Origin of the sequence: Paenibacillus piri, assembly GCF_004354045.1 — a bacterium.
Taxonomy (GTDB): Bacteria; Bacillota; Bacilli; order Paenibacillales; family NBRC-103111; genus Paenibacillus_S; species Paenibacillus_S piri.
The window spans coordinates 807,402-865,072 of the sequence record NZ_SMRT01000001.1 but is presented as its reverse complement, the minus strand read 5'-3'; the positions used below and the strand labels follow the sequence as shown (position 1 = coordinate 865,072).

The window sequence follows — 57,671 nt, the reverse complement described above, 5'->3', positions numbered from 1 at the left end:
ATGCTTAACCTGAGTCCCATCCTCAACACCCTTTCAATCCATCGATATCCTATAGGTTTTATTGGCTTTAAACTCTTACCAAAACTGTAGCATCGCCTGCAAACACCGTCAATCCGTCAGCCAATAGCTTCTTTCTATCCGATAATTTAATTATTCTATTAAAAACGTGTTTTGAAATTGATGCCTTTGACCGTTTCTTGAAACAATTGATGCCAATGCAGGCCTTCTCCATTCAATGAGATCAGGTTAGTGCGGAGCGAGAGGCTGCTTAAAGTCGGAAGTTCAATAGGGACGAGCAGGTTTTCCCGAACTTCCTTTTGAACGCACAGCTCCGGAAGGAAGCTGATACCGGCGCCTTTCAGCACCAGCTTCTTGGCTGTTTCCAAATTATCGATATGATACACAATGTTCGGCGGGAGATGCAGCGACTCGAACAGCCTGTGGATCTTCATCCAGTCGAGAGAGCCGCATTCAAAAAATACTAACGGCTCATTCACTACATCTTCGACAGCTACGGTTTCCATCTTGGCGAAGACATGCTCGCGGCGTACAAAAAGCCGAATAGGGTCCTCATAAAATTTAACGGAGTGGATATGGGGGTGGGTAATATTTCGCACTAGTCCTAAATCTATCTCCTTACTTAACAGCTTCTCCAACAAAGATTCAGTTGCAGCGGTCGTTAACTTAATTTGAACATCCGGCACCCGTTCTTTCAGAACAGGAAGTATCTCTGGAATCAAATAATTCGAGACGGATACGGTGCAGCCGATTCTCAGCTCGTCGAGCGAAGTGATCTTAGTCTGCAGCTGCTGCTTGCCTTTCTTATAAGATTGCAATATTTGCTGGGCATAAGGAAGAAACTGCTTTCCCTTATCTGTTAATGTGAATTGTTTGCCTTCTCTTTCAAAAAGCAAAGCATCCAATTCCCTTTCCAAAGATTGAATCCGGGCGGAAATCGACGGTTGGGATAAAAACAATGCATCGGCGGCTTTGTTAAAGCTGTTGAAATGAATGACATACACGAACGCTTCCAGATTTTCGATATTCACGTCACAGTCTCCTTTCATCGAATGCCTGCTGATCCCAGAGCATGAGGCCGCTTTACCCAAAAAAGTATGCAGCGCACCTTATGGAAGCATGTCTATGAGCCGCTCGCCGCTCCTGATATCTCATGAAAAATAAAGAAGATACACCCGCCTCAAATCGAGGATCGATGTATCTCCTGGTATTCCGGTAGATAATATATTATTCCGATGTGTTTAGTATAGTTTAAATATAGAACACCTTACCTGCAATGTCAATGCAGTTCTTCTGCTCTGCTCCAAATCCAAAAAAAGCCGCGAAAGACCGCAGCTTCTTCCCTGTTCCATAAAACGTCCCCTACGAGGCCCGGTAGGGTCTAATCCCATCACCGCCTTGGCGGCAATCAATTTCGAGCGGCAACGGTTCCCTTGCTGCCCCATACTGTGCTCGGAATGATACGCCTCAGTATAGGCGCAACTTCGGAAGCAAACCTTTCGACCTGCTCCAGCTGTTCGGTTTCGGTCAACCCATCCACACTAATACTGAGAACCTGATGCCCGTAAGCGTCATGATAGTTCAATATCTTCTCAATGACGCTCTCGGGACTGCCTACCAGAATCGGGCCATTCTCTACATTGTCCTCAAGATCCTTGAAGGGGGTTTGGTTATGCTTCGCCGATGCGGTGGATTGAAAAGCGTTATAATAAGACCGGAAGCGATTCAGCGCTTCTTCCTTCGTGTCCGCCAAATACAGGCTGCCTGCGCCTGCGCCGACGATTGCCCGTGCAGGATCATATCCGTAATACGCCAACCGCTCGCGATAATGGTCGATCAACGCTTTATATTTGGCTTGCGGATGAAACGTATTCAAGACAAGAAGGGTGCACCATGCCGCTCTCCCACACCATAAGCCTCAAAACCAAGCCTTTCAGCAAGCATCGCCTGCTTCAGCACGTTCGCAAATTTTTGCTGTACAGTCCAAGCTTCGCCCGTAACTGCGTTAGGCAAGTTCATCATTAAGCTGAACAACGCGAATTTCATCCAGTGGGACCTCCTCAATTCATTCTGTTTGCAAAGAATTACATTACCGCGTCTGCGTCGCGCCAGTCCATCGGGCTCATTCTCACCCTGAAGCCATCCTCCAAGCCCCTATCTCCTTTTAATCGGCAGTCCCTTATGATCGCTTATATTCAAGCTCTTGCTTCGGCGCTGCCGCGTACCGATTCGCAGGAATGGAAAGCCCCAAATTTTCACGCAGCGTATCGTGTTCGTATTCCGTTCTAAAAAGGCCTCGCTTTTGTAAAACAGGTACGACTTGCTCGACAAAATCAGCCAATCCCCCCGGTACAACCGTACGGATGTTGAACCCGTCCGCAGCCTCCTCTTCAAACCATTGCTGAATCAGATCAGCGATCTTCTCCGGAGTACCGATAAACGCGCCTCTCGGCGTGGAAGCGCGAATTGCTACCTGGCGGAGTGTCAGGTTCTGCTCCTTCGCTTCTCTTTTAATTCGGTCCGTCGTACTGCGAAAGCTGTTGCTCCCAAAATCCCCCAAATCGGGAAACGGCTCATCCAGCGGGTATTGGGAGAAGTCGAAATGCTCGAAATACCGCCCCAAATAATCAAGCGCGCTTTCAATAGTGACTAACTCCGATACCTCCTTATATTTGCGCTCGGCTTCCTCTTCCGTACGTCCGACAATCGGTCCAATCCCCGGAAAAATAAGGATGTCTTCAGCGGAACGTCCGTACAATTGGGCTCTGGATTTGACATCCGATAAAAAAGCTTCGCTTCCTCAATAGACTCATGTCCCGTATATACGGCATCCGCGGATTTTGCCGCTAATTCCTTGCCCGATTCCGATGAACCGGCCTGGAACACCACCGGATATCCCTGCTTGGAGCGTGCGATGTTAAGCGGACCTTGAACCGAAAAAAATGTCCCTTGATGATTCAACCGATGCATCTTGTCCGGATTGAAAAACACGCCGCTCTCTTTATCCCTCACAAAAGCATCATCCTCCCATGAGTCCCACAGCCCTTTTTACAACTTCAAGAAATTCCTCCGCGATTTGATAACGCAATGAATGGTGAGGGTGCTCGGCCTTGCTGAAATTTGTCGCCGAGCCTTCGAGGGGTGAAGTCACGACATTCCAGCCTGCCCTTCCGCCGCTGATCTTGTCAAGCGATCCGAACTGGCGGGCAACCGTGAAAGGCTCGCTGTATGACGAAGAAAGCGTTGCGACAAGTCCGATCCTGGAAGTGACTGCGCTTAAAGCGGATAAAATCGTAAGAGGTTCAAACCTGTTAAGAAAATGGGGATTCGATTTTTCATTTATATAGAGTCCATCGGCAATAAAAAGAAGATCAAATTTACCTGATTCCGCTATTAAAGCCTGCTGTTTATAAAACTCAAAATTAACGCTTGCATCGGTGGATACGTTCGGATCCTCCAATACGACATGCTGTTGCCTACGCCGCTAATATTAGCTCCCAGCTTCAATGTTCGTTGTTTAGCCATGCCCGCAGCTCCTTTAAGTAAAGTTTAATTTTAAATACCAATTATTCATATAGGAATTAAATTAATTCTACGTTATCCGTGCCGGGTTCGTCTAATAGACAATTTCAATTTGCATATTTAAAAATCCGATTCAAGTATCAAGTGCGTCAGCCAAGGATAAACGGCTTCGCCGTCATTTTGGTAACGAGCGCGTTTGTCAAGGCTATGCGAAGCCATGTATGAGAAACTTATACTTTCTATTCAACGCAAAAAAACCAGCTCAGCCTTTAGGCCTCACTGGTTTTCAGCAATTATCTACGAATCGGATATTGTCCGATTATACGTTAACCACTTTGATTACGTTGCGAACGGAATCTGCCGATTTATCAAGAGCGGCTTTCTCTTCAGGCAGAAGCTCCAATTCGAAAATTTTCTCGATGCCTTCGCCGCCGAGCAAAGTAGGTACGCCCATGAACAGGTTGTCATAGCCATACTCGCCTTGCAGCAAAGCGATCGACGGAATGATGCGTTTTTTGTCCTTGATGATGGCTTCGGTCATTTGCACCAGGGAAGCTGCTGGCGCATAGTACGCGCTGCCGTTGCCCAACAGGTTCACGATTTCGCCGCCGCCTGTGCGTGTACGCTGTACGATAGCTTCGATACGTTCAGCCGGGATCAGCTTCTCGATCGGAATGCCGCCCACGTTGGAGTAGCGAACCAATGGAACCATATCGTCGCCATGGCCGCCCAATACGAAGCCGCGTACGTCTTCAACCGACACGTTCAGCTCTTGTGCGATAAATGTGCAATAACGCGCCGTATCCAATACGCCGGATTGACCGATAACGCGGTGTTTCGGGAAGCCCAATGCTTGGTATGCGACATAGGTCATGGCATCTACCGGGTTGCTCAAAATGATCACGATCGAGTTCGGACTCGTTGCTTTCACGTTTTCGCAAACGGATTTAACGATGCCGGCGTTCGTGTTAACCAGATCGTCGCGGCTCATTCCCGGCTTGCGTGCAATACCTGCGGTAATGATCACGATATCGGAATTGGCGGTATCCGCATAATTGGAAGTACCTACGATGTTGCTGTCAAAGCCTTGAACCGGCGATGCTTCGAGCATATCCAACGCTTTGCCCTTGGTAGGATTTTCCAATTGCGGGATGTCCAGCAGCACGACGTCTCCCAGTTCTTTTTGCGCTGCCAAAAATGCAGTAGTCGCTCCAGTGAAACCCGCACCGACAACAGTAATTTTTTTACGTGCGATTGCCATCATAGTTTCCTCCTGAAATGTTTATTTAAGTCGGAAAAGTTGGAGATAAAGTGACCTTGAAAGCAGACTCCAAAAGAAGGTTCCAAAAGGAGGCTATCAGGATTAGGGTTGTGCCTCCGGCCGCTGTTGAACGTGTGTTCTTATTATTAGATTAAGCGGGGAGAACACACGTTCAAAGGCGGCACGTAAACTCTCCGGCACAATCCCTACATCCTTGCCGCACCTTTTGGAAAGGTTCGGTCCAATCAACCTTTCACTCGGTTGATTAGAAAGAACTGCCTCTGTAGCACGCAGAGGCAATGTGGTAAAACGTAAGAACACCGAGATGGTAGCGTGTCAGCGGGTCGCTTGGGCGAAGCCTCAAGCTCCCGCTGACAAACGCGATTCACTCTCCCTTAGCCCCATCGAAGCCGCCCTGTCCCTCTATAGACAACCCTTTCGTGGTCCAGGGGACGAAACCTCTGGGGTCCCCCTTACAAAGGGGGATTTAGGGGGTTGGCCTCGCCGCAACATGGTAGCGTGTCAGCGGGTCGCTTGGGCGAAGCCTCAAGCTCTCGCTGACAAACGCGATCCACCCTCCCACAGCCCCATCGAAGCCGCTCTGTCCCTCTATAGACAACCTTTCGTGGTCCAGGGGGCGAAACCTCTGGGGTCCCCCTTACAAAGGGGGATTTAGGGGGTTGGCCTCGCCGCAACATGGTAGCGTGTCAGCGGGTCGCTTGGGCGAAGCCTCAAGCTCCCGCTGACAAACGCGATTCATTCTTCCACAGCCCCATCGAAGCCGCTCTGTCCCTCTATAGACAACCCTTTCGTGGTCCAGGGGGCGAAACCTCTGGGGTCCCCCTTACAAAGGGGGATTTAGGGGGTTGGCCTCGCCGCAACATGGTAGCGTGTCAGCGGGTCGCTTGGGCGAAGCCTCAAGCTCCCGCTGACAAACGCGATCCACCCTCCCACAGCCCCATAGAAGCCGCTTTGTCCCACTATAGACAACCCTTTCGTGGTCCAGGGGGCGAAACCTCTGGGGTCCCCCTTACAAAGGGGGATTTAGGGGGTTGGCCTCGCCGCAACATGGTAGCGTGTCAGCGGGTCGCTTGGGCGAAGCCTCAAGCTCTCGCTGACAAACGCGATCCACCCTCCCATGGCCCCATCGAAGCCGCTCTGTCCCTCTATAGACAACCTTTCGTGGTCCAGGGGGCGAAACCTCTGGGGTCCCCCTTACAAAGGGGGATTTAGGGGGTTGGCCTCGCCGCAACATGGTAGCGTGTCAGCGGGTCGCTTGGGCGAAGCCTCAAGCTCCCGCTGACAAACGCGATCCACCCTCCCACAGCCCCATCGAAGCCGCTTTGTCCCACTATAGACAACCCTTTCGTGGTCCAGGGGGCGAAATCTCTGGGGTCCCCCTTACAAAGGGGGATTTAGGGGGTTGGCCTCGCCGCAACATGGTAGCGTGTCAGCGGGTCGCTTGGGCGAAGCCTCAAGCTCCCGCTGACAAACGCGATCCACCCTCCCACAGCCCCATCAAAGCCGCTTTGTCCCTCTATAGACAACCTTTCGTGGTCCAGGGGGCGAAACCTCTGGGGTCCCCCTTACAAAGGGGGATTTAGGGGGTTGGTCCTACGACATATGCTTAATGATTTGGTTAGCGAACTCGGAGCATTTCACTTCAGTCGCGCCTTCCATCAAACGGGCAAAGTCATAAGTAACGGTTTTGTTGTTGATCGCCGTTTCCATGCCTTTGTAGATCAGGTTGGCCGCTTCCTGCCAGCCCAGGTGCTCAAGCATCATAACGCCGGACAGAATAACGGAGCCCGGGTTTACAACGTCCAGACCGGCATATTTAGGCGCTGTGCCGTGTGTCGCTTCGAAGATCGCATGGCCGGTCACATAGTTGATGTTAGCGCCCGGAGCGATACCGATACCGCCGACTTGTGCAGCCAAAGCGTCGGACAAGTAGTCGCCGTTCAGGTTCAAAGTCGCGATCACGTCGAAATCGGTAGGGCGGGTCAATACTTGCTGCAAGGCGATATCGGCGATCGCGTCTTTCACAATGATTTTGCCGGCTGCTTCCGCCGCTTTTTGCGCTGCGTTAGCCGCATCCGTACCTTGCTCGGCTTTAATTTTATCGTATTGCGCCCATGTGAAGGTTTTGTCGCCGAATTCTTTTTCAGCCAGCTCGTAACCCCAGTTTTTGAACGCACCTTCGGTAAATTTCATAATGTTGCCTTTGTGTACCAATGTTACCGTCTTGCGGTTATGCTGGATTGCGTATTCGATCGCTGCGCGAACCAGACGCTCCGTACCTTCGGACGATACGGGCTTTACGCCGATACCGGAAGTTTCCGGGAAGCGGATTTTTTTAACGCCCATTTCGTTTTGGAGGAAGCTGATCACTTTTTTCACTTCGGCGGAACCGGACTCCCACTCGATACCTGCATAAATATCTTCTGTGTTTTCACGGAAAATGACCATGTCCACCAGATCGGGACGCTTTACAGGGGATGGCACGCCGTTGAAATAGCGAACCGGACGGGAGCATACATACAGGTCAAGCTCTTGACGAAGCGCAACGTTCAAAGAACGGATACCGCCGCCAACCGGAGTGGTCAAAGGTCCTTTAATCGCAACGATGTACTCGCGAATCGCCGTCAACGTATCGCCAGGCAGCCAGTTGTTGTATTTGTTGAACGCTTTTTCGCCGGCGAACACTTCGTACCACGCGATTTGCTTTTCGCCCTTGTACGCTTTTTCCACCGCTGCATCCAGAACGCGCTTGGAAGCCGCCCAAATGTCGGGGCCGGTGCCGTCACCTTCGATAAAAGGAATAATAGGATTGTTAGGTACGTTCAGCTTGCCGTTAGAGATTGTAATTTTTTCGCCTTCCGTTGGTGCGCTGTAAGTTTCGAATTGTGCCATGAGTGATTTGCCTCCTTAAAATTAGGTAAGTATAAACACAAAATTGAACGGGAGCCACAGCGCTTGTCCCGGCCGCGGAACCGGAAAATGTCATACGCGCTGTAACAACCCGTTGGTTGCAGTAGCTTTATTGAAATCGGATTAACGATTTTCAATCGGAATATATTTTTGGTTGGACAAGCCTGTATACTCGGCGCGAGGGCGAATCAGGCGGTTGTTCTCGTATTGCTCGAGAATGTGAGCCGTCCATCCGGATGCGCGGCTGATCGCGAAAATCGGTGTAAACAAATCGCGAGGAATCTCAAGCGACGTATACACGGAAGCGGAATAGAAATCGACATTCGGTTTCAAGCCTTTTTGCCCGGTTACAAGCTCTTCAATTTTAATAGACATATTATACCAGTTCAAGTTGCCTGTAATTTTACCGAGCTCTTGGGACATTTTTTGCAAATGCTTCGCGCGCGGATCGCCGTTTTTGTAAACGCGGTGGCCGAAGCCCATAATTTTTTCTTTGTTTTCAAGCTTTTTATTGACGTACGCTTCGGCGTTATCGGCAGTGCCGATTTCTTCCAGCATCGCCATAACCGCTTCGTTGGCGCCGCCGTGCAAAGGTCCTTTCAAAGCGCCGATGGCCGAAGTCACGCCGGAATAAATGTCCGACAACGTAGCGACCGTCACGCGCGCGGCAAAGGTGGAAGCGTTCAATTCGTGATCCGCATGCAGCACCAAAGCTTTATCCAATGCTTCGATCGCTACTTTATCCGGATCTTTGCCAATCAGCATATACAGGAAGTTTTCGGCGACGGAGTCACAGGATTTTGGAGCGATCGGCTCCTTGCCTTCGCGGATGCGGGCGAAAGCGGCAATGATCGTCGGAATTTGCGCCTGCAGCTTAATCGCTTTGCGCAGATTGGATTCCTGCGACATGTCGTTTGCCTCGTTATCATAAAGCGACAGGCTGGACACCGCGGAGCGAAGCGCGGCCATCGAATTCGTATCTTTCGGATACGTTTTGATTTGATCGATCACTTGGGGCGGTACAGCGGCAAATTGATTCAAATCTTTCAAAAGCCGGGCCAGTTCGGAACGATTAGGCAGCTTGCCATACCACAACAGGTAGGCTACTTCTTCGAATGTCGCATTTTCCGCCAAATCGTCAATATCAATACCGCGGTACGTAAGAACACCGTCAATAATGGAGCTGATCGAGGACGTAGTGGCAACAATGCCTTCTAAACCTTTGGTTGCAGTCAAAACAATCTCTCCTTTACATTCAGTTCGTTAAAAAGCTATATCATCGATCCTGGTACATGCAAAAAAGCGCAGAAACACGGCTAAAGAAGAAACCCATTTTACCCATGGTCGAATGCTTATTATTCTACTATAAATGATTTGACAAACAATGTGAACAAAACAGGACATAAAAGTTCATTATCGGCGCTATAAAAGATTGTTTGTTATCGCTTGTAAAATTATTCTTAAAACATTTTGCGCTTGCCGCAAACGATGGTAAAATGGTTTTGATCGTTCGGGAACGTCTGATTGACTATAATAAAGCGCATAAATCCGGGCGCACACTACGGGGGAATCCTATGCCAAACAGCCGCAGAATCGGCATCATTGATATCGGTTCCAATTCCATTCGATTGGTCATCTATGAAATCCATGCGTCGGGCGCTCACAGAGTGATTGCGGAATTCAAGCAATCCGCCAGGCTCAGCCAGCGAATCGGCGCCGATAACCGACTGCCCGCAACAGACATACAGGCCATTATCGCGATATTGACGCAGTTCAAGCAAATTTGCGGCGTCCACGAAGTCATGCTTGCAGACATACGCGCCGCGGCAACGGCAGCCATCCGCAACGCCGCCAATTCTCAGGAAATAATCGGGGCGCTGCGGCTCGAAACGGGGATTGCCGTCGAGCTGTTATCCGGCGAGGACGAGGCGAGGATCGGCTTCCTCGGCATGATCCGGTCGCTTGATATTCAGGACGGCATTCTCGTCGATATCGGCGGAGGCAGCACCGAGGTTACCGTTTTCCGCGCCCGAAAGAGGCTGAAAAGCGTGTCGTTTCCGTTCGGCGCCGTCAATACAAGCCGTAAATATTCGAGCTCCGGCCAATGCAGCGAGGAGCAGCTGAAAAGCATCCGGCATATGGTGCAGCAGGCTGTCGCCCAGGAGCCGTGGCTGCGGATGCATCCGGGTCTGCCATTGGTCGGCCTGGGCGGTACGATTCGGACGCTCAGCAAAATCCATCAAAAAAAACATAAATATTCGCTCCCGGTGACGCACAATTATTCGATTGCCGCGGCCCCTATGGATGAGCTGATGAAATGGCTCGCCTCCTTGCCGGCCGACAAGCGTAAAAAAGTCGACGGCTTGTCCAAAGACCGCTTCGACATTATCATTCCGGGCATGACAATCTTGCAGGCGCTGTTCCAGGCAACGGGAGCAAGCGGATATACGATCAGCGGCGCCGGGCTGCGCGACGGACTCTTTCATGCAGCGTATACGCCTGCCCAATCGCCGGAAACAAGCCCGCTGGAACAAAGCACACGCAATCTGATCAACCTTCACTGCATGGCTCCTGCCGCTCATTTGCAGCAGGTGACCGACCATGCGGCGGCGCTGTTCGACGCTTTGCAAAGCGTGCACGGGCTTGACGGCCGAAACCGGCAATGCTTGCTGACCGCCGCCATGCTCCACCGGATCGGCACCGCCATCGACTATTATCACTATACGAAGCATGGCTTCTACATGATCGCGCATTCCCGTATCGACGGCTTAACCCACCGGGAAACGATAGTTTGCGCAGCCGTCGCGTCCTACAAAACGAAAAATAAATCGCAGCAGGTTTACTTGCGGCACAAAGATATTTTGCAGGAAACGGATCTCGACCGCATCGCGAAGCTCGGCACGATCTTGCAGCTGGCCAAAGCGCTGGACGTTACGGAAACACAGGCCGTCGCTTCGGTTACCGCAGTGGCAGCGGCAGCCTCATCCCGATTGCTGCTTCGCGCCGCGATAAAACACGACCCTTCCAACGAGATCAGCGCAGTTGATTCCATTCAAAAAGAGTTTAACAAAATATGGGGCTTAAAGCCGGTCATTCAGACGTTGTGATGATCCGGCTTTTTTTCCATGTTTTAATGCGCATCGCTTCAAATTGACTTCGCAGCTGCCGGTTTTCATTGACGACACGGGTGTACATCCCGTTCGGCTGCAGCTGACGCGCCTTCACGTTATCTCCCAGACTCAGCTCCAGAATGCGAATCAGCGTCTCCTGCAGCTTTTTATCGAATACCGGACAGATCAGCTCGATTCTACGCGTCAAATTGCGCGTCATCCAGTCCGCGCTCGAGATGTACACCTCGGGTTCGGCCCCATTCTCAAAGTACAAAATCCGCGAATGCTCCAAAAACCGGTCGACGATGCTGATCACTTGAATGTTTTCGCTCAAGCCGGGCACGCCGGGCCGCAGGCAGCAGACGCCGCGGATGATCAGATCGATTTTGACCCCGGCCTTCGATGCCTCGTACAGCTCCTCCACCATTTGCTGATTCGATAACGAGTTGAGCTTGGCGATGATCCGGGCCGGCTTTCCTTCCGCTGCATGACGGGCTTCCCGGCGTATTTTCTCGAACAGCTTATCCATCATATCCGTCGGGGCGACCCCGAACGCCTTCCAATTATGCGGTGCCGAATAGCCCGTCACCTCATTGAAGAGCGCGGAAGCATCTTCTCCGATGACCATATGGGAAGTAAACAAGCCCAAATCCGTATACAGCTTGGCTGTGCTGTCGTTATAATTCCCGGTCCCGACATGAACGTAGCGGTGCAGGCCATCCTGCTCCTGGCGCACGACCAGCGTAATTTTCGCATGTGTTTTGAGTCCGACAAGCCCATAGACGACATGACAGCCGGCCTTCTCCAACTTCCTCGCCCAGGCGATGTTCCGCTCCTCGTCAAACCGCGCCTTCAGCTCGACGACGACCGTAACCTGTTTGCCCGATTCCGCGGCATGCGCCAGCGCTTCGATTAACGGGGAATTGCCGCTGACGCGGTAAAGCGTCATTTTGATCGCAAGCACCTGATGATCGTAAGCGGCCAAACATATAAAATCCGTTACGGCATCGAAAGATTCGTACGGATGATACACGAGCACGTCCTGCTGCCTCAGCGTCTGGAACATATTTTCCGTATCCAGCAGCTCGCGAGGGTAAACAGGGCTCACCGGCTTATACCGCAAATGGTCGTAGCCCTTTAAAGAACCGGCTAGCTTCATGAAATATGTCAAGTCCAGCGGGCCGTCAATTTCAAAAATATTGTCGCTGATTTCGAATTCTTCCTTCAGCTGAGCCAGCGCATACGGATGAATGCCCTTCTGCACCTCGAGACGGACCGGCGAGCCCCAGCGGCGTCGGCGCAGCTCCTTCTCGATTTCTTCCAGCAAGTCCTCGGCGCCCTCCTCATTGAGCGTCAAATCGGCGTTGCGCGTCAGGCGGAAGCCGTGAACCGCGATCGGCGTATAACCCGAAAACAGCGTATGGATATGCTGCTCGATTAAATTCTCCAGCAAGACGTACTCATGCTTCTTGCTGTTCGTGCGGGCGGGAACCTCGATACAGCGCGACAAGTTGGCGGGCACCTGAATAATTGCAAAATAGGGCTCGTCCTCCGGATCGTCGCCTTCCTTCATCAGCAGGACGGCCAAATATAAAGCCTGCGTATGAACGAGCGGAAAAGGCCGGCTCTGGTCAACCGCCATCGGCGTCAGCACGGGAAAAACAATCTCATGGTAGTATGCATCCATCGCCCGGCGCTGGTTCATGTTCAAATCCTCGTAATCGGTAAACAGGATGCCCTCCTTGGCCAGCTGTCTCGTTACGTCGCGGTACGTTTTGTACTGCTCGGACACCATTTTCGCCGATCGCTTCATAATCCGCTTGAACAGACCGGCCGGCGTGTACCCGGTAAAATCTTTTCGCGAATAACCCGCTTTAATCTGATCCTTCACACCGGCGACCCGCACGCTTATAAACTCGTCCAGGTTCGAAGACACGATCGACAGAAATTTGACCCGCTCCAAAAGCGGTGTATCCGAATCCTGCGCCTCCTCCAGCACGCGCCAATTAAACTCAATCCAGCTTAAATCGCGGTTGATATAATTCGATGATGCTTCTCTTTCTCTGGGCGCCATCTCTTTCATAATATGCTTCCAACCTCCAATAAAATCGGCCGTTTCTCGAATGAGCCCCGCACGATTCGTGCAGCAACCGGTTCATTCCACTATTTTCATGGTAGTTCGACAATGTCATCAGAAGATGTGAAGTTTGTAAATTGTATGTAAATGTATAAGTCCCGATACCTATATAAGTTGAACCGATGTTTTGAAAGTCCGTTCCATCCGAAAGGGATTATCTTGCCCTCTTCAGACATCTTGTTTTGAATTCCTTTATGGAATGGGCCTGCGGTTCGTGGGAATTCAAAGCCAAAACTCGCTGGCAAGACAATTCCCTTCCTCCACTGCACTCTGCTCTTCCCGGAAGTTCTTTTGTTTAACTTATATAGTTCTCCGGGTTTTCATTTTCAAACTGCTTCAGAAGCAGCGCATACAGCTCGGGCGCTTTTTTATCGATACGTGCCGGCTTCCAATCCCGGTTGACCCACACATGCTTCGTGCTGCCGCTCACCAGCAGTTCGCCATCCCGACGTATTTCCGACTCAAAATGAAGCCGGACATGCGTAAATTGCTCCATTCTTGTGCGGATCGAGATCAGATCGTCATATTTGGCCGGAAGCTTGAACTGCATATGCGCATCGATCAGGGGCAGCAGCAGACCGTCTTCCTCAATCCGGCTATAGGGCATGCCGAGGCTGCGGATCAGCTCGGTTCGGCCGATTTCAAACCAGTTCAAATAATTCGTATGATACACGACACCCATCCGGTCCGTCTCCTGATAACGGACCCTTATCGTATGCTCGAACCATGGGGATGGAGACATCGGAACCTCCTTCTGCAGTACAGGCTGTCGCACTATATGCAATGTAATATGAGCTAGTATGACCCATTTGCGAAAAAAAGAGTGAAACCGATGTACAAAACTCGACTTCACTCTTGGCAAGACATGGTTTAGTTGTTTAAAAATAGTCGCGATTACAGAACACGGGCGTTGCCGGAATAAATGACGCCGACCTCCGGATAAATCGATACGTCCGTGCCATCCTTGATCAGCTCCAGCGCGTTTTCAACGCCGACGATCACGGGCTTGCCCAGACTGATCCCGACAACCGCCGCGTGGGAAGTAATGCCGCCGGTTTCCGTAATGATAGCGGACGCTTTCTCAATCGCGGACATGTACTCCTTGTCCGTTGTAAGCGTGACGAGAATGCAGCCTTCTACCGCCTTCACATTGGCTTCCTCGGCAGTACGGGCAATGACCGCTGTGCCTGTGGCAATTTGCGTTCCGATGCCTTGGCCTTTGGCAATCATTTCGCCGATCTGATGAACCTTGATCAAATTCGTCGTTCCGGAGCGGCCTACAGGCACACCGGCCGTAATTACAACGGTATCGCCCAAGCTGACGAGGCCTGCTTTTACGCTGCCGTCAACCGCATGCTCGAACAGCTCGTCCGTCGTTTTGCAGTCTTCGCCCTTGATCGGGATAACGCCCCATACCAACGATAGGCGGCGCAGCACATGATCGATCGGCGTATAGGCGATGATCGGCGCTTTCGGACGGTATTTGGAAACCATGCGGGCCGTATAGCCGCTCTCGGTAGCGGTCAAGATCGCTTTCGCTTCCAGATCGAGCGCCGAATTGGCAACCGCCTGGCTGATCGCTTCGGTTACCGTTTTTTGCTGCGCATTGCTTTGACGGATGAAAATTTCACGATGCTCCAACGCCGTTTCCGCGCGCTCGGAAATTTTCGCCATCGTCAGCACGGATTCGATCGGGTATTTACCTGCGGCCGTTTCGCCCGAAAGCATCACCGCATCGGTTCCGTCGAAAATCGCATTCGCCACGTCGCTCGCCTCGGCACGGGTCGGACGCGGGTTGCGCTGCATCGAATCCAGCATCATCGTTGCTGTAATAACCGGTTTTCCGGCCTGATTACATTTTTTGATCATCGCTTTTTGCACGATCGGCACATCTTCGGCAGGAATTTCCACGCCAAGGTCGCCGCGCGCGACCATCAAACCGTCGGACACCTCAAGAATTTCATCCAAATTCTCGACGCCCTCCTGGTTTTCGATTTTCGAAATGATTTGGATATGCTTTGCATTATGGCGCTCCAAAATTTCGCGGATTTCGATGACGTCGCTCGCTTTGCGCACGAATGAAGCAGCGATGAAGTCGACTCCCTGCTCGATTCCGAAAATGATATCGTTGGCGTCCTTTTCAGTGATGCCCGGCAGGTTGATTTTAACCCCCGGAACGTTGACGCCTTTCTTGCCGCCCAGCAATCCGCCGTTCACGATGCGGCATTTGATGTCCGTACTGGTCAAGTCGACGACTTCCAGGCCGATCAAGCCGTCGTCAATCAAAATGGTCGAACCGATCTGCACATCCTTCGGCAAATCTTTGTAGGTGATATGGACACGATTGGCGTCGCCGACAATATCTTCGGTCGTCAGGGTGATGAAGCCGTCCTGAACGAGCTCGACCTTCTGGTCGTCCTTCAGCTTGCCTGTCCGAATTTCGGGACCTTTTGTGTCAAGCAGAATGGCGACCACTTTATTCAGCTCTTGAGCGGCTTGGCGCGCATTTTTGATCCGGTTGCCGTGCTCTTCGAAATCGCCGTGCGAGAAGTTCAATCTGGCTACGTTCATACCTGCGTTGATCAGTTTCTTGAACATCTCGAGCGATTCGCTGACCGGACCGATCGTACATACAATTTTCGTTTTACGCATGATTGTGATGACCCTCCTGAATGTAAGTAAATCTTCCGATTTGGCGGAATTTTTTATAACGGTCTTCTACTAGTTCTTTCTCCGATAGCGCCATTAATTCCTGCAAATGCTTTGTTAAGGTTTCCTTAATCGACGCGGCCAAAGCTTGAACATCGCGGTGAGCTCCGCCGCGCGGCTCTTGAATGATCTCGTCAATCACGCCGAGACTCATAATATGATCCGCGGTAATTTTCATCGCCGCCGCCGCTTCTCCGGATCTCGAAGCGTCTTTATACAGGATCGACGATGCCGCCTCCGGCGTACTTACCGAATAGATGGCGTTTTCCAGCATGAAGACGCGGTTGCCGACGCCCAGTGCAAGCGCGCCGCCGCTGCCGCCTTCTCCGATAACAACGCAAAGAATCGGCACTCCGAAAGAGGCCATTTCCATTAAGTTTCTGGCAATCGCTTCGCCTTGTCCGCGTTCCTCGGCTGCGCTGCCCGGATAAGCTCCGGGCGTATCGATAAACGTAATAATCGGACGTTTGAACTTGTCGGCCTGCTTCATAAGCCGCAAGCCTTTGCGCAGCCCGTCAGGATGCGGCATCCCGAAGTGACGCGCGATGTTGTCCTTCGTATCCTTGCCTTTCTGATGGCCGACGACCGTTACGGGAATTCCGTTCAGCCGGGCCAAGCCGCCTACTATCGCCAAGTCGTCTCCATACAGCCGGTCCCCATGAAGCTCCAAAAAGTCCGTAAAAATAAGCTGTATGTAGTCCATCGTAGTCGGACGCTGCGGATGACGCGCCAGCTGCATTTTTTCGGCTGTCGACATATTGCTGTATAATTCGGCTGCGAGCTGCTCGTAACGCTGCTCCAGCCGGGCGATTTCATCCGTGAAATCGATCTGTTTTTCCGAGCCGAACTTGCGAAGCTCTTCAATTTTTGCCTTCAGCTCAAGAAGCGGCTGCTCAAAGGGCAACTCACCCGCCATTAGCCATATCCCCTTTCACTACATGCAAATCCAGCAGTCGGATCAGCGTGCTCTTCATTTCCTTGCGCAGCACGACCATATCGACCTGTCCATGCTTCAGGTTAAACTCCGCTGTCTGGAAGTTGTCCGGCAGCTTCTGGCGGATCGTCTGTTCAATGACGCGCCGTCCGGTGAATCCGAAGGCCGCTCCCGGCTCGGCGATAATATAATCGCCCAGCATGGCATAGCTGGCCGTGACGCCGCCGAAGGTCGGATCCGTGATCACAGAAATAAACAAACCGCCCTGCTCGTTCAGCTTGGCGATAGCGGCGCTTGTTTTCGCCATTTGCATCAGACTCAATATACTTTCCTGCATACGGGCGCCGCCCGAAGTGGAAAATACGATCAGCGGGTAGTTTTTTTGCATCGCATGCTCGATCGCCGTCGTCACCTTCTCGCCGACAACGGAACCGAGCGATCCGCCCATGAAGTCAAAGCTCATTACCGCTACGACAACCGGAAAGCCGCCAATGGTGCCTTCCCCGGTAATTACAGCGTCGTTCATCCCCGTCGATTCCACAGCTTTGCGATATTTGTTCACATAGTCCGGAAATTCGAGCGGGTCCTCCGATACCATTTCGCTGTCATACTCAAAAAAACGGCCCTCATCCATCATCATCTGAATGCGCTCGACCGCACTTAATTTGAAATGATAACCGCAAGCGGTACATACCTTGAGGTTTTTGTCCAATTCCTTCGTAAACTGAATCGTTCCGCACTTCGGACATTTATTCATTAAGCCTTCGGGAATTTCCCGCCGCGGCTTGTCCTCGACAACGACTTCCTCGCCGTCTGCAGCTCGCTGAACCGGCCGGTCCGCGCCTGGAATAGTGGCGTATTTTCTCTTCTTTTGAAATAAGTCTTTAAATTGCACGATCTGCACCTCGTTTGCGGTTGATGTTCAAATGCGGTCCATCTTCGGTCTATGATCTATGCAAAATGGAGTTCAGCACATCTTGAACTTCTTCCAGTTCACCTTCAGGAACTACAATTTCAAACTGGTTTTTCGTCATATTAATGGCCCGCACCTGGACAAGAAAGCCCTCTTCCGTCAGTTTCGTCTTAATTCTGTCAGCGATCTTCGCTGTCGGAGCTATATAAATAACGGTCCACATGAAAAAAGACCTCCTGAACATAATGCACTAATGATATCATATCTTCTCTTTTTCCCGCAAGAATGGACTCAACCGGATAACGATATGACGAGCGTGCATGTAAGCTGTCCTGACATGCGGAGACCGATCCGTACGTCGAAGCCGGCGCGATTTCGCGCCCTGCAACGCCGTTAAGCCGTATCGCCTGAGGCGTCGGCCGGCTTCCGATCCGCTTCATCCTGGTGCCGGTGGGCGATGCGCGCGGAAGCGGCAGCGGCAAGACCCGCGACCAAATCATCCAAAAAAACGTGGATGCGGCTTGGGTGATCGTTCAATTCGCGGATAATGCCGAGCTTTTCCTTATCCAAATAGCCGAAGCTTGTCAAGCCGATCATGCCGTAAACATGCACGATGCCGAGAGCCAGCGTCTCATCAACGCCAAACAACGACTCGTCGCGTTCCATAATCGCCTGAAGCGGCTCGGGCAGCAGCTTGCTCTCGGCCAGCTCGTCCAGAGCGATGCCGGTATAAAGCGTATATTGTACCTCGCGCTTTTTCAATACGGCCAATACGCTGTCCATGCATGCTTCCTTCTTCAGTTGAGGATTGTACGGAAACTGCAGCTTGTAAACGATATCGGCGATCCGGTCAACGGTGACCCCCCGTCTTTCCAGGCATTCCACTATGTGTTGATGGGACATGCAGCCAAACTCCTCCTCCATAACTCGGTAATATGACGGCCCGGGTTACTAAATGTATGCGGAGGGGGCGGTATTTAGAGCATATTTATTTCACTTTTACACTTTCTTTGCCAAGCAGCTGTTCGATCGCCTGAAACAGCTTCGGAGACGGCTTGACGGTATATTGGTCGCTTAAGCTCAGCGTTTTTTGACTTTTCTCGTAATATAAAATAACGGGCAGCGACCCGGTATGCTCGATCAGCAGCCGCTTCAGTCCCGTCAGCACATGCGGCTGCTCGTAGTCTGCGGAAATTTTGACGTACACCCGCTGCATACGCTGTGCGGGCTGTCCTGCGCCGCCTGACGGGCCGGACGCGGAAGGCCGCTGCTGCTGCGCTGTCGCAGGCTGCTCAGAACGCGCGGCATGGCCGCCCGCAGCAGCTCCGGAAGCGGCCGTGCGCGGTGCGTCCATCGCCTGCGGCGGTCGCTGCGGGCCGGACGGGCCCGGACGCGGCTGCGGGCGGTCGCTGCCCGCGCGAGCGCCGCCGGCCGGAGCTATACGCTCGCCGCCCGTTCGTGCAGCGGCGCGGCCGGCCGCGGGCCGGCGCGCAGCCTTCAGCTGCAGCTGCGGATCGCCCAGCGAGACCAACTGATCGGCGAGCAGCTTCACATCCTCGTCGCCATGCTGCAGCTTCGCTCTGACCAAGACCGGATTGCCCTTCTGGACGAGCGGCGCGAACTGCTTCCAGGCTTCCGGAAACAGCACCACCTCCACCTTGGCCACGCGGTCTTCCAGCTCCATGAACGCCATCGGCTGACCCTTCTTCGTGACAATCGTCTTGCTGGCCAGCACCAAGCCGGCGACGATCACCTCGCTATGATCCGGAAGCTCCTGCAGCTGGTGCAGCGGGTCCGTATCAATCGCCCGCAGCGCCGCTTCGTAATCGTCGAGCGGGCTGCCCGAGATAAACAGCCCGAGCAGCTCCCGCTCAAGCTCCAGCTGCTGCGTCATCGTGAACGGCCGGATGTCGGGATATTCGACCTCCCAGTTGACATCCTCGACGAAGCCGAACAGATGCAGCTGCAGATCGTCGCGCTCCTTGCGCCATTTGACGGCGGCCTCGATCGACTCCTCCAGCATCGCCAGCTGCTGCGCGCGATGCCCCGGCAGCGAATCGGTCGCGCCGCCCTGGATGAGCGATTCGAGCACGCGCTTGTTGCATACGCGCAGGTCGACCCGCCTGCACAGGTCGAGCAGGCTTGTGTAAGGACCGTCGGCACGATCCCGCATGATCGCTTCGATCGCATGCGTGCCGACATTTTTGATCGCCGCGAGGCCGAAGCGGATCGCCCCGCTCCGGGGCTGAGCCGCCGCGGCGTCTGCGGCCGGCGTCACTGCCGCGACGGAGCCGTCTTCGGCGTGCGTCTGCGGCGCAGACGCCATAGCGGCAGGCGTCTCGCTGCCGCCGGCCGTTGGCGCGGCAGACCGCGCCAGGCTCGCGCGCTGCGCCGCCTCGGACGCGCCCGGGTCCGTGCCTGCGAGGCCGATAGAGCCGCCAACAGCCGGCTCCGGCATCGCCGCAGGCTCGAACACGACGCCGCTCTCGTTGACGTCGGGCGGCAGCACGGCAATGCCCATGCGGCGGCATTCGTCGACATATTCAGCCACCTTGTTGTGGCTGCCCATGACGGCCGTGAGCATCGACGCCATGAACTGAACCGGATAATGCGCCTTCAAGTAGGCGGTCTGGAAGGCGAGCACGCCGTAAGCGGTCGCATGCGCCCGCGGAAAGCCGTAATCGGCGAAGCGCACGATCATGTCGTATACCTTGTTCGCCTCCGGCTCGCTGAATCCTTGGGCCAGACTGCCCTTCACAAAATGCGCGCGCTCCTCATCCAGCACCTCGCGCTTCTTCTTGCTGACCGCGCGCCGCAGCAAATCCGCTTCGCCGAGGCTGAAGCCGGCCATGATCGAGGCGATCTGCATAATCTGTTCCTGATACACGATGATGCCGTACGTATCGCGGAGGATCGGCTCCAGCGCCGGATGCGGATACTCCACCTCCAGTTCGCCGTGCTTGCACTGGATATAACGCGGAATAAATTCCATCGGCCCGGGACGGTACAGCGCATTCACCGATATAATATCCTCGAATTCCGAAGGCCGCAATTCTTTCAGCACCCGGCGCATGCCCGGCGATTCCAGCTGGAAGACGCCCGTCGTATCGCCGCGGCTCAACAGCGCGTAGGTGGTCGGATCGTTCATCGGCAGCTTGCTGAAATCGACCTCCGTACCGGTTTTCTCCTTAATCCACTGCAGCGTCCGCTCGATGATGGACAGCGTGCGCAAGCCGAGGAAGTCCATCTTGAGCAAGCCGATCGCTTCCAGATGCTCCATCGAATATTGCGTCAGCGCCGTCTGCTCGTTGCCTTCCTGCAGCGGCACATACTGCGTCAGCGGCTCGCGCGAGATAACGACGCCTGCCGCATGCGTGGACGCGTGCCGCGGCATGCCTTCGACCTTCATCGCCATCTCGAGCAGCCTGGCGGTTTGCGGATGCTTCGCCGCCAAACCCTTCAAATCGGGATTCGCCTCAATCGCTTCGGCCAACGTCACGCCGAGCTGATGCGGAATCATCTTGGCGGCGCGGTCCACCTCGCCGTACGGCATGTTCAGCACCCTGCCGACATCGCGAACCGCCGCTTTGGCGGCCATCGTGCCGAACGTAATAATTTGGGCCACACGGTCGCGGCCGTATTTGTCCACAACGTAATCGATGACTTCGTCGCGGCGCAGATCGCTGAAATCGATATCGATATCCGGCATCGAAATCCGTTCCGGATTGAGAAACCGCTCGAACAGCAGATGGTAGCGGATCGGATCGACATTCGTAATTTTCAGCACATACGCCACCAGGCTGCCCGCGGACGACCCGCGGCCAGGTCCGGTTGCGATGCCCTGCTCATGAGCGAAGCGGATAAAATCCCATACGATCAGGAAATAATCGGAGAAGCCCATCCGTTCTATGACCGACAGCTCATATTCGAGCCTCTCCTCCAGCTCCTTGCGATAGGTTCCGTCGTTCCAAGCCTCGGCATGCCCGTACCGCTCCTCCAACCCGTTCCGACACAGCTCGGCAAGATACGTCCCGGCCCCGGCCTGGTCCGGAATCGGCTCGAATTGCGGCAGGATCGAGCGGCCGAATTCGAGCTCCAGCTCGCAGCGCTCCGCCACGATCCGCGTATTTTCGAGCGCCTGCGGCACATGCGGAAACAGACGCTGCATCTCCTCGTCGCTTTTCAAATACAGCTGGCTGTTATGGAAACGAAGCCGGTCCGTATCCTCCACCGTCTTGCCCGTGCCGATGCAGATCAAAATATCCTGCATCTCATGATCCGGCTCGCGCACATAATGCACATCGTTCGTCGCAATCAGCGGAATACCGGTTTCCCCGCTCAGCCTGATCATGCTCTGCATCACTTTCTTTTGCTCCATCAAGCCGTGGTCCTGCAGCTCCAAAAAGAAGTCGTCCCCGAATATGCCGCGGTACCGGAGCGCCGCCAGCTTCGCTTCCTCGTAACGGTCGTGCAGCAGATGCTGGGAAACCTCGCTGCCGAGACACGAGCTTGTACAAATAAGCCCCTCCGAATAAGCGGCCAGACGCTCGGAATCGATCCGCGGTTTGTAATGAAAGCCCTCCAGATGCCCGATCGAACACAGCTTCATCAGGTTCCGGTAGCCGGTTTCGTTTTTGGCCAGCAGGATCAAATGATAAATCGGCTGTTCCTGACGCGTTGCTTTATCATGCAGCGAGCCGGCCGTATAGTAAACCTCGCAGCCGATAATCGGCTTGATGCCGCGCCGCCTGCACGCCTTGTAAAAAGCAATGGCCCCGTACATAACGCCGTGGTCGGTCAACGCCAACGCTTTCATCCCAAGGCCGGCCGCCTGCTCCACCAGATCGTCGATACGGGCGGCACCGTCCAGAAGACTATATTCGCTATGTACATGAAGATGGACGAAATCGCTCACCCGCGTCGCCTCCCTTGAAAGTCGCTCGAATCCATTCTACAAAAAATATTTCTTCCTATTTTATCATAATGCGAACACTTGTACCATAGATTAGACAAGCGGCATCTTTTTGCGCAAAACGGAGAAAGGCGGGGGCGGTTGAGACAATGGCAAGCTTTTTAACCAAGTGTGTGGTCGATTTTTTTGTTGCTTTCGGTGTTGTGCTTGGAGGGACGCTGCTGGGCGGAATTGCGGCCATATTCATCATGGAACCGCCGACAACGAGAATGCTGCTGATTGCCGAGCAGATCAAAATATGGGCGCTGGTCGCCGCCGTTGGCGGAACGATCGATCCGATCCGGGTCATTGAGAGCAATCTGGTGGAGGGCTACATGTCGCCCGCGATCAAACAAATTTTATATATCGTGTTCGCCTTTATCGGAGCCCATACGGGCACGACGCTGGTCCAATGGATTTGCAAGGGAGGTAACGGCAGTTGAAGGTGCCCCCCTTTGAACAGTTTGCCGGATTGATGAAATCGACCGGACTGCTCATTGCCGGAAGCATCATCGGCTGCGCTGTGTTTACCGCGATTTATCACCATCATTTGAATATCGTGCTTATCGAAAATAAAGAGCTGAAGGCCGAGAACGAGAAGCTCATGCAAGATAACGATACGTATAAAAAAAGCAAAAACCAGCAAAGCATTATTAGCCGCATCGAAGTTGTTGTCGAGTCGGGTGACTTGAATCCGCTGGACAAAGTGACCGAGCAGGAAATCGAACGCCGCGTACGCAACGATCTGAGCGTAGTGAAAGGACAAAAGATCGCTTATGTCGCCGAGTCCCCGCATATTTATCAACGGCTGCTTTCGCAAAAAACGTATCATGCCATTTCGGACAAGGATTACACCGTCAGTATGAAAACGATGCTGCTGATTCAGACGGATCTGAAAGTATGGGTAACGGCAAAAGAATGGAGGCGCACCATCCCGTAGAAGGCGGGCGGAACATTGCCGCAGATTGCATTTGCGGCCAAAAATCGTTACATTATTAATGTTCGAATTTACGTTCCGACATGTCACGGCCCGTACGGAGGGCTTGTCCCGTTCCATCCGTTCGCCGGATGTATTACGACACGATAAAGGATGTGCCTGCCTTCATGGAAATCGTACAATCATTGCTGCCCGTATTTATTCTCGTTCCTTTGGTTTTATCGGTATATTACAGCTTCCGCTCCCGCCGGACCGAAGATGTGAAGCAGCGCGGGCTGTATACGGCCCGGATGAACATCGCCATGGGCGTCATGCTGCTTGTCATTGCCGTATCCCAGCTGTTTTTCTTTACCGATTCGAACCTGCGCCGCGTCTTCGGCGTGATCTGCTTCCTGCTCGGCATGTTCAATCTGTTCGCCGGGCTGCGCAACCACAGCCAGTATAACCGGCTGTAACAAAGGGAGCGGCAAGGCCGTCGTGTAATAACCGCGTTGCGCACGGAGCCTCCGGACCGTACATACCTGTCGGCTAACTTGCGGGCCTGTGCGGCAGCCTGATCGCAGCCCTTATCCGCGCCCGGCTTATACTTGGTCGATAAATTGCGCGGTCATCATCGCTTTGGCGACGAGTGTCTGACCATTGTAGATGCCGACGTCGATTTTGCCGAACTTGCGGCTGACCTCGATAATTTTCGGACGGATTTCGATCTGGCTGTCGATCTGCACCGGCTTGACGAAATAGGAGGACATGTTGTCCATCACGAGGTCGCCCTTTTTCACATCCTGAACGACATGGTAAGCCGCTTGCTTCATCAGGATCGTCAGCACGCCCTCGGACACGGTCCCCAGCTGATTCGTCATTTGCGGCGTAATGGCCCCGCGGAATACGGTTTGCCCTTCCTTGCCCCGCTCCTCCTCAAATCCCGACCAGATCAAATCCTCGAACGTTTCGCCGTTTTGCGGCTGACGTTGAATCTGCTGCATCGCTTTCAGCACATCCTTGCGGCTTATGACCGCCAGCACTTTACGTCCCGTATCGATCACCGGCAGCAAGTCGATGCCTTCCCATACCATCGTATGCGCCGCCGAAGCCACCGACGTATTCATAGCCACCGTCAGCGGGCTGCGCGTCATCAGCTTATCCAACGTCTGGTCGGATTGCGCGCCGATCAAATCCTTCGATGTAATCATTCCCGTCAACCGGTTCCAATCGTCCACCACCGGAAACCGGCTGTGGCCCGTATGTTCGTTCAGACGCTGCCAATCCTGGAGCGTATGATGTCCTTTGAGCACCTCGACCTTCATATCGGGGGGAACGATGTCCTCGATCAGCAATATTTTTTTCTTGATCAGACGGTCGTAAATCGCTCTGTTGATCATGGAGGCTACCGTAAACGTATCGTAGCTGCTTGAAATAATCGGCAGCTCCAGCTGATCCGCCAGCTTCTTCACCTCGTCGCTCGTGCCGAACCCGCCCGTGATCAGCACGCCCGCTCCCTGCTCCAGCGCATTGGAATGCGCCCTGCTCCGGTTGCCGATAATAAGCAGGCTGCCCGGGTCGATATAACGCATCATCGCGTCCTGCTGCATCGCGCCTATGACGAACTTGTTCAACGTTTTTTGCAGCCCGTTCCGACCGCCGAGCACCTCGCCGTCCACCATATTGACCACTTCGGCAAAAGTCAGCTTGTCGATGTTGTCGCGCAGCTTTTTTTCCACACGGACGGTGCCGACCCGCTCCTTGGTGCTGACCAGACCCAAATTATCCGCTTCCTTGATCGCGCGGTATGCGGTGCCCTCGCTGACCTCCAGCTTTTCGGCGACTTTGCGCACCGATATTTTGGAGCCGATCTTGAGGCTTTCGATATATTTCAAAATTTGCTCATGCTTTGTAGCGGCTTCCTGCATTGTCTGGTCCAAAACTGTTGCACCCCGTTTCGATTCACTGTATCACTCTGTACTATTGATTATATACGGAATATCGCGCAAACAAAAGCCCCATGACGGATAACCGGCTCATTTTCCGGCAAATTGCGATTCCAATGAACCAAAACTGGGCATCCGCATAGAATAAAGAAGAAAAAGTTGGAGGTGCTTATATGCTTAATCAGCCCCCTGCCGTTCAGTCGGAGCCTGTGTATCTAATGAAACCGGAAACGCTGGAATCGCTGCAAAAAATAAAGGACCATGTTCACGGAATTTGTTCCAGCCATATGAACCGGCCGGTTCGCGCGCAAACGATTCACGGCCAGGCGTATGACGGCTTTATCGTTCATATCGACGCTACGCATATTTTCTTAAGGCCGTTGGACGGCCATGTCCGCGGATTTTTCAATCCGACGTTTAATCCGTACGCGTTTAACAATGTCATTCTCCCGCTCGTGCTGTACGAGCTGCTTGTCATCTCGCTTTTGTAATAAGCCGAAAGACCGCACAACCATATGCCGCTTCAACTTCCCCGGTTCGTCTAGGTAGTGCGAAGCCGGCAACAGAAAAAAGCCGGCGCCCTGCGAATCGAGGGAACCGGCTTATTTATTATTATTTACGGAACTGCAGCATTTTGCGCTTGCCCCGGACCAATTGCTCCAGCTGCCACCGCTTCATTCGCTTGACTTTGGCGATCTCCCGCTTCGTCTCTTCCTCGACCCCGAGAATTTCGTGCAGGTGGGCGGCGATTATCATAAGCGCAAATACGACCCATACGACGCCGAATACGGTCGGCAGCGTTAAACCCGAGCCAATATCCAACCTCGGGACGGCATAAAACAGCATGCCCAGCGCCAGCCCCATATACAAAATGTTTTTCGTTCCTTTCACAAGATCATCCCTCCGTTTCATCCCGACTTGTACAATACATTGTATGAGCGGAGCGGAGGAAATAGCACTTGTCCCGGTTACAATCAACTTTTTTGCGCGCCTTCCAGCAATCCTTTAATATATCCGACGGCAAACAGCCGACCGACCGTTTCATAGCCCGGCTTGTCGTTGCCTTCCCCTTCCATCGTAGGCACATGGTCCGGACGAAGCGGGCCGTTGAAGCCGACTTCCACATATGTCTTCATTGCAGCGAACATATCGGTAATGCCGTCGTCATGAAACGCTTCCTCGAACTTGGCCGCCGTCCCCCGAATATCGCGAAAATGGGAGAAGAACAGTTTGTTTTGTTTGCTGAAGCGGCGGATGAGCGCCGGAATGTCTTCCCCGGCCGCGGCCATATTTCCTTGGCACAACGTAATGCCGTTATATTCGCTCGGTACCATATCAATCGCGCGCTGTAACGCTTCAGCATTGCGGAAAATTCGGGCGATGCCGCGAACCGGTGAAATCGGCGGATCATCCGGATGCAATGCCAGCTTCACCTTGGCCTTTTCAGCAACCGGTACGATCCTTTCCAGAAAATAGGCGAAATGTTCCCACATTTGTTCTTCCGTTACGATGCCGGCTTCGGTAAGAGGAGCGTTCAACATGATTGAATGATCATAGCTGGACACGAGCGCCCCGCCTCGTGAAACGGTCGTGGTCGAGGTGCGAAACCAGCCGAATTGGGCCATAAAATTGTAACAAAGCACCGGGATGTTCAGCGCGCCCATATTGGTAATCAATTCCTTCATAATTTCAATTTCTTCATCCCGTCCAGGCAGGCCCAGTTTAATCTTGTTGTTCGTCGGCGCGGGTTCGATAACCTCCAATTGAAAGCCGTAATCCTCGAATCTTGTTTTCATATGAAGCAAATAAGTAAACTCCCACGGTTTGACACCCTGTTCGTCATACGGTAATTTGGCAACCGCATGGGTGACGCCGACTTGCCTGGCAAGCTTCCACAGTCGATCCGGATAAGGCGTAAACATCTCGGCCAGTTTCATTAGGCTTCTCCTCCTCTGCATTTAATTATAGATACATAACAGCTGATTGAGCTTCAGTTCGCTTTATAATCTCCCGTAACGTTTGTACACGACATCGATCGGATCCCCGCTCAGCAAGTCTTTACGAGTTCCTTCCTCATTGATTTCCATCACTTCCGTTTTTTCCAGAACCTCCATCACGATTTCGTGAGGGATTACCATAATGCCGTCACCGTCGCCAACAATAAAATCACCGGGCCGCACAAGCACCTCGCTCGTCGTCGTACCCGTCATAAAGATCGGCGCGCCGAATTCCTGACTGCGCCAGCGCCCCTTGCTTTCGATCGGACTTGTATATTTTGCAAACAGCGACCAGTCCGGAATGTTCAGGATGCTTTCCATGTCCCGGGTACCGCCATCAATCACCGCACCGACAGCGCCGTGCTGTCTTGCAGTCAGGCTCATCATTTCTCCCCAATGGCCGACATTCATATCTTTTTCCGCATTAATGACGACGACACTGCCCGGTGTAATCGCCTTTAACAGGCCGAAGTTTTTGAGCTCCGGTCTTGGAAAATTGTCGTCAAAGCGCGGCTCGCGCGTTCCGCGAACCGTAAATGCGGGGCCGGCGATGCGCATTCGGCGGTCCAGCCCTCTAATTGTTAAATCCAAACATTGATGCGGGTAGCCCATCCGGTCCATTACATCGTAGATCGTCGCTGTATTGCATTTCAAAAAGCGTTCCGAAATGTCGGCGATATTCAAGGCAACCGGCATATTTGTCGTTGTCATACACCATCTCTCCTTATGTTCATTCGTATCGTTTTGATCTCGTAAGGGTCAAGCCTGTTCAACTCGTCTCCGCACACCGTTTCATTTAGATCGCAGCTTTCCATATCCTGCACCGGCAGACTCGTTGCGACAGCGAATTCAGCCGCTCCGGAGGTGCTGTTGAAGGCTCGCAATATGCAGGCTTCGGAGTCGGCTTCGGATTTTTTCAATACCGTTACAACGCCTTCGCCACCCGTATCAAGCCACGAGCATGAGGGGGGAAGTACAAGCTTCGGAGCGACCGGTTCGCCGGCTCCGTTATTCAGAATGGGGCAAAGCGGATACTGTCTCTCCCAACCGGTGCGGTAGGCGCGTTCGCGCTGCCAATCGCCGCAATATGACGTAATGCGGAACTCCCAGCTCAGCTTGCCTTCGTTTCGAAAAATGACGTCCTGATCGCCGCCGCTCCGTACAACGCGAAGCAACATCGCGCGCAAACCTCCGCGGTCAAAATCAAAGGACGTTTGGCTGCTGCTTACACAAATGCCGGCGTCGGCGCTCTCCAGAACCATCCACCCTATGGCCTCGCGGTAGCGCTCATACAGTTCGGGGCTGATTTCATCGCCGGCCCACGGCCTTTCCTCGTCAAGGAAACGGCCCATTTGCTGCACGCCGTAAGGAACCGCGTAATGAACTCTGGCAAATTCAGAAACAAAACCGAGATTCATATTAAGCTGCACTTCTTTTTCCCCGATCCAGAACAGGGTAGGGATGACTCGGATTTCCTTCTTGCAATGGTCGACGTAAATTTGCATGACCAGCTTCGAATGGCCAATCTCGGTGACCGTTTCCACCTTCGTCCAATAGGCATGGTCTTCGGTGATTTCAACGCTTCGCACATGATGTTTGGAGCTTTCGAGCGGCTGTTTATCGTGAACCTTTTCACTGACCGAAAATGACCGGTCCGCGAATAAATCGACTGATAAAAAATCGGGATTTTCAATGACCGTGCGATTTAATTGAACGTCTTTTACATAAATCAAGGAGCCTGAATTTCGATCGATAACGACCTCATAAAATGGATTTACGATGATGATTCGATCTTTATTCATCATTGTCCGTTTGTCCGGAACCGCCTCCGGAATCTTATCCGCTTCTTCGATTGAAAATGTTTTATATCCCAACGACGGGACGGCGGATGCGGCGAACGTATAGCCTTCCGGTGTGCGAATGACCGGCGAGCGGTTGCCCGAGCTATCCGCAGCGACATACGTTTTCCGTTCGTCCAGGCAGTCTCCCCCGATGCAGACATGTTCCGTCCGCTCCCAATTCAGCGAGTTAAACACGACGACTGAAGCTTGCCCGGATTGAGGCCGGATATGCGAAACGAGGCGGTTCAAGCATTGGTTTCGGATGTCTTCGGCAATCCGGATCGCACAGCTTTTGTACAGGAACCTGTCAAAATTCGACTGCATGCCGCCGATGCCGCCGTAATTATGGTCCTGGGTTACAAGCTGCAGCCTCCAGGCGAAATCGAACCATTCCTCGAGACAGGTCGGATGCTGCCGCAGCTCGAAATAATTGCGCGAGCCGCCGGAGCCGCCTCTATGCTTTAACGGGTTGACCGGAGCCGCTCCCCGTTCCACCGCTATCCCCAGCAAATCGCAAATCGTGCTGTACTTTTCGGCCTCCAGCAGGAGAGCGCTTGCCTGCGCATCCATTTGCGCAATGCGCACGTTGTTGGCCGACCCGCCGAAGGTTCCCCATTTGGACGGATATTCACCCGATCTGACCTCCAAATTTCGGGTATCCATCCGGTCCAAAACCGACTTGACATTGGACATTTGAACGTTCAGTTCGGGATAGCGCACGTTTAAAGCTTCAATCGTTTCCATGAGCGGCACCCGATCCCATTTGCCATCCGCGTCTTTAGAAAAAAACGTGTTGGCGGCTCCAAGATCGCCGGCCGAGCACGAAATTAATACATCCTCCGCCTGAATGCTGCGCTTCGTTTGGGTCAAATAAGGAATGATTTCCTTCTCGATGTTGTAATACGAGTAATGAACCGGAAAATTATAGGCGACGATCCGGCTGTCATCGAGGCCTTTCCACCAAAATCTGCCGCCTCGTGCAAATCCGCGGGCAAACAAATAATAGCGGACCCCGCTTTTTTTATAAATTTGCGGGGATTGCTCGGCAAGCCCGGGCAAATCCGGGTGATAAGCGAGCTCGGTATTCAGGCCGATCAGCCGATTCAACACTTTTTTGCCGTATTGCACATTGCGGACGAGCGACTCGCCGTCATGGCTGTTTTCCAACCGGTCCGTATAGCAGGCTGCGATCTCGAACCGGCCTTCGTCGAACAATTTTTTGACGACGGACGTATTGTCCGGATGCTTGGCCAAATAATATTCGAGAAAGCGGACCGTATCGAGCAGAAACGTAAACCCGGCATGTTGAACCGCCAGCCTGACCGCATCGTCAATAATTTGCGCGCCGATTTCCAGACATTCCGGCTGCGTCCCGATCCAGTAAAGGTCCAGGTGAGTAGAATGCGCGACATACAAGTTTTGCTTCCGGGCTGTCATGTACAAACCACCTTCGGAGAATTTCCCCCTCGACGCCGAACGAGCCGGTCATCAAGGGGGGCAATATTTATTTGTTGGCTTGCGCCCATTCGTTCACTTCCTGCGTCCATTGGTCGCCGCCTAGCTTTTTCCAGTCGTCGACAAACTTGTCGAAGCTGTCTACCGGATCTTGCCCCAAAATAATTTTCGTGAACTTCTCCAGCTGCAGTTTCTTTAAGGTTTGCTGCACCTTGGCCTGCGATTTCGTCGGCGGGCCGAAAAATGCGGTCGGCATCGTCAGCTTTTCTTTCATGTATTTGTCCAGTATGCGGGTGGAGCCTTCCGGGCCGTACAAAGCTTCACCGGTCCAGCCCTTCGGGTCGCCGGCTCTGAATTTCAGGATGCTTTCGTAGAACGATTTCATCTCGTCGTTTAATTGCGACGTATCCTTCGTTTTCAGCGCCTCGCCGACCTTCTCCATAATGTTCAAGTTTTTCGTCGGCGGCCCTCCGCGGACAGCCCCGTATTTAAACACTTCAATGCCGTCGTTCAGCTGGTATTTTGTCGGCTCCTGCGTTTTGCCGTACAGCTTCTCCACATACAGATTCATCATTTTAATGACCGCTTCCGGATGCTTCGAGCCTTTTTTGGCGACATAAAAATTGCCGGACGGGTTGCCTGTCGCCGCAAGCGCCGGCTTATCGTCGACGGAGACGAGCGGGTACGCCTTCCAGTCCGCCTTCGGATCGTTGTCGACGACCGATTGCAGCGGCAGCGTAGGATTCCACCATTGGCCGAACTCCAGGCCGATTTTGCCGGCGGCGGCGTCTTTGCCAATCTGCGTCGTATCTTTGACGCCGAACTCCTTGTCGATTTCGCCGTTTTTGTACAATTCGTTCAGCTTGGCCAGCACATTTTTCATCTCCGGCTGAATCGAGCCGAATGCAAGCTTGCCGGAGCTGTCCTTGATCCAGTAATCCGGATACGCATGGAAGCCGTTCGCAAAGCCTTGAATATCCGCAATGCCGCCTGTCGTAATATCTTTGTTGACGGCCAGGCCGAACGTATCGTTTTTCCCGTTTTTATCCGGGTCCATCGTTGCGAACGCCTTGGAGATGGCATAAACGTCCTGCATCGTCTTCGGTGCCGGCAGGTTCACATTTTTCAGCCAATCCGCGCGGACCCACAGCACCCGGGCATGCTCGATCGCGGGATACGGATTCGGCATCGCCATCAGCTTGCCGTTGAGAAAGGCGGCTTTCAGCGTATTCGGGTCCATTTCCACAATCGACTTCAGCAGCGGCGAAGCCGTCTGCTCGTATATTTTGGTCAAATCCTCGGCCAAATCAGCATCCACCAACTGTTTAAACTGTGTCGGATTAACCTCCATGACATCGGGAATATCGTTCGAAGCGATGGAAACGTTAATTTTCTGATCGCCGGAGCCGTTCGTATCGTTAACCGTCCAAATGTTTTTCAGATTGATCCCCAGTAAATCTTTGTAGGCCCGGTACCATACGTTGTCGTTGATCGTTTCGCCGTTGGTGAATTTGAAGGATGAGTTCACTACCCGCCAAGTCGTCATTTCGATCGGCGGATCGTATTTGCCCAGCGGGTCCGCCGATTCCGTCTTGCCCGCCTCTTTCCCGTTCCCCGAGGCAGCTTTTGGCGCTGCAGGCTCGTTATTGCTGCAAGCGGCCGTCACGGCCAGGCAGCAAATAAGCGAAGCGATGCCCCATTTCAACTTGTTTCCCATATTGATCGCCCTCCTTGTGGTTATACATTGCGCTTTACTGTAATGTCCGTCTTTCTTGATCTACGCCCGGATTGCGCATCCCCCCTTCATGAATTCAGGTTGTATTTGTTTGAGACACAGGATAGCGGCAAGGCTATCGGCCTACGATAAAACCGCCATCCACTACAAAGGTGGAGCCCGTTATATAGCTTGACAACGGAGAAGAAAGGAACTGGGTTATTCCGACAAGATCCTCGGGAATCCCGATTCGCCGGAGCGGAATCCGGGCCGCCAAGGCTGCCTTGCGCTCCCCGGTTAACCGATGGTTCATTGGGGTATCGATTGCACCGGGAGCTACCACGTTGACCCGGATTTGCAGAGGCGCGACCTCGACCGCCAACGATTTGGCCAGCGAGTCGATCGCAGCCTTCGTGGCCGTATACACCGCTTGATTGGCAAGCGGCCACATCGCGTTGATCGAGCCGATGACGACAATCGTCCCCCCCTCGGCGTTGTCGCGCATTACAGAAACGGCTTCCTGCAGGACATGGAACGTGCCGTTTACATTGGTTTCGATCAGCTTGCGGTACGTTTCGTCGTCGGTTTCCGTGAGCAGGAGCGAGGCGGTAATCCCCGCCGCATGAACGACGGCGTCCAGTCGGCCGAACGGATTGCTTTCGAACAGCGCCAGCACCTGTTCCCGTTCGCGGACATCGGTCCGTAGAATATGAAGCGGCCTGCCGGACGCGCAGCCGTGCCGTGATCTCAATTCGTTCAGCTGCTCCATATTGATGTCGGAAGCGATCACATTCGCGCCTGCGTCGAGAAAGCCCGCTGCGATCGCCCTGCCGATCCCGCTGCCTGCGCCGGTAACCAGCACTGTTCGATGTGTAAAATCAAGGCTCATCGGGAACATCCCTCTCTATCCGTCCGATTAACGTTTTAATTTCAAACGCGGCTAACCGCTCCTGATCCTCGTCGACCGGCAGCTCGTTCATATCGCAGGCCTCCAGGCTGCGCACCGGCAGCGTCGTTTCGATGCCGCATACGCTTTCCCGCGATGTGCTGTTAAACATTCTCAGCACATAAGCTTGCGGATCGGTGTCGGACTTCTTCAGCACGCTCAATATGCCGCAGCCCTTCGTCGAGATGAAGGAACCGGTTGGCGGCAGCTGTGGAGCCGAATGTTCATGAGCGTTCTTTTTCCGCGGCTGCAATGGATATTGCTGCTCCCAGCTTGCCAGATGCGCCTGGTTCGCTTCCCAGCCGCCGCTGTAGGATGAGAGCCGGAACTCCCATTCCAGCTTGCCGTTATTTGGCATCAGCACGTCCTTGTCGCCGCAGCTCGGCACATTGCGGATCAGGATTGCCTGCTTGACGTCGGGCGTAAAGTCGTAAGCGGAATGATTGCCGCATACGCAGATTCCCCCATCCCCGCTTTCGACGGCGAACCAGCCCATCGCCTCCCTGTACCTGTCGTACAGCTCGGGGCTGATTTCGTCGGGAGCCCACGGGCTTTCGTCGTATAAATAGCAGCCTTTCTTCTGAACGCCGTACGGCACACCGTAGACGATGTCCGCAAACCGGGCCGGAAAGCTCATATTCAGATTAAGCTGCAGATGGGTTTCGCCAATCCAATAAACGGTCGGATTCAAGCGGATTTCTTTGGACTGATGGTTGACAACGATGTCGATCCTCGCCTTGGAATTGGCAATTTCCGTGACGATTTCGATTTGCGTCCATAAGCAATGGTCTTCGGCGACGGTAACGCTTCTGACATGATCCATCGAGCTTTCCCGCTTCACCTTATTGCTGATCTTTTCGCTCACGCAGTCCGATAAATCCTGATAAATATCGAGCGATAAAAATGCCGGATCGTCGATAACGACGGTGTCCGTCTCGAGATCCTTGACATAGACGAGCGTTCCGCTGCGGCGGTCGACGATAAGCTCATAGTACGAATTGCGCACGGTAATGCGCTCCGCGGTCGTTTCGAGCCGCTTTGCGGATGGAACCGGCTGGCTCCCTTCCTTGACGGTAAACGCCTTGTAGCCGACCGACGGCATGTTAGCGGCATAAAAGCTGTACCCCTCTTTCGTCGGGATAAGAGGGTAGGCACCGCCTTCCGCATCTTCCACGATATACGTTTTCGCTTCATCGAGTCCAAGCGGTAGTATCGTAACCGGCTCCGAACGGCTCCAGTTAAGCGAATTAAACACGATAACGGTTCCGGCATCCGCCGGCGTCCCGATATGGGCCGCAATCGCCTGTATGCTGAGCTCGCGTATATTTTCGGCAATTTGCAGCGCGCATTCCTTATACCGGAAACGGTCGAAATTGGACTGGATACCGTTGACCCCGGCATAGTTATGATCCTGTGTGATCAATTGTAGTCTCCATGCAAAATCGAACCATTCCGCCATGTTTTGCGGATGCTGCTGCAGTTCGAAATATTTCCGCGATCCGCCCGAGCCTCCCCGGTGCTTCAACGGATGCGTTTCCCTCGGCCCGTATTCGACCGCAATGCCAAGCAGCCCGCAGATGGAGCTGAGCTTTTCCGCCTCGAGCAGGACGGCACTGATCCGCTTGTCCAGATGGAACAGCTGCACATTCGTTGTCGAGCCGGTCGCTCCCCATTTGGATGGGTACTCGCCGGACCGTTCCTCCAGCCCTGCTGTATCCATGCGATCCAAAATGCGCTTCGTGCCGGACAGCTCAAAATGCAGCTCCGGATAACGCAGATTCAGCTCACGAATCGTATCGGTAAGCGTCACTCTCTGCCACTTGCCGTACTCGTCCCGCGAAAAAAAGGTGTTGGCCGGCCCAAGATCACCTGCGGAGCACGATAATAAAACATCCGACGATTGAATCGACTGCCTGATGTCCCGCAGCTTCGGAACGATTTCCTTGTCGATGTTGTAGTAGGAGTAATGCACCGGAAAGTTATACGCGATAATCCGGCTGTCATCCAGCCCCTTCCACCAAAACCGGCCGCCGTGGAGAAATCCGCGGGCAAACAAGTAGTAGCGAACCCCCGTTTTTTTGTAAATTTGCGGCGACTGCTCGGCCAACCCCGGCAGATCGGGATGATAGGCAATATCCGTGTCGAGCCCGAGCAGCCGCTTCAGCGTTCTTTTGCCGTAAGTGACGTTGCGGATCAGCGATTCCCCGTCATGGTGGTTTTCCAGTCGGTCCGTATAGCAAGCGGCGACTTCAAACTGCCCCGACTCGAACAGCTGCCGCACCTGCTGCTTTTTGCCCGGGTATTTCGCCAAGTAATATTCCAGAAAACGGACGGTATCGATCAGAAAAGTAAACTCCCGGTTGTCGCGCGACAGGTTGACAGCGTCGTCAATAATATCCGCCCCGATGTCCAGGCATTCGTTTTGGGTGCCGATCCAATAAAGGTCAAGATGCGAGGAATGAGCCACGTATACGTTCTGCTGCTGTGAAGCCATTGCCAAATCACTCCATTGCCATAATTTTTTGAATTTTGCCCGGATTTACTCCTTAACGCTGCCCATAATGATGCCCTTCATGAAAAAACGCTGCAAAAACGGGTAAACGCATAGGATGGGCAGAGAACCGAGCACGATTTGCGCCGCTTTTTGCGTCTGGTCGGAAATGTCCTTCAGCATTGTGTAATCTACGGTGGTGCTTAAGCTGAGATCGAGATTGATCACGACGGATCGCAAATACGTTTGCAGCGGATAATTTTCCGTCCGATTCATATAAATCAGCCCGTCAAACCAGGAATTCCAATGTCCGACTATCGAGAACAGGGTGATCGTCGCTATCGACGGCATCGAAATCGGCACGATAATTTTCCATAGCGTCGTCCAGATGCCGGCGCCGTCGATAAAAGCGGATTCCTCGATTTCTTTCGGCAGCCCGCGCATAAAATTAAGCATCAGCACAACGCTAAATACGGGAACCGCACCAGGTAAAATTAACGCCCAGATCGTATTGATGATGCCCGCCTGTTTAATGAGCATATAGGTCGGAACCAATCCTCCGTGAAACAGCATCGTGATGACAAAAAACCATACGTATATCGTTCTGTACTTGAATTGCGACGCTTCCTTGGATAACGGATACGCGGTCATAATGGTCAGCAGCAAATTAATGCATACGCCCAAAACGACCCGCTTCAAAGTAACGCCGACGGACATGAGAAACTCCGGCTTGCTCAGCACGTATTCGTACGATTTCAACGTAAAGCGGACCGGCCAAAATTTTACGAAGCCTGCCGTAACCGCCGAGCTGGCGCTGAACGACTGCGCAATCACGTGAATCAGCGGCAGTATGCACAGCAGCGCCAGGCCGATTAATAAAACATGATTGACGATATCGAACGCTTTTTGTCCCTTCGTTCTACGGTTCACTGCGAACCCTCCTCCCGAGCAATGCTAAAATATGCGATATCCCGCAAAACGGTAGGCCAGCCAATAAGAGGCGGAAATCAGAAGCAGGGAAACCAGCGATTTGAACAGGCCGATCGCCGTCGCCACTCCGTACTGCGCGTCCAGTAAGCCGACCCGGTATACGAGCGTATCCAGAATGTCGCCGGTTTCATACACCTGCGGGCTGTACAGATTAAACACCTGGTCGAACCCGGCATTCAGTACGTTGCCCAGCGCCAGCGTGCTCAGCAAAATTACGATCGGCAGGATGCCCGGGATTGTGACGTATATCGTCTGCTTCCACCGGCTTGCGCCGTCGATCTCCGCCGCCTCATACAAGGAAGGGCTGATTCCCGCAAGCGCCGCCAAATACACGATCGTGTTAAACCCGAATTCTTTCCATTGATCCGACAAGATCAGCGTCGCCGGAAACCAATGGATATCTCCGAGGAAAAAAATCGGCGCAAGCCCGATCCATTCCAGGAAGCTGTTGACGAGCCCGTGCGAGGGAGATAAAATCTCGATTAAGATGCCGCCGAGAATAATCCACGATAAAAAGTGTGGCAAATAGATCAGCGTCTGTATGCCCCGCTTGACGAACTGGCTCCGCACCTCGTTCAACAGCAGCGAAACCAGCACCGGCACGACGATACCTGCAATAATTTTCATACAGGCGATCCAGATCGTATTGCGCAGCACTTTTAAGGAATCGGGCAAATGCCAGACGTATTCGAAATTGGCGGAACCGACAAAATCGGAGCGTAAAATCCCTTTGGTCGGTATAAAATCTTGAAACGCCATGACCAATCCGGTAAACGGGATGTAATGAAAAATAAAGATTAATATAACGCCGGGAACTAACATCGCATGATAGGCCCATTCTTTTTTCCAGCGGCCGGCTTTCACCATCTTCATTCTCTCCTTCTGCAGTTTTTCGGTGATCTGTCCCAGGCGCTTCGCCTTGTTGACTCCAGTATAATTCCCGGCATCGTCCCACAGCTACGTGAATGTATTTACCTTTGTTGACTTCTGATGACATGTTTTCCCGAACGTCATTGCCGGTCCAACACAAATAGATCCCCCGGTCGTCCAAAACCTTCCGCACATCGTTTCCCGGACTGCAAAAAAACCGCAGTCGCGGTTTTCATGCTCATGCGGCGTCTTAAGTTCTATGGCTGAGCAAAAACTGGTTTCTGTACTCTTGGGGCGTCATATTGGTCTGCTTCTTGAAAAAACGGGTAAAATAAGCCGAATCGAAACCGACGTCGCTTGCGATTTCGTGGATTTTGTATTTCGGCTGCTTCAGCATTTCCTTGGACTTGGCCATACGCAGGTTCACGATAAATTCCGACAGGCCGACGCCGCTGAATTGCTTGTACAAGCGCGATAAATAGGCGGGATTCAAAAAAACGTGCTCGGCGATTTGCGTCAGCGATAAATCTTTGGCCAAGTTTTTTTCAACATATTGGTTGACCTTGCAGATAATTTCATTTCCCCGGTTATACGAATCGGTCCGCTTGCGGCTAAGCAGCGCTTTGCCCAGCGCTTCAAAGTATTCGACTGCATGCTCCCACGAAGCATGCTCCTCGATATTGGTCAGCTTGACCCAGTCGATTTCCGGCAAATCCGACAAGCCGTAACGGTTTATATAACCAAGAAACATGGTGGCAAGCTTGCAGTACAGCTCCAAGCGCTGACTGTTCGCCGTTTTGGGGAGACTTCCGACTGCAGCCGTCAGCCTTCGGTAAGCAGTCAAAAACGATTCCTCCTGCCCGTTCAGCAAATACATCTCCAGCAGATCGATGGAAGACCGCCGGCTCTCCAGACCGGATTCGTTGTCGCCATGACGATCGGCGGCCGACGCATCAGGCGTGGTTTCGTATAAAATCATTTCCCGCTCGTTACCCGGCCCGCACATCAATTGCAGCTTCAGATCGTCGATCTTTTTACCAAGCCTTTCCCACGGAACGGGGCAGCCGCCGGCAGAGAAGGAGAGCGTTAGGTGGAGCAGCTGATTGCAGCTTGTCTGAATCGATTCCAGCGTCTTTTGAACGAACACCATAAGCCGCATCCATGCTTTCTCGACGGCCTCGCCCTCCATTTCCGCGCCGACATTCCCTGGCTGAATAAGCAGCAGCAGCTTGCACCTATCGAAAACAAGCGTCAGCATCCGGGAGGAAGGGCATAAATATTCCTCGATAATATTTTGGATCGCATAAAGCAGTAAGCTTTGATCGGAATAATTAATATTGTCCCACCAGGCATCAACCCGCCCGTATACGGGGTACACCGGACAATCGGCGTCAAGCGGCATGCCCAGCTCGTCGAACTGCCTGCCCATCGTATCGAAGCTGCCCGCTCCGCCGTGCAGCAGGCTCCACACATAGTCCCGCTGCAAGGAAGGAAGCGCCAACTGCATTTTATGCTTCGCCGCCAGCGTCACCTGTTCATTCTCCAGCTCGCTGGACAATTCCTCGATGGCCCTGACAACTGTTGAAATAATTTGCTCGTCGCCGTCCGTTTTCAGCAAATAATTGTAGCCGCCGTTCTGCAGCGCCGCTTGCGCATAATGGAAATCGCTGTAGCCGGTCAAAAAAATAACTTTGCAGCGCGGCCACTGCCTGCGGATTTCCTGCTGCAGCTCCAGTCCGGACATCGTCGGCATGCGGATATCGGTCAACACGATATCGAATTTAATCCGCTCCGTATGCCGGAGAGCTTCCACCGCCGAATACGCTTTGTATATTTCCAATTCGAGCTCCGGCAATTCGTTGAACAGATCGTAAAGGCCGTCTACCGTATACGGCTCATCGTCGACGATCAGCAGTCGATGCATCATCATCATGACCTCCTACCGTTTATTGGCGAAGCTGTACCTGCCTGGAAGCCAGTGCCGGCGGCTCAATCGCTCCGGCAACCGGCAGCTTCATTTCGATGCGCAATCCTCCCAGCTCGCCGATCGAAAAGCGGAGTCCGCCTTCTTTCCCGTATCGGATTTGCAGCCGCCGGTGCACGTTTAACATGCCCGTCGTTTCCAGCTCGGCATCCTGGCTTGTCAGCAGCAGCTGCAGACGCTTCAGTTCCGCCGCGTCCAGATCGTCCCCGTTATCCTCTACCATAATCGACAAAAAGTCGTCCATCCGCACGAAAGCAACGTTGATCCGCCCTTCCTCGAGCTTGTGCTCAAGTCCGTGCAAAAATGCATTTTCAATTAGCGGCTGAAGAACGAGGCGCGGAACCTGCAGCTCGTTGTAGCATGCGGGCAGTTCCTCAAAATTAACCGTAATCCGGTTGGAAAAACGGACGGACTGGATTTCCCCGTATACCCGGGCGTGATGAATTTCCGATTTCAGTGTCACCTCGTCGGAATGATTCCGGGTAATAAATTGAAAGTAATCGCCAAGATGCTTCGTGAACAGCAGCAGCTTGTCGATATCCTGCTTCTTGGCCATCCTGTACAAAATAAAAAAGCTGTTGTACAAAAAATGCGGATTGATTTGCGATTGAAGCTGCTTCAGCTCCGAGCGCTGCAGCCGGGTTTTATGCTCATACACTTCATGGATCAATATTTTCAGCTTGCTGACCATCACGTTGAACTGATCGAACAAATAGTTGAACTCGCCGTTATCGCCCGGCTGGACAGCGGCGTTCAGATTGCCCGATTCGACTTTCCGGAAGGCGCGCGTCAATATCCGCATAGGCTGATGAATGAACCGGAAGAGCCAATACGAATAAATAACAATCGTAATAACGGCAAGAAGCGAAAGCAGCCAAAACCAGATACGGAATTTTTGAAGCGGGCCTATCACTTCTTTTTCAGGTACGTATACGGCAAGCAGCATGCCGAGCAGCTCCGATTTTTTATAGGTGACGAAAAACGATTGCCGATTCATGTTCAGTACGCCTTGACCGGACTTTTCGTCCGTCAGCTTCATATTCTGAAAGTAGCCTGCCAGGCTGCCTGTTATCGGGTCGTCCCGATAATTCGAAATATCCCAACTTTCCTGCGGATTGATCAGGATCGCGCCGCCCTGGCTATAGTCCGCAAAGGACAGAAGCGCGTTGGACATTTTTTCATGCGACAATTCGATTCCCCAATAAAAAATCGGCTCCGACCGGGCATCCGTCCGAATTTGATAGGGCACGCCCATCAGCAGCTTACCGTTCCAATTCAGCAAATGGCTTGTATAGGTCGAGGACGTTTTCCGGAGAAAGTCCATCTCTTCCTTCGCCGGCTCGTTGCTGAAATCGTTGGCTTCGATCAATCTTCCTAACGAAGGGATGTACACCTCTACTTTTTTCGTATATTTACTCGTGTTTTTAATCATTCTCAATTTCTCTTGAAGCCTCAATATCGCGCTCGACTTTTCATAGTCGCTCATCGTGGCCGAAAGCTCGCTTAAGTTATGCAGATCCGTATCGCTGAAATATTCCTTTTGCAAATGCATCAGTTGGCCGATATCCGTTTCGATGGAATCCAAATAAAACTCGGTACGGGAAGCCATCAGCTGCAGCAACTGCTCCCTGGTAGTCGATTGGCTGAAATCATTCATCAGCAAGCTTAAAATATAGAAAGGTAAAATGACAATCAGAAAGCGAAGAGCCAGCTTGGGAAACAGCGACCCTTTTCCGTTCTGGATAAACCGCTTCATACGCTTCTCCTATCCGGGTTTCGAATGGTGAATAAAATTATATAAGGCGAAACGCCGCCTTTCCATAGGAAAGCTTCTACTTTCCTTGACATCCATTGACTTCCTTCGCGACAGCAACAAAAACGGGCACATAACGTAACCTTTCAAGTCGGCAAAAGCTGAAACATCCCGCTGCGCTGATGCGAAAGCTCGGCAGACGGAGGCTGCATTTTCACGACAAGGGACATCTATGGCTGATCGGCGGCTGGTCCGCCCGCGTCGCTCCGTCCTGCCTGCATACGATATGCCGACATAAGGGCGTTTCGAAGGTAGTATTGGACCGCGTCAACAGCATCCAGCTCAATATCGCCCGGCCGGCTGTAGGCGCTTCCAAGCTGCAGCGCAAAGGCTGGACTGGCAAAGGGGTAACCATCGCCGTGCTGGACACCGGCGTTTTAAACGAAGCCGCGCAACCGGATCAAGGCGTTCAAGGATTTGATCGGCCGCAAAAGGAGGCCGTATGACAATAACGGCCACGGTACGCATGTGGCAGGAGATGCGGCGGGGAACGGCTATTTAAGCAAAGGCAAGTACAAAGGTACGTCGCCGCAAGCTGATATCGTCGGTGTGAAGGTGCTCAACAAGGACGGCATAGGCCTCGACTCCACGATCATCCGCGGAATTCAATGGTAACGCATTCTCGGTCCGCTGCACTTGAAAAGCCGTTCGTTCGGCACAAATAAGAGCTCTGTAGTCCGTTACAATTTCCGATCCGATTATGCCGCGAGATAGGTTGAACGGCTGTGCTTACATTACTTTAGGATTGTTGTGCCTAGCTTGATCCCAAACCGCTGCGCAGACGCATCCACCTGCCTACCGCTGCTGCGGCTGCCGGCGGAACTGCCGGGGTGTCATGCCGGTGATCCGCTTGAACAGGGCATGGAAATATTTCATGTCCTGATAGCCGGCCTGCTCGGCGATTTCGCCGACTTTACAGCTCGTGCCGAGCAGCCGCTCGCAGCATTTTTGAATCCGGACGGTTTGTACGTATTCGATATAGGTTTGTCCCGTCGTCTGCTTGAACAGCCGGTGGAACTGCCGCGGGCCTATATTGATTTTGGCGGCGATTTCCGGCAGCGACAGCGGGCAGTCGATGTGCTGATGAATATAGCCCAGCGCCTCGTCGAGCCGGCCGGGCGCCGAGTCGGGACGAGCCGTTCCGTGCTGCCGGGAGCGGTACAGCACAATGAACAGCTGCAGCACATAGGTGAGCAGCATAAATCGTCTGGCCGGCTTGGTCTGCGTAAATTCAATGTGCAGCCGGCGCATCAGCTCTCCGATTTCCCCGAACGGCTCCTTCAGCTGGAACGGCGCGGTTTCCTGCCGCAGCGCAAGCAGCGCTTCCCGGTCGATATCGCCCAAAAACTCCGGGCAGCTGCCTGCGATTTGCTCAAAAAGCTGCTCTTGAAAAACGCAGTTGTACACGAATAACCGGTCTTTCGCCGAGGCATGCGCCGGCCTGAATACATGAGAAATGCCGACGGGGATGAAGAAGAGGTCGCCTTTCTGCACGGCGATAACCTCGTCCCCGATGTAATGAAACCCTTTCCCCTCGATGACATATGTGATCTCTACAAAATCATGCGAATGCTCTTGAAGCTCGAACGATTCGCTTACCCGGTTGACATACAACGGAAATCCGGGCTCAAATAACGCATGGCCATACAACGATCCAATCGCTCTGCGGATAGTCAAGCGCTCATCGTCTCCTTCGGTTCGGCTTTTCATGTAAAGGCTTTCAATGTCAGTATATCCCTATTCGTATGTCGGAATCAACCTGTAAAAACAAGAGCCTGCCATACTAAAATAAAAATAAATCCAATAAAAACGAGGTGTTGCTTATGCACGGGTTGACCGCTGTAAAGCTCAGATGCGAATATCGCCGCAGCCCTGTCGGAATCGATGTGCCCAGACCCCGGATCAGCTGGCAGCTGGCGGCAGGAGACGGGGAGCGCAGAAATGTGAAGCAGGCGGCCTATCGAATACAGGTTGCAGCCGGAGATGGTTCGTTCGACGGGCTGTTGGCATGGGATTCCGGCAAGGTCGCTTCCGACCGCTCCGTCCATGTAGAATACGGGGGCGATGAACTGAAGCCCGGCACAACGTATACATACCGGGTCCGTGTGTGGAGTACGACAGGCGATGAAAGCGGCTGGAGCGAGCCCGCCTGCTGGGTTACCGGCCTGCTGGACAGCACCGGCTGGTCCGCTCGCTGGATCGCCGGCCTGCATGGCGGCCCGATGGATCAGCCGACGCCGGCCGATCTGCTGCGCAAAAGCTTCGAGCTCCGGGGCGGCATCAAATCGGCCTTCGTGTACGCCACCGCTTTAGGCTTGTACGAGGCTCACCTGAACGGCCGGCGGGTCGGCGACTGGCTGCTTACGCCCGGATGGACCAGCTATACGAAGCGCCAGCAGTATCAAACCTACGACGTCACGGACATGCTGCATACGGGCGGCAACGCGATCGGCCTGATGCTGGCCGACGGCTGGTACAGAGGCAATCTCGCATGGAAGCGGCAGCGCAACTGCTATGGAAGCTGCCGTGCCGGACTGCTGCAGCTGCATGTTGTTTTTGACGACGGCAGCGAGCGGACGATCGTCACGGATGCCAGCTGGAAGGCGGCCGACGGGCCGATCCGGATGGCGGAGCTGTATCATGGCGAAACCTATGACGCGCGGCTTGAAGCAGACGGCTGGAGCGAGTTCGGCTATGACGACTCGGACTGGCGTCCTGCCGATACCATCGACTATCCCGCTGCGCAGCTCACCGGACAAGAAAACGAACCGATGCGGATCGTGCAGGAGCTTCGTCCGGTTCAGGTGATCCGCACTCCGTCCGGCGAAACGGTATTGGATATGGGGCAAAATATGGTCGGCTGGGTCCGGTTTACCGTTACGGCCGAGGCCGGTCGGGCAATTACGCTTAAGCATGCCGAGGTGCTTGATAAAGACGGCAACTTTTATCCGGGCAATCTGAGGAGTGCCGAACAAACGGTCACCTACATTTGCAAAGGCGGGGGAGAATCCGAGACGTACGAGCCGCGCTTCACGTTTCAAGGCTTCCGGTACATTTCCGTAGAAGGCTTCCCGGGTGAAGTGCTCCCGGAATATTTTACAGGCTGTGTCATTCACTCCGATCTGGAGCCGACCGGGAGCTTTGAATGCTCGCATCCGCTGGTCAATCAGCTGCAGCGCAACATTGTATGGGGGCAAAAGGGCAATTTCGTCGATGTGCCGACCGATTGTCCGCAAAGAGACGAGCGGCTGGGCTGGACCGGCGATGCGCAAGTTTTTATCCGGACGTCGGCATTCAACATGAATGTCGCCTCCTTTTTCACCAAATGGCTTCGCGATTTGAAGGCCGACCAGCTGCCGGACGGGGGCGTTCCTTTTGTCATACCGGATGTGCTGCCGGGTGAAAGCCATTCCTCCTCCGCCTGGGGAGATGCCGCCGTCATTTGTCCTTGGACGGTCTATCAGTGCTACGGTGACATCCGCGTGCTGGAGGAACAGTATGACAGCATGAAGAGCTGGGTCGAATATATTCGCCGTCAGGGCAATAATCCGCTGCTGTGGAATACGGGCTTTCATTTCGGCGATTGGCTCGGGCTCGATGCAAGCGAAAACAGCTATACCGGAGCGACGCCCAAAGATTTGATCGCCTCGGCGTTCTACTATTACTCCGCCCATCTGCTGAGCCTTGCCGCCGAAGTGCTCGGCAAGCGAGAGGATGCGGAAGCGTACCGCAGCCTGGGCGGCAAAATAAAAGAACAATTCCGCCGGGAATTTATCACGCCAAGCGGACGGCTCATCGCTCCGACGCAGACCGCCCATGTGCTCGTGCTCATGTTCGGGCTGGCCGAAGGCGAAGCCCACAGCCGCATCGTGCAATCACTGGTGGAGCTGATTGAGGAAAGGCAGTTTCATTTGACTACCGGCTTTGTCGGGACCCCTTATTTATGCCATGTGCTCACCGAAAACGGACATCATGTTATCGCGCTAAAGCTGGCGCTGCAGGAAAGCTATCCTTCCTGGCTGTATCCGGTTACGAAGGGCGCGACGACGATGTGGGAGCATTGGGACGGAATCAAGGAGGACGGGAGTTTCTGGAGCGACGACATGAATTCCTTCAATCATTACGCTTACGGTGCGATCGGCGATTGGCTGTATCAGGTTGCGGCCGGTATCCGTACCGACGAAAAGCAGTCCGGCTACAAGCATATCCAGATCCGGCCGCAAGCCGGCCAAGGATTCGATTATGTGCGGGCCGCTTACGAATCGCTCTACGGCGAAATCCGCTCCGAATGGGAGCTGTCGAACGAAACCATGAACGTGTTCATAGTAATCCCGCACAATACGACGGCGACGGTGCTGCTGCCCGGCGCGCTGCTGGAATCGCTGCAGGAAGCCGGCGAATCCGTGCTTGTCTCCGAAGGGATCCACGTCTATGAGCAGACCGCGGCGGGCGTGTCGCTCGTACTCGGCTCCGGCAGCTACCGGTTCCGGTATGACTGGCCTGAGGCGTAATCCGCGGCTTTCGCTGTCAGACAAAAAATCGGGGGCTGTCCCATAAGGATATCAACCGATGAAACAAATTCAAAGAATAAGCAAAGCCGCCTCCAACACCACTATATAAGTGGGGATGGAAGCGGCATTTTACATGTAAATTCATAGTCAGAGTGGGGGCTGAAAATCCAAAAATGACTTTTGGGACAGCTCCCTTCGTTATGCAGCGCAGGCGGCTGCGGCCGCGCGGCGGGCAGCTGCGAAGCAGCCTTAAGCCGCACCTTTTTGCGGCATCCGGTTGCGGGACGGCGCCATTTTTTTCCGTATGCGTCCATACAGCGAAACCGCAACCCATGGCACGATCAGGCTGAGCAGAAAGGCGCTGAACGTATAGGCATGATAATCGAGCATCCGCCCGCTGTCATTCACCGCATGCATACGCCAATAAGACAGCACCGCCGGATGCATTAAATAAACGCCGAACGATACGGCACCCAAGGACAGCAGCGCCTTCGATACGGCGGGCCAAAGCTGCAGCAGCTTGCGCCCGATCCAGATGAAGCTCATCGCCGCAAACATCGGATATGTATTGAACAGCAGCTCGTACCAAGTATTGTCCAGCAGCAGACCGAACCGCTCCTCCAGCAGAAACAAGCCCATAAAGCCCGCGCCCAGCGCCGCGCTCAACGGCAGCACCCAGCGGATATGTCGGGAAATCCATGCGGCAAACGCATCATAGTGCATCCCGATAAAGCCCCCCAAGCAAAACAGGCTGAAATAGGTCACGCAGAGCGAAGGCATGTGATTCAATGGCTTGACCCAGTGGTTATAGCTGTAAAACGCGAACTGCACCGCAATACCAAGTACGAACAGCCCTTTTCGAAAGCCGCTCCACATCCGGCACAACCAGACCAGCAGCGGAAACAGCAAATAAAATTGCACGATGATCACCATAAAATACAGGTGGTAGGAAGCATCGGCCCACGGCAGCAGCCCGAAAAATTCGGACCAGCTCCAATGCAGCTGATCCCGCGTGAACAGCAACTGGTTGTAAATATAATAGAACGCCGACCAGATCAAATAAGGAAATAAAATTTGCTTCACGCGCTTCAAATAGAAGGCAACCGCCTGTTTGCCGCTCCAATCGTCGATATATCGGTAGAACAGCACGAGCCCGCTGAGTAAAATGAATAACGGCACGGCAAAGTTGCTTAATTTATTAATGGCCAAATAAAGGGCTTGCGAGCCTGATCCGACAGGCAGTTCGACAGTCGCCTCCGAAGTTCCGTGAATCGTGAGCACCGCCAAAATCGCGAACGCCCTCACGATATCCAGCTCCAGCAGCTTGGCTTTCTTTTTCACCACGATCGTTCCAATCCTTCCATCCCGTCAAGAGGGTGCTTTTTTTCTATGTAATTACTGCGTTTTTCACCGGACTTCCAGCTATGCGAGTTATTAGACCCAGGTTAAGCGATCTTCATGCATTGTACCATAATTTAGCTGCAGCTGTACTAATCGGGAGGAGAAAATGTACAACTGCGCAAAAATACTTAAATTTACTTAAGGCATATTGCATTTTTACATAAATCCACTTATAATTTCCTTCATGAAACTTAAAACCTTTCTAGGGAGACGGTTCCGTGTACCAAGAAGAACGATTAATCGAGATTGTTAAATATTTGGAAAAGCATAAACGCATCAGCATTGAAACGATCTGCGAGCTGGTCGACGTTTCCAGGGACACCGCTCGCCGGGATATTATCAAGCTCGAGGAGCAAGGACATATATTGCGCACCCGCGGCGGAGCCATACTGCCTACTTTGTCCAAAACGATCGCAAATTACAACGAACGGCTGCGGGACGAAACGACTACATCCTCGAAAAGGGCGATCGGCAAGCTGGCCGCTTCCCTGCTGCATGACGGCGATTATTTGCTGCTGGATGCGTCCACGACCGTGCAAAGCGCAGCGGAGCAAATCGAGACGAGAGGCCATGTGGTCATAACGAACTCCATCGATATCGCCGGCATCTTGAACCAAAAGGAGGGCATCTCCATTCATCTGCTCGGAGGGGTGCTGCATCCCGAGCACCGTTATATTTACGGCTCACGGGCGCTGGAAATGCTGGGCGATTATTACGTCCATAAGCTGATCATGGGCATCGGCGCGATTGCGGAGGACGGCATCACGACCCCGCACGAGGAAGACGGCTACATTTTGAAGGAAATGATGCGCCGCGCCGATCAGGTCGTTTTGCTCGCCGACCATACCAAATTTGGAAAACGTCAGTTTCACCGAATCTCAGGCCTTGAGAAGATCGATATCCTTATTACCGACCGGGAGCCGGACGTATCGATGAAGGAAGCGATGCTGCGGCATGAAATTGACATCATGATTGCAAAAGGAGAGACAACGCCATGATCAAACTCATCGTTAGCGATTTGGACGGAACTTTGCTTCAAAAAGATCATACCGTGCGCAAGGAAGACAAAGAGGCGCTGCAGCGCGCCATCGGGAACGGGATCGTGCTCAGCATCGCATCCGGACGCATGTATCCCGAAATCCGGCATGTGGCGGAACTGACAGAGCTTCATGCGCATGCCATTTCGCAAAACGGCGCCTATGTGCATATGTCCGACAGCACATTGATCCGGCATGACCGGTTTGAAACGGAGCTGATCCGGCAGCTTGCCGTGGCTGCGGAAGGAATGCCGTTTTTCACCGTCATGTGCAGTCCCGATACGTATGTCGTCGCCAGCCATTCCGAGGAAAACGAAAAGGTTCAGCGAAATTTGCTGGCCCCGCTCATCGTCAGGCCGGATGCATTGGAGGCGTTGGGCGGCGATCTGCTGTGCTGCAAAATCAGCTATTTGGGCAATATCGAGGAGCTGCTGCAGTTCAAGGAGCGGCTGCTGTCCGCACACGGCAATAAAATCGACGCCTACATCTCCGATGTCAACTGCATGGACGTCATGCCGCGGCACGTGTCCAAAGGCGAAGGACTTAAAGCGCTGCAGTCGCAGCTTGGCATTCAATCGGAAGAAACCGTCTGCATCGGCGATTCGTTCAACGATATTTCCATGTTCAACACTACCCCGCACAGCTTTGCCATGAGCGCGAGCCATGACGGTGTCAAGGCGCATGCCGCCCATGTGACGGACAGCGTGGCCGATGCGGTCGACTGGGCATTGAAGGCGAGACGCCGATGACCGGAATCAATAAACTCGTTATGGTCGGCTGTTGCTTCTATTTATTGATCGGCTGCTCCTCCGTAGTTGCCGCTACCCTGCTGCCGGAATTGCTGAGCCATTACGGCCGTAACTACGCCGATGGCGGCAATCTGTTGTTTGCGCAATTTTTCGGTTTTTTGCTCGGCGTGTTGACCCAGCCGTTGTGGATTCGGCGGTTCGGACGCATCCGTATGCTGACCTTTACGCTGGTGTTCATTTGCATCGGCTACGCAATTATCGGCCTGCTCCCTCCATGGCCGGTCGTGCTGCTGTTTCTGCCGCTGGTCGGCTTCGGCTCCGGGATGATCGAGTCCACGGTAGGCGCCTTGATTATCGATGCGGTGAAAGAACGGAAAGCCGTTGCGATGAGCCGGCTTGAAGTGTTTTACGGCGTTGGCGCCTTGGTTATGCCGATGCTGATCAGCCTGCTTATCGTCATCGGCTGGTGGAGGCTTGCGTTTTTCGCAACCGGCTTGTCCGCCCTGCTGCTGGGCTTGATATGGCTGCGCTACAGCTCGGTGAATTCGGAGATCGTGAGCCGCGGTCACGAGCAGCACAGCGCGCCTCCCGCTGCGCTGAAATACAGCCGCCTGTCTCTGGCCATGCTGACTGTATGCGTGACGGTCTTCTTTATTTATGTCGGACTGGAATTAAGCATTGTGAACTATTTACCTTCTATTTTAATGGAGACGATGCGGGTGGACGCCGCCGTCGCCTCGCTTAGCGTCAGCTTTTATTGGGCCACCATGGTGCTGGGACGGCTCGTATGCGGTTATTTGGCCGAACGGTTCGGCTATAAAAATTATTTATTATGGTGTTCGGCCGGCACGGTCGTCGTCTTGATCGGGTTTGTGTCCATCACCAATCTGTTCGGATCGTTTGCCATGATTATGCTCATGGGGCTGCTCATGTCCGGGTTGTTTTCAATCGGATTGATTTTCTCCAATTCGTTGTTTCCCGGCCGAACGGAACAGACCACGAGCAAGCTGATTGCGGCAAGCGGCATCGGCGGAGCCGTCCTTTCCTGGCTGACGGGCCGGTTTATGGAGCAGGCCTCGATCAGTTTTACCCTATGGTTTATCGTCGCGCTGTCCGTGCTGCTCCTTGGCCTGCTCGCAGTCATGGCGCGGATGAGGCCGGAACCGACATACAGCGAAGGCGATCGTCTGGAGCAAGGAACGGCAGGTTAATCGGGAACTACCGCCAACCCTCCTTATAAATCTGCTGTGCATTATTTCATAAGCTGCTAAGGATAAACGGCTGCGCCGTCCTTAAAGGACAGGCGCGTTTGTCAAGGTTGTGCGAAGCAAAGTATAAAACTTATACTTTCGACTAAAAAACAGAGCATCCGACCGGCTAAGCAACGATCGCCGGGGATGCTCTGTTTACATGTCGAAACGGTCATGTTGGGCTGGTCCCAAGCTCCATGCGGAGCTGCGGTCCGCTACGAGCCGAATGAATACACCTTGTTCCACTGCTTGCCGCCGTCCTTCGTTTCATATAGAACAGACGGCTTGGAGTAAGCGTATGTCAGCAGCCAGCCGTGCTTGTCGTTCACGAACGACGCCATGCCGTCCTGACCCGGAAGCTTCTGGCTGCTGTTGGTCCAGGTTGAGCCGCCGTCCAGCGTCCAGCCCAGCGATACTTCGCCCGCATCCCCGCACGACGGGCACATGCCGAGCATGAATGCGGTTTGCGCCGATAGCGGAAGCAGCTGTCCCGGTTTCGTGCCCGGGCCTTTCGGTCCGGTTTCGGTCCCCGGCTGGTACCCCGGCGCAGGCCCGCCTCCGGCAGTGGAATTGGCGACGACGGGAATCCACGTTTTACCTGCATCCTTGCTGTGAAGCAGCGTGTAAGAGGTTTGCGTCATCCCGGAATCTCCGATCAGCTGCACCCATACGTCGTCTTTACCGGTCGAGCGGATGACGGCTCCATTCAGGATGCTGCCGACAGGCTGGCTGTATACGGATTTCCATGTTTTCCCATTGTTGGTTGAATGTTCAATTTCATACGTATTCCCTTTATTTAGAACAGCCCAGCCATTCGTACCCGTCTGGAAATAAGCCTCGCCCGACAGCTCGGCGGGCACCGGCAGCTCGCTCCACGTTTTGCCGCCGTCGCGGGTCGCATGGTTTCCGCTGTAGCCTTCCTGCTCCGAAACAAAATGGACTTCATTGCCGAGCGGTGCCGAAGGATTGACGACCGTCCAGGTGGCGCCGCCGTCCTTCGTATGCAGCAGCCTCGTCTTCTTCCGGTTTCCGGCAGGCGCTCCGGCCGCGACCGGTCCGTTGACCTGCCCCTCATAAGCCCAGCCGATTTTCGGATTGCCGCTTAAAAACGCGAAGCCGCCGATATTGCCCGCTTCGGTATATTGATTCGTCCAATGGGCGCCACCGTCGGTCGTATGAGCGATGAACCCGTTTCCGCCCGCCCAGCCCTCGGTCGCGCTGACAAAGGCAACTGCGGAAGCAGCCGATTTTGATTTATTTTCGTCCGCAGGTACATTCGGCGTCGATGGCGACGGCTCCTGCGGCTTTGTTTGCGAGCCGGAAGCGGCTTCGTCCGAAGGCTTGCCGCCGGCCGGGTCCGTACCCGGTTGGCTGACGGACGGGTCCGGCTTGGCCGGATTCGCGCCGGTAACGGGCTTATCCTCACAGCCGGCCATGGCCAGCATAATAACGGACGAAAGCAATGCCAGCCGCATCTTGTGTAATCGTTTCATTCGGGTCCCTCCCTGTTGATTAATAGCTCTGCGCACTTCAATTAGCCGGGCACAGCCGCCTCTTTTCAAGGCTTCGACTTGCCCTTGTCCATACAGCTATCGCCTGAAAGCCGCACTTTTATACTTTCAACCGGTCGCGTTCCGCCCTTATAGACGAATAAAAAAAGCGGAAGGTTACAACTATTTACACAAAACAAAGAAGGCTGAACCAAATCCAGCCTTCTGATCATCCTTATACTAAATTTCACCGCATCCGATACCGCGCGCCTGTTACGGCAGCACATAAAGCAATATTGCCAAAAAGTGCGAAACCGATCCGGCCAATACGAACAAATGCCATACCGCGTGATGAAATGGAAAGCTGCGCCATACGTAAAATACGGTGCCCGCCGTATACAACAGCCCGCCCGTAATGAGCAGCGATAAGCCGCCTTGCGGCAAATTCGCGGTCAGCGGCCCCCAGGCGAAAATGATGATCCAACCCATCGCAATATAAACCAGCGTCGACGTAAACAGAAATTTTTTGGTAAAAAACGCCTTAAACACAACGCCTGCCAGCGCGAATCCCCATACCACTCCGAATAAGGACCAGCCCAGCGCACCTTGTATGACGTTCAGCAAAATCGGCGTATACGTGCCGGCGATAAAAACATAAATGAACGAGTGGTCCATAATTTCGAACACATCTTTCGCCTTTCCTTCAGGAAAGCTGTGAACGAGCGTTGAAGCCAAATAAAGCAGCAGCATCGAGGCGCCATAGACGGTAAAGGTAACCACATGCCAGGCGGTGCCTTTGGTCACCGCGAACAAAACAAGCAGCGCAAGCGCGGCTGCGCTCAACAGACTGCCGATGCCATGGGTGACGGCGTTTGCGAGTTCCTCCCGCTTCGAGAATTGGTGTGTCAGTGCGATAAGCCCACGCCCTTTCTTTCCGATAGTCAGCCGAGGCCTTCACCCTATTATACCCCTGGTACCGGCATCGCGCCAGCGCTCCATTACGGACGAGGCTTACAGCTTGGCAGCCTGTTGGCCTATGGTGGTCACAAGTCCGTCCATGCTGACCGAATTTTTCTCTTCGCGGTATTCGCCGAGGCCCGGCTCGCCTTTTTGTACGGCCCACTGCTTCAGCGTATCGCGATCTCCCTGGTAAGCATAATAAGGGACGCTGAAGCCGCAGGACGTTTTTACCGCGTGGAGCTCGGCGACGATAATTTGGCGGGCGCCCGGATATATCTCGAATTGCGGCGTCCAATGGTTCCATTCGTCGGAGCCCCGCAAGATCACCCGGCCTTTCCCGTACAGCCGCAAAATAAGCGGCGGGCCTTCCAGCGCGATAAACATGAAAGTAATCCGTCCGTTTTCCTCCACGTGGGCGCTCGTCTCGTTCCCGCTTCCGGTCAAATCCAAATAAGCGACCTCGGTCGGCGACAAGATTCGCAGAACGTCATAGCCTTTGGGCGAAAGGTTCACATGCCCTTCGGCCGACAAAGGAGCCGTCCCGACAAAAAACATCCGCTGCTTTTCAATAAATGCTTTGTGCTCCGGCAGTATCGCTGTAAAAAGCTTGCCCATCTTTCCCCATCTCCCATCGTTTTGATCAACAGCTTAGACTTCGAATCCGTTTGCTTGCGCTACGCCTCTTCGCCGCTTTTTTCATCCAGCCACGCGATCACATCGCGCATGACCTCTTCACGGTTCGTTTCGTTTAACAGCTCGTGGCGTCCTCCGGCATACAGCTTGCAGACAACGTCCTCCATGCCAAGCTCGCGGTACATCGCAACCAGCCGGGCAACGCCCCGCCCCATTTCGCCTACCGGGTCGCAGTCGCCCGAAATCAATAAAACCGGAAGCTGTCTCGGGATACGCTCCAAATTGGATAAACGGTGAATGTCGACCAGCCCGCGAAAAAAATCTCTATAAAAGCCGGCCGAAAACAGTCCGCCGCAATACGGATCTTCGACGTAACGATCGACCTCCGCTTCATCGCGGCTCAGCCAGTCGAAGCCGGTCCGGTTCGGACGGAACTCTTGGTTATAGCTGCCAAAAGTAAGGTTCGTCAGCAGCGGGCTGCGATGGTCATCCCCCTTGAACGCGGCTAGCAGCCCGGCCAGCGCGATGCCCGCGTGGATGGCCAGAGACTGCTTGCCGTTCGAGCCTGACAGCACCACGCCGCTCGCCTTCGCCGAAAAGCGGTACATATACTGCTGTGACAAAAATGACCCCATGCTATGGCCGAATATATATACGGGCACGCCCGGGTACAGGTCTGCGACAAGATCCGTCAGCCGCGCCATCGTATTCGTCATCTTCGAAAATGAGTCCGCACCCGTCAAGCCTACCTGCTCCAGCTTTCCGGCCGTGCGTCCATGTCCCCGGTGATCGTTGGCGAACACCTCATAGCCCGCATCCGTCAACGCTTGCGCAAATCTTTCGTAGCGGTATGCCGTTTCCGCCATCCCGTGGGAAATTTGCACGACCGCCTTCGGCGGCATTTTCCCTGCTCCGTCACGGCTCCAATGGTAAACGAAAATAGGATTCCGGTCTTCATCCGGAAACGTAAACGTTTCACGCAGCATCATTATCACTCCCGCGTAAGGATTCGGCCCTGTCAGCCACGTTTGCCCTCGAATGCGCGCGCCAGCAGCTCATAGGAACGAAGCCGCAGCGCATAGTCCGGTATGCCCGAAACGACGAGAAACTCATCCGTGTCATAAAGCTCGCTCAGCTGCTCCAGCCACGCTTTCACCCGCTCCGGCGTACCTGCCGCCAGCTTTCGCAGCGGCGCTTCGTCCGCAGGCATCGGCTGCGCTGCCTTGCCATTCGCGCGGCCGTCCGCGTCCGGCGGCGCGAACCAGGCGGCACCCTCCGCAGCCAGCCGTGTCGCTTCCGCCTCCGTCTCCGCGCAGATGATGCCGACGGCGACGATCACGCGAGGCCGCGTTCCGAGCGGCGACGGCTTGAAGGCTTGCCGGTATTCGGCCGCAACCTCCGGCCCGTTCCGGTCGCTCATAAACTGGCCGAAGACGTAGCCGGTGCCGAACTGCGCCGCATAGGCTGCGCTCTTGCTGTTGGTTCCGAGCATCCAGACCTCGGGCGGAACGGGTGGAACGGGCCGCGCCGTCACCGGCTCGCCTTCGATCCGGAAGCTGCGATCCATTAATTCCGTCAAAGCTTGCATGGACTCCGGCAAATGCCGGACATTTTCCAAAAAGTTGCCGCTTAGCGCAATGCTTACCTGAGCGGAGCCGCCTGGCGCCCGGCCGATGCCGAGATCGATCCGTCCGGGGCATAAACTCGCCAGCAGGTTGTACGACTCGGCCACCTTGACCGGCTTGTAGTGCGGCAGCAGAAGGGCGCCCGAGCCGAGTCGAATCCGTTCCGTGCGCGCGCCGATGTAGGCCAGCAGCACCTCCGGCGTGGTGCAGCCCAACGCCGGCATATCGTGATGCTCGGCAGCCCAATACCGGAAGTAGCCCAGCTTTTCCGCCGCAACGGCAAGCTGCACCGCCTGCTCCAGGGCAGCGGCGGGCTCGAACCCTTTTAACACCGGCACCAGATCCAATATGCTTAACCGCAAATGTTGCCCTCCTTTCAAAACGTTATCGTTTCTCATTGATGGGCGGCAGTTCAACGGCTTCCAGCCATTGCCGGATGTACCGGACAACCCGCGCAGCGGAGCTTTCCTGATGTTCGCCGCGCAAAAAGCCGAGAAATTGCAGGCCGTGGACGACCGAGTAAAAATCGACAATCTCCCGCTGCCTCCCGTCGATTCCGCTTATCCGGCACAGCTCCTCCACATAAAACAGCGCATCCGTCCAACCGATATCGGCAATGATGCCCGTTTGGGTAAGGCTGATCATGTAGAGCGGATCCCCGTAGCAAACCCAGTCAAAATCGATTACGCCCTGCAGCCGGCCATCCCGGACAATCACGTTTTTTATCGTCAGGTCATCGAGAAAGCAGCGCGGCGGCACCTGCGCCAAATACGGCTTGCGGGCTTCAAGCCGGCTGTGGATCGCCTGCAGCTGCCGTTCTGCAACGTCGTATCGGAGATGATGAATATGATTGTCGATATCGCGGGCGACCACATCGTACCAGCTGCGGTAAGGTCCTTGCGCACCGATCGGCACCCAACCGTAGCCGGTGCCTTCGGGGAGCTGGCCCGCCTTTTGCTGAAACGAAACGATCTGCTCCGCCACCGCCGTCATTTGCGGTTTCGTCATGCCGGGCAGTTCATAGCGGAGATCGCGCCCTGGAATATGATGTAAAACGATATAAGCCGAAGGGAACAACCGCTTGCTCAGATCGAGCGTTACCGTTATGGGCACCGGCAGCCCGAGATCTGCCAATATGTCGAGATTGCGGGCCGTGGCCTGAAGCACGGCTGCATCCGCATTCGTTCTTATGATGTACGCTTGTCCCCGGACGGTTGCCTCATAAACGACGTTGCTGTGACCGAAGGTCATGCGTTCGACCGTCTCCGGCGCTGTTCCAAAGACATGCTCCGCCAGCCGCTCCACCTGTAATTGATCCATGTGCTGTCCTTCTCCCGATATACAATGATTGAATTTTGTAAATACTGTAAATATAACATACTATCCCTGCATGGTTAAGCTCTGTTCCTGCAATCGTCCAAAAAGACGGCTTATTAGAAAAGTTCATTATAAAAATAATTGATTTGTGCAAGCCTTGCAGGCATGGTAGCTTGTAATCATTCAGTAAATCGATAGGAAATGTAATAAAAGAGAGGAGATTGTTCAATATGACCCGTATTTTCAAAAACTTAACCGAGCTTATCGGCGGCACGCCTCTGCTGGAGCTGTCCAATTTTGCCCGGGTGAACGGACTCGGAGCCACAATTATCGGCAAGCTGGAATATTTAAATCCTGCCGGAAGCGTTAAAGACCGGATCGGCTTCGCGATGATCCGCGACGCCGAGGCGAAAGGTCAGCTGACCCGCGACTCCGTCATTATAGAAGCAACGAGCGGCAATACAGGAATTGCGCTTGCTTTTGTAGCGGCGGCGAAAGGGTACCGGATGATTATCGTGCTGCCGGAGAACTTTACGCTGGAGCGCAGAAATTTGCTGAAAGCATTGGGGGCGGAGCTGATCCTGACGCCCGAATCGGAGGGCATGCCGGGGGCGATGCGGAAAGCGCTCGAGCTCGCGGACACGATCCCCGGCGCTTTCATGCCGCAGCAATTCGACAATCCGGCCAATCCGGAAATCCATAAACAGACGACGGCGGAAGAAATATGGCGGGACACGGAAGGAGCGGTTGATATTTTCGTCTGCGGAGTCGGGACAGGGGGCACCATAAGCGGAGTCGGCGAAGTGCTGAAGGAGAGAAAGCCTTCGGTACAGATCGTTGCCGTGGAGCCTGCCGAGTCTGCGGTATTATCCGGAGGCCGAAGAGGACCGCATAAGCTGCAGGGGTTAGGCGCGGGATTTGTTCCGGGTGTGTTTAACCGGTCGGTTGTCGACGAAATTATGAAGGTGAAGGATGACGAGGCGTTTGACACGGTTCGCATGCTGGCCAAAACCGAAGGTCTTGTTGCGGGCATTTCGTCCGGTGCCGCCCTCAGCGCCGCCGTACAGCTGGGCAAGCGGCCGGAAAACAAAGGCAAGCAAATCATCGCGCTGCTGCCCGATACGGGCGAACGCTATTTGTCATCCTCCGTTTTCCAGGATAGCTAGCTGACGTAACGGGCATGTCTACCCGCCGCATGTGACAGCCTGCCGATCCGATTTTGCATCCGAAGTCGGGGGAGTCAGAATCC

Annotated in this window: 45 protein-coding genes and 2 pseudogenes (1 of these 47 only partly in view); 12 read left to right on the top strand and 35 right to left on the bottom strand. The window is 53.7% G+C overall.

Going from position 1 to position 57,671, the window contains the following annotated elements; genetic code table 11:
* From E1757_RS03660 to citZ, 7 genes and pseudogenes are all read right to left on the bottom strand, one after another.
* Positions 1-20: the 5' portion of an LLM class flavin-dependent oxidoreductase gene (locus tag E1757_RS03660; protein ID WP_133225439.1), read on the bottom strand. The gene continues 1,015 nt to the left of window position 1, outside the view; the window shows 20 of its 1,035 coding nt (coding positions 1-20); the start codon lies at positions 18-20; its stop codon lies beyond the left edge, outside the window.
* Positions 21-158: 138 nt separating this feature from the next.
* Positions 159-1,049, bottom strand: coding sequence for a LysR family transcriptional regulator (locus tag E1757_RS03655; protein WP_133225438.1), 891 nt, complete (start codon positions 1,047-1,049; stop codon positions 159-161).
* Positions 1,050-1,426: 377 nt separating this feature from the next.
* Positions 1,427-2,064: pseudogene (locus tag E1757_RS03650) on the bottom strand (LLM class flavin-dependent oxidoreductase).
* Positions 2,065-2,197: 133 nt separating this feature from the next.
* Positions 2,198-3,543: pseudogene (locus tag E1757_RS03645) on the bottom strand (LLM class flavin-dependent oxidoreductase).
* A 316-nt stretch (positions 3,544-3,859) separates the two neighbouring features.
* The gene (gene mdh / locus E1757_RS03640; RefSeq protein ID WP_133225693.1) at positions 3,860-4,801 is read right to left on the bottom strand and encodes a malate dehydrogenase; all 942 of its coding nucleotides are present in this window, start codon (positions 4,799-4,801) and stop codon (positions 3,860-3,862) included.
* Between the two features lie 1,614 nt (positions 4,802-6,415).
* Positions 6,416-7,714 (bottom strand): NADP-dependent isocitrate dehydrogenase, encoded by a 1,299-nt coding sequence (gene icd, locus E1757_RS03635; protein ID WP_133225437.1) that lies wholly within the window; start codon positions 7,712-7,714, stop codon positions 6,416-6,418.
* Between the two features lie 141 nt (positions 7,715-7,855).
* A complete protein-coding gene (gene citZ, locus E1757_RS03630; RefSeq protein WP_133225436.1) occupies positions 7,856-8,968 on the bottom strand; it encodes a citrate synthase in 1,113 nt (370 codons plus the stop codon).
* Positions 8,969-9,306: 338 nt separating this feature from the next.
* Between citZ and E1757_RS03625 the strand changes: the two genes are divergently transcribed.
* A complete protein-coding gene (locus tag E1757_RS03625) occupies positions 9,307-10,839 on the top strand; it encodes a Ppx/GppA phosphatase family protein (RefSeq protein WP_133225435.1) in 1,533 nt (510 codons plus the stop codon).
* On the opposite strand, the gene ppk1 is transcribed toward E1757_RS03625, so the two are convergent.
* The 8 genes from ppk1 to E1757_RS03585 form a co-directional block, all read right to left on the bottom strand.
* Positions 10,823-12,925 (bottom strand): polyphosphate kinase 1, encoded by a 2,103-nt coding sequence (gene ppk1 / locus E1757_RS03620; protein WP_133225434.1) that lies wholly within the window; start codon positions 12,923-12,925, stop codon positions 10,823-10,825. The two genes, E1757_RS03625 and ppk1, sit on opposite strands and share 17 nt — an antisense overlap.
* Before the next feature lie 349 nt (positions 12,926-13,274).
* A complete protein-coding gene (locus E1757_RS03615; RefSeq protein ID WP_133225433.1) occupies positions 13,275-13,721 on the bottom strand; it encodes an acyl-CoA thioesterase in 447 nt (148 codons plus the stop codon).
* 152 nt (positions 13,722-13,873) lie between these two features.
* Entirely contained in the window at positions 13,874-15,631 is a 1,758-nt protein-coding gene (pyk, locus tag E1757_RS03610) for a pyruvate kinase (RefSeq protein WP_133225432.1), read from the bottom strand.
* Entirely contained in the window at positions 15,624-16,604 is a 981-nt protein-coding gene (gene accA, locus E1757_RS03605; RefSeq protein ID WP_133225431.1) for an acetyl-CoA carboxylase carboxyl transferase subunit alpha, read from the bottom strand. The genes pyk and accA overlap by 8 nt, the downstream gene beginning before the upstream one ends.
* The gene (accD, locus tag E1757_RS03600) at positions 16,594-17,517 is read right to left on the bottom strand and encodes an acetyl-CoA carboxylase, carboxyltransferase subunit beta (protein ID WP_133225430.1); all 924 of its coding nucleotides are present in this window, start codon (positions 17,515-17,517) and stop codon (positions 16,594-16,596) included. The genes accA and accD overlap by 11 nt, the downstream gene beginning before the upstream one ends.
* Positions 17,518-17,566: 49 nt before the next feature.
* A complete protein-coding gene (locus E1757_RS03595; protein ID WP_133225429.1) occupies positions 17,567-17,758 on the bottom strand; it encodes a glutamate decarboxylase in 192 nt (63 codons plus the stop codon).
* Between the two features lie 170 nt (positions 17,759-17,928).
* Positions 17,929-18,438, bottom strand: a complete 510-nt coding sequence (locus tag E1757_RS03590; RefSeq protein ID WP_133225428.1) for a phosphatidylglycerophosphatase A family protein — start codon at positions 18,436-18,438, stop codon at positions 17,929-17,931.
* A gap of 85 nt (positions 18,439-18,523) precedes the next feature.
* On the bottom strand, positions 18,524-22,450 hold the full coding sequence (locus E1757_RS03585; protein ID WP_133225427.1) for a DNA polymerase III subunit alpha: 3,927 nt from the start codon (positions 22,448-22,450) through the stop codon (positions 18,524-18,526).
* Positions 22,451-22,596: 146 nt separating this feature from the next.
* Between E1757_RS03585 and E1757_RS03580 the strand changes: the two genes are divergently transcribed.
* The 3 genes from E1757_RS03580 to E1757_RS03570 all read left to right on the top strand — a co-directional run bounded on the left by E1757_RS03580 (position 22,597) and on the right by E1757_RS03570 (position 23,878).
* Entirely contained in the window at positions 22,597-22,929 is a 333-nt protein-coding gene (locus E1757_RS03580; RefSeq protein WP_133225426.1) for a YtrH family sporulation protein, read from the top strand.
* A gap of 2 nt (positions 22,930-22,931) precedes the next feature.
* Complete coding sequence (locus tag E1757_RS03575; RefSeq protein ID WP_484217462.1) at positions 22,932-23,426, top strand: sporulation membrane protein YtrI; 495 nt, start codon at positions 22,932-22,934, stop codon at positions 23,424-23,426.
* A 164-nt stretch (positions 23,427-23,590) separates the two neighbouring features.
* Complete coding sequence (locus E1757_RS03570; RefSeq protein ID WP_133225424.1) at positions 23,591-23,878, top strand: YtpI family protein; 288 nt, start codon at positions 23,591-23,593, stop codon at positions 23,876-23,878.
* Positions 23,879-24,004: 126 nt separating this feature from the next.
* Here the strand turns inward: E1757_RS03570 and E1757_RS03565 are convergent, their stop codons facing one another.
* A complete protein-coding gene (locus E1757_RS03565) occupies positions 24,005-25,330 on the bottom strand; it encodes a DRTGG domain-containing protein (protein WP_133225692.1) in 1,326 nt (441 codons plus the stop codon).
* A 191-nt stretch (positions 25,331-25,521) separates the two neighbouring features.
* On the opposite strand from E1757_RS03565, the gene E1757_RS03560 reads away from it, so the two are divergent.
* Entirely contained in the window at positions 25,522-25,839 is a 318-nt protein-coding gene (locus E1757_RS03560) for a hypothetical protein (protein WP_133225423.1), read from the top strand.
* Between the two features lie 121 nt (positions 25,840-25,960).
* Here E1757_RS03560 and E1757_RS03555 read toward each other — a convergent pair whose 3' ends face one another.
* The 11 genes from E1757_RS03555 to E1757_RS03505 form a co-directional block, all read right to left on the bottom strand.
* Positions 25,961-26,239, bottom strand: a complete 279-nt coding sequence (locus tag E1757_RS03555) for a hypothetical protein (protein ID WP_246078995.1) — start codon at positions 26,237-26,239, stop codon at positions 25,961-25,963.
* 83 nt (positions 26,240-26,322) lie between these two features.
* Positions 26,323-27,285, bottom strand: a complete 963-nt coding sequence (locus tag E1757_RS03550; RefSeq protein ID WP_133225422.1) for a mannonate dehydratase — start codon at positions 27,283-27,285, stop codon at positions 26,323-26,325.
* Positions 27,286-27,348: 63 nt separating this feature from the next.
* The gene (locus tag E1757_RS03545) at positions 27,349-28,056 is read right to left on the bottom strand and encodes an RraA family protein (RefSeq protein WP_133225421.1); all 708 of its coding nucleotides are present in this window, start codon (positions 28,054-28,056) and stop codon (positions 27,349-27,351) included.
* The gene (locus E1757_RS03540) at positions 28,053-30,623 is read right to left on the bottom strand and encodes a glycoside hydrolase family 38 N-terminal domain-containing protein (protein WP_133225420.1); all 2,571 of its coding nucleotides are present in this window, start codon (positions 30,621-30,623) and stop codon (positions 28,053-28,055) included. The genes E1757_RS03545 and E1757_RS03540 overlap by 4 nt, the downstream gene beginning before the upstream one ends.
* 67 nt (positions 30,624-30,690) lie before the next feature.
* On the bottom strand, positions 30,691-32,358 hold the full coding sequence (locus E1757_RS03535; protein ID WP_133225419.1) for an extracellular solute-binding protein: 1,668 nt from the start codon (positions 32,356-32,358) through the stop codon (positions 30,691-30,693).
* Between the two features lie 133 nt (positions 32,359-32,491).
* On the bottom strand, positions 32,492-33,244 hold the full coding sequence (locus E1757_RS03530) for an SDR family NAD(P)-dependent oxidoreductase (RefSeq protein WP_165971940.1): 753 nt from the start codon (positions 33,242-33,244) through the stop codon (positions 32,492-32,494).
* A complete protein-coding gene (locus E1757_RS03525) occupies positions 33,234-35,795 on the bottom strand; it encodes a glycoside hydrolase family 38 N-terminal domain-containing protein (RefSeq protein ID WP_133225417.1) in 2,562 nt (853 codons plus the stop codon). The genes E1757_RS03530 and E1757_RS03525 overlap by 11 nt, the downstream gene beginning before the upstream one ends.
* A 45-nt stretch (positions 35,796-35,840) precedes the next feature.
* Positions 35,841-36,722: a carbohydrate ABC transporter permease gene (locus tag E1757_RS03520; RefSeq protein WP_133225416.1), complete on the bottom strand. Its 882-nt coding sequence runs from the start codon at positions 36,720-36,722 to the stop codon at positions 35,841-35,843.
* 24 nt (positions 36,723-36,746) lie between these two features.
* Complete coding sequence (locus E1757_RS03515; protein ID WP_133225415.1) at positions 36,747-37,649, bottom strand: ABC transporter permease; 903 nt, start codon at positions 37,647-37,649, stop codon at positions 36,747-36,749.
* A gap of 253 nt (positions 37,650-37,902) precedes the next feature.
* Positions 37,903-39,585 carry a response regulator transcription factor gene (locus E1757_RS03510; protein ID WP_133225414.1) on the bottom strand — a complete coding sequence of 561 codons (1,683 nt, stop codon included), beginning with the start codon at positions 39,583-39,585 and terminating at the stop codon, positions 37,903-37,905.
* A 13-nt stretch (positions 39,586-39,598) separates the two neighbouring features.
* The gene (locus E1757_RS03505; protein WP_133225413.1) at positions 39,599-41,392 is read right to left on the bottom strand and encodes a sensor histidine kinase; all 1,794 of its coding nucleotides are present in this window, start codon (positions 41,390-41,392) and stop codon (positions 39,599-39,601) included.
* A gap of 179 nt (positions 41,393-41,571) precedes the next feature.
* Here E1757_RS03505 and E1757_RS03500 point away from each other — a divergent pair, with 179 nt between their 5' ends.
* Together E1757_RS03500 and E1757_RS36190 are read left to right on the top strand one after the other, a co-directional pair.
* Positions 41,572-41,895 carry a hypothetical protein gene (locus E1757_RS03500; protein WP_220446479.1) on the top strand — a complete coding sequence of 108 codons (324 nt, stop codon included), beginning with the start codon at positions 41,572-41,574 and terminating at the stop codon, positions 41,893-41,895.
* Complete coding sequence (locus E1757_RS36190; RefSeq protein ID WP_220446478.1) at positions 41,867-42,064, top strand: S8 family serine peptidase; 198 nt, start codon at positions 41,867-41,869, stop codon at positions 42,062-42,064. The genes E1757_RS03500 and E1757_RS36190 overlap by 29 nt, the downstream gene beginning before the upstream one ends.
* 180 nt (positions 42,065-42,244) lie before the next feature.
* Here the strand turns inward: E1757_RS36190 and E1757_RS03495 are convergent, their stop codons facing one another.
* On the bottom strand, positions 42,245-43,126 hold the full coding sequence (locus tag E1757_RS03495) for an AraC family transcriptional regulator (RefSeq protein ID WP_165971939.1): 882 nt from the start codon (positions 43,124-43,126) through the stop codon (positions 42,245-42,247).
* A 146-nt stretch (positions 43,127-43,272) separates the two neighbouring features.
* Here E1757_RS03495 and E1757_RS03490 point away from each other — a divergent pair, with 146 nt between their 5' ends.
* Positions 43,273-45,960, top strand: coding sequence for an alpha-L-rhamnosidase (locus E1757_RS03490; RefSeq protein WP_133225411.1), 2,688 nt, complete (start codon positions 43,273-43,275; stop codon positions 45,958-45,960).
* Between the two features lie 249 nt (positions 45,961-46,209).
* On the opposite strand, the gene E1757_RS03485 is transcribed toward E1757_RS03490, so the two are convergent.
* A complete protein-coding gene (locus E1757_RS03485; RefSeq protein WP_246078994.1) occupies positions 46,210-47,304 on the bottom strand; it encodes an acyltransferase in 1,095 nt (364 codons plus the stop codon).
* 275 nt (positions 47,305-47,579) lie between these two features.
* Between E1757_RS03485 and E1757_RS03480 the strand changes: the two genes are divergently transcribed.
* From E1757_RS03480 to E1757_RS03470, 3 genes are read left to right on the top strand one after another with little or no spacing between them, the layout of a single operon-like run.
* Complete coding sequence (locus E1757_RS03480; RefSeq protein WP_133225409.1) at positions 47,580-48,359, top strand: DeoR/GlpR family DNA-binding transcription regulator; 780 nt, start codon at positions 47,580-47,582, stop codon at positions 48,357-48,359.
* Complete coding sequence (locus E1757_RS03475) at positions 48,356-49,147, top strand: HAD family hydrolase (RefSeq protein ID WP_133225408.1); 792 nt, start codon at positions 48,356-48,358, stop codon at positions 49,145-49,147. Before E1757_RS03480 ends, E1757_RS03475 begins: the two co-directional genes overlap by 4 nt.
* A complete protein-coding gene (locus E1757_RS03470; protein ID WP_133225407.1) occupies positions 49,144-50,358 on the top strand; it encodes an MFS transporter in 1,215 nt (404 codons plus the stop codon). Before E1757_RS03475 ends, E1757_RS03470 begins: the two co-directional genes overlap by 4 nt.
* A gap of 254 nt (positions 50,359-50,612) precedes the next feature.
* Here the strand turns inward: E1757_RS03470 and E1757_RS03465 are convergent, their stop codons facing one another.
* The 6 genes from E1757_RS03465 to E1757_RS03440 form a co-directional block, all read right to left on the bottom strand.
* Positions 50,613-51,890 carry a beta propeller repeat protein gene (locus E1757_RS03465; RefSeq protein ID WP_133225406.1) on the bottom strand — a complete coding sequence of 426 codons (1,278 nt, stop codon included), beginning with the start codon at positions 51,888-51,890 and terminating at the stop codon, positions 50,613-50,615.
* A 270-nt stretch (positions 51,891-52,160) separates the two neighbouring features.
* Positions 52,161-52,802, bottom strand: coding sequence for a PAQR family membrane homeostasis protein TrhA (gene trhA / locus E1757_RS03460; RefSeq protein ID WP_133225405.1), 642 nt, complete (start codon positions 52,800-52,802; stop codon positions 52,161-52,163).
* Positions 52,803-52,898: 96 nt separating this feature from the next.
* Complete coding sequence (locus E1757_RS03455; RefSeq protein ID WP_133225404.1) at positions 52,899-53,462, bottom strand: pyridoxamine 5'-phosphate oxidase family protein; 564 nt, start codon at positions 53,460-53,462, stop codon at positions 52,899-52,901.
* A 59-nt stretch (positions 53,463-53,521) separates the two neighbouring features.
* Positions 53,522-54,466, bottom strand: coding sequence for an alpha/beta hydrolase (locus E1757_RS03450; protein ID WP_133225690.1), 945 nt, complete (start codon positions 54,464-54,466; stop codon positions 53,522-53,524).
* Between the two features lie 32 nt (positions 54,467-54,498).
* Positions 54,499-55,467, bottom strand: a complete 969-nt coding sequence (locus tag E1757_RS03445) for an MsnO8 family LLM class oxidoreductase (RefSeq protein WP_246078993.1) — start codon at positions 55,465-55,467, stop codon at positions 54,499-54,501.
* 22 nt (positions 55,468-55,489) lie between these two features.
* Entirely contained in the window at positions 55,490-56,425 is a 936-nt protein-coding gene (locus E1757_RS03440) for a phosphotransferase family protein (RefSeq protein ID WP_133225402.1), read from the bottom strand.
* A 227-nt stretch (positions 56,426-56,652) separates the two neighbouring features.
* Between E1757_RS03440 and cysK the strand changes: the two genes are divergently transcribed.
* Positions 56,653-57,588, top strand: a complete 936-nt coding sequence (gene cysK, locus E1757_RS03435; protein WP_133225401.1) for a cysteine synthase A — start codon at positions 56,653-56,655, stop codon at positions 57,586-57,588.
* Positions 57,589-57,671: the final 83 nt, after the last annotated feature.

Excerpts from the sequence above, each read along its gene's own strand:
- mdh (WP_133225693.1), bottom strand. The coding sequence starts at position 4,801 with ATGGCAATCGCACGTAAAAAAATTACTGTTGTCGGTGCGGGTTTCACT.
- icd (WP_133225437.1), bottom strand. The coding sequence starts at position 7,714 with ATGGCACAATTCGAAACTTACAGCGCACCAACGGAAGGCGAAAAAATT.
- E1757_RS03625 (WP_133225435.1), top strand. The coding sequence starts at position 9,307 with ATGCCAAACAGCCGCAGAATCGGCATCATTGATATCGGTTCCAATTCC.
- ppk1 (WP_133225434.1), bottom strand. The coding sequence starts at position 12,925 with ATGAAAGAGATGGCGCCCAGAGAAAGAGAAGCATCATCGAATTATATC.
- E1757_RS03615 (WP_133225433.1), bottom strand. The coding sequence starts at position 13,721 with ATGTCTCCATCCCCATGGTTCGAGCATACGATAAGGGTCCGTTATCAG.
- pyk (WP_133225432.1), bottom strand. The coding sequence starts at position 15,631 with ATGCGTAAAACGAAAATTGTATGTACGATCGGTCCGGTCAGCGAATCG.
- accA (WP_133225431.1), bottom strand. The coding sequence starts at position 16,604 with ATGGCGGGTGAGTTGCCCTTTGAGCAGCCGCTTCTTGAGCTGAAGGCA.
- E1757_RS03595 (WP_133225429.1), bottom strand. The coding sequence starts at position 17,758 with ATGTGGACCGTTATTTATATAGCTCCGACAGCGAAGATCGCTGACAGA.
- E1757_RS03590 (WP_133225428.1), bottom strand. The coding sequence starts at position 18,438 with ATGTCCCATCAACACATAGTGGAATGCCTGGAAAGACGGGGGGTCACC.
- E1757_RS03580 (WP_133225426.1), top strand. The coding sequence starts at position 22,597 with ATGGCAAGCTTTTTAACCAAGTGTGTGGTCGATTTTTTTGTTGCTTTC.
- E1757_RS03570 (WP_133225424.1), top strand. The coding sequence starts at position 23,591 with ATGGAAATCGTACAATCATTGCTGCCCGTATTTATTCTCGTTCCTTTG.
- E1757_RS03565 (WP_133225692.1), bottom strand. The coding sequence starts at position 25,330 with ATGCAGGAAGCCGCTACAAAGCATGAGCAAATTTTGAAATATATCGAA.
- E1757_RS03560 (WP_133225423.1), top strand. The coding sequence starts at position 25,522 with ATGCTTAATCAGCCCCCTGCCGTTCAGTCGGAGCCTGTGTATCTAATG.
- E1757_RS03550 (WP_133225422.1), bottom strand. The coding sequence starts at position 27,285 with ATGAAACTGGCCGAGATGTTTACGCCTTATCCGGATCGACTGTGGAAG.
- E1757_RS03545 (WP_133225421.1), bottom strand. The coding sequence starts at position 28,056 with ATGACAACGACAAATATGCCGGTTGCCTTGAATATCGCCGACATTTCG.
- E1757_RS03540 (WP_133225420.1), bottom strand. The coding sequence starts at position 30,623 with ATGACAGCCCGGAAGCAAAACTTGTATGTCGCGCATTCTACTCACCTG.
- E1757_RS03535 (WP_133225419.1), bottom strand. The coding sequence starts at position 32,358 with ATGGGAAACAAGTTGAAATGGGGCATCGCTTCGCTTATTTGCTGCCTG.
- E1757_RS03530 (WP_165971940.1), bottom strand. The coding sequence starts at position 33,244 with ATGAGCCTTGATTTTACACATCGAACAGTGCTGGTTACCGGCGCAGGC.
- E1757_RS03525 (WP_133225417.1), bottom strand. The coding sequence starts at position 35,795 with ATGGCTTCACAGCAGCAGAACGTATACGTGGCTCATTCCTCGCATCTT.
- E1757_RS03515 (WP_133225415.1), bottom strand. The coding sequence starts at position 37,649 with ATGGTGAAAGCCGGCCGCTGGAAAAAAGAATGGGCCTATCATGCGATG.
- E1757_RS03510 (WP_133225414.1), bottom strand. The coding sequence starts at position 39,585 with ATGATGATGATGCATCGACTGCTGATCGTCGACGATGAGCCGTATACG.
- E1757_RS03505 (WP_133225413.1), bottom strand. The coding sequence starts at position 41,392 with ATGAAGCGGTTTATCCAGAACGGAAAAGGGTCGCTGTTTCCCAAGCTG.
- E1757_RS03500 (WP_220446479.1), top strand. The coding sequence starts at position 41,572 with ATGCGAAAGCTCGGCAGACGGAGGCTGCATTTTCACGACAAGGGACAT.
- E1757_RS03490 (WP_133225411.1), top strand. The coding sequence starts at position 43,273 with ATGCACGGGTTGACCGCTGTAAAGCTCAGATGCGAATATCGCCGCAGC.
- E1757_RS03475 (WP_133225408.1), top strand. The coding sequence starts at position 48,356 with ATGATCAAACTCATCGTTAGCGATTTGGACGGAACTTTGCTTCAAAAA.
- E1757_RS03470 (WP_133225407.1), top strand. The coding sequence starts at position 49,144 with ATGACCGGAATCAATAAACTCGTTATGGTCGGCTGTTGCTTCTATTTA.
- E1757_RS03465 (WP_133225406.1), bottom strand. The coding sequence starts at position 51,890 with ATGAAACGATTACACAAGATGCGGCTGGCATTGCTTTCGTCCGTTATT.
- E1757_RS03455 (WP_133225404.1), bottom strand. The coding sequence starts at position 53,462 with ATGGGCAAGCTTTTTACAGCGATACTGCCGGAGCACAAAGCATTTATT.
- E1757_RS03450 (WP_133225690.1), bottom strand. The coding sequence starts at position 54,466 with ATGCTGCGTGAAACGTTTACGTTTCCGGATGAAGACCGGAATCCTATT.
- E1757_RS03440 (WP_133225402.1), bottom strand. The coding sequence starts at position 56,425 with ATGGATCAATTACAGGTGGAGCGGCTGGCGGAGCATGTCTTTGGAACA.
- cysK (WP_133225401.1), top strand. The coding sequence starts at position 56,653 with ATGACCCGTATTTTCAAAAACTTAACCGAGCTTATCGGCGGCACGCCT.